The 50,152-nt window shown below is 65.7% G+C and carries 48 protein-coding genes, 4 pseudogenes and 1 other annotated feature; of the genes and pseudogenes, 29 read left to right on the top strand and 23 right to left on the bottom strand.

Annotated elements, in window-relative coordinates:
* A pseudogene (locus WAQ08_RS08045) lies at positions 1-506 on the top strand (transposase); the annotation flags it as partial.
* Positions 252-368, top strand: a sequence feature (AL1L pseudoknot). (Overlaps the previous pseudogene by 117 nt.)
* Positions 507-864: 358 nt before the next feature.
* On the top strand, positions 865-1,107 hold the full coding sequence (locus WAQ08_RS08040; RefSeq protein ID WP_422190739.1) for a VF530 family DNA-binding protein: 243 nt from the start codon (positions 865-867) through the stop codon (positions 1,105-1,107).
* A gap of 6 nt (positions 1,108-1,113) precedes the next feature.
* Here WAQ08_RS08040 and WAQ08_RS08035 read toward each other — a convergent pair whose 3' ends face one another.
* From WAQ08_RS08035 to WAQ08_RS08025, 3 genes are all read right to left on the bottom strand, one after another.
* Positions 1,114-1,320 (bottom strand): hypothetical protein, encoded by a 207-nt coding sequence (locus WAQ08_RS08035; protein WP_422190731.1) that lies wholly within the window; start codon positions 1,318-1,320, stop codon positions 1,114-1,116.
* An 87-nt stretch (positions 1,321-1,407) separates the two neighbouring features.
* Positions 1,408-1,863: a hypothetical protein gene (locus WAQ08_RS08030; protein ID WP_422190729.1), complete on the bottom strand. Its 456-nt coding sequence runs from the start codon at positions 1,861-1,863 to the stop codon at positions 1,408-1,410.
* A gap of 86 nt (positions 1,864-1,949) precedes the next feature.
* Positions 1,950-2,549, bottom strand: a complete 600-nt coding sequence (locus WAQ08_RS08025) for a TetR/AcrR family transcriptional regulator (RefSeq protein WP_422190727.1) — start codon at positions 2,547-2,549, stop codon at positions 1,950-1,952.
* Between the two features lie 99 nt (positions 2,550-2,648).
* On the opposite strand from WAQ08_RS08025, the gene WAQ08_RS08020 reads away from it, so the two are divergent.
* The 4 genes from WAQ08_RS08020 to WAQ08_RS08005 all read left to right on the top strand — a co-directional run bounded on the left by WAQ08_RS08020 (position 2,649) and on the right by WAQ08_RS08005 (position 7,873).
* Entirely contained in the window at positions 2,649-3,554 is a 906-nt protein-coding gene (locus WAQ08_RS08020; protein WP_422190725.1) for an oxygenase MpaB family protein, read from the top strand.
* Positions 3,555-3,697: 143 nt separating this feature from the next.
* Positions 3,698-5,761 (top strand): LamG-like jellyroll fold domain-containing protein, encoded by a 2,064-nt coding sequence (locus tag WAQ08_RS08015; protein WP_422190723.1) that lies wholly within the window; start codon positions 3,698-3,700, stop codon positions 5,759-5,761.
* Between the two features lie 99 nt (positions 5,762-5,860).
* Entirely contained in the window at positions 5,861-6,667 is an 807-nt protein-coding gene (locus WAQ08_RS08010; RefSeq protein WP_422190721.1) for a PEP-CTERM sorting domain-containing protein, read from the top strand.
* A 120-nt stretch (positions 6,668-6,787) separates the two neighbouring features.
* The gene (locus tag WAQ08_RS08005) at positions 6,788-7,873 is read left to right on the top strand and encodes a DUF3616 domain-containing protein (RefSeq protein WP_422190719.1); all 1,086 of its coding nucleotides are present in this window, start codon (positions 6,788-6,790) and stop codon (positions 7,871-7,873) included.
* Between the two features lie 13 nt (positions 7,874-7,886).
* Here WAQ08_RS08005 and WAQ08_RS08000 read toward each other — a convergent pair.
* A pseudogene (locus WAQ08_RS08000) lies at positions 7,887-8,223 on the bottom strand (LysR substrate-binding domain-containing protein); the annotation flags it as partial.
* On the opposite strand from WAQ08_RS08000, the gene WAQ08_RS07995 reads away from it, so the two are divergent.
* Both WAQ08_RS07995 and WAQ08_RS07990 read left to right on the top strand, forming a co-directional pair.
* Complete coding sequence (locus WAQ08_RS07995; protein WP_422190717.1) at positions 8,174-9,067, top strand: MFS transporter; 894 nt, start codon at positions 8,174-8,176, stop codon at positions 9,065-9,067. The pseudogene WAQ08_RS08000 and the gene WAQ08_RS07995 sit on opposite strands and share 50 nt — an antisense overlap.
* Positions 9,068-9,238: 171 nt before the next feature.
* A complete protein-coding gene (locus WAQ08_RS07990; RefSeq protein ID WP_422190715.1) occupies positions 9,239-10,927 on the top strand; it encodes a diguanylate cyclase in 1,689 nt (562 codons plus the stop codon).
* Positions 10,928-10,954: 27 nt separating this feature from the next.
* Here the strand turns inward: WAQ08_RS07990 and WAQ08_RS07985 are convergent, their stop codons facing one another.
* Positions 10,955-11,791: an IclR family transcriptional regulator gene (locus WAQ08_RS07985; protein WP_422190713.1), complete on the bottom strand. Its 837-nt coding sequence runs from the start codon at positions 11,789-11,791 to the stop codon at positions 10,955-10,957.
* A 176-nt stretch (positions 11,792-11,967) separates the two neighbouring features.
* Here WAQ08_RS07985 and WAQ08_RS07980 point away from each other — a divergent pair, with 176 nt between their 5' ends.
* The 10 genes from WAQ08_RS07980 to WAQ08_RS07935 all read left to right on the top strand — a co-directional run bounded on the left by WAQ08_RS07980 (position 11,968) and on the right by WAQ08_RS07935 (position 22,426).
* A complete protein-coding gene (locus WAQ08_RS07980; protein ID WP_422190711.1) occupies positions 11,968-13,416 on the top strand; it encodes an NAD-dependent succinate-semialdehyde dehydrogenase in 1,449 nt (482 codons plus the stop codon).
* Positions 13,417-13,510: 94 nt separating this feature from the next.
* Entirely contained in the window at positions 13,511-14,794 is a 1,284-nt protein-coding gene (locus WAQ08_RS07975; protein WP_422190709.1) for an ABC transporter substrate-binding protein, read from the top strand.
* 59 nt (positions 14,795-14,853) lie between these two features.
* Entirely contained in the window at positions 14,854-15,750 is an 897-nt protein-coding gene (locus tag WAQ08_RS07970) for a branched-chain amino acid ABC transporter permease (protein WP_422190707.1), read from the top strand.
* The gene (locus tag WAQ08_RS07965) at positions 15,747-16,763 is read left to right on the top strand and encodes a branched-chain amino acid ABC transporter permease (RefSeq protein ID WP_422190705.1); all 1,017 of its coding nucleotides are present in this window, start codon (positions 15,747-15,749) and stop codon (positions 16,761-16,763) included. Before WAQ08_RS07970 ends, WAQ08_RS07965 begins: the two co-directional genes overlap by 4 nt.
* A complete protein-coding gene (locus WAQ08_RS07960; RefSeq protein WP_422190703.1) occupies positions 16,760-17,506 on the top strand; it encodes an ABC transporter ATP-binding protein in 747 nt (248 codons plus the stop codon). Before WAQ08_RS07965 ends, WAQ08_RS07960 begins: the two co-directional genes overlap by 4 nt.
* A complete protein-coding gene (locus WAQ08_RS07955; RefSeq protein ID WP_422190701.1) occupies positions 17,499-18,140 on the top strand; it encodes an ABC transporter ATP-binding protein in 642 nt (213 codons plus the stop codon). Before WAQ08_RS07960 ends, WAQ08_RS07955 begins: the two co-directional genes overlap by 8 nt.
* A 33-nt stretch (positions 18,141-18,173) precedes the next feature.
* The gene (locus WAQ08_RS07950) at positions 18,174-19,328 is read left to right on the top strand and encodes an iron-containing alcohol dehydrogenase (protein WP_422190699.1); all 1,155 of its coding nucleotides are present in this window, start codon (positions 18,174-18,176) and stop codon (positions 19,326-19,328) included.
* Between the two features lie 256 nt (positions 19,329-19,584).
* Positions 19,585-20,667 (top strand): AraC family transcriptional regulator, encoded by a 1,083-nt coding sequence (locus WAQ08_RS07945; RefSeq protein WP_422190697.1) that lies wholly within the window; start codon positions 19,585-19,587, stop codon positions 20,665-20,667.
* A gap of 146 nt (positions 20,668-20,813) precedes the next feature.
* Positions 20,814-21,668 carry an alpha/beta hydrolase family protein gene (locus WAQ08_RS07940; protein WP_422190695.1) on the top strand — a complete coding sequence of 285 codons (855 nt, stop codon included), beginning with the start codon at positions 20,814-20,816 and terminating at the stop codon, positions 21,666-21,668.
* Between the two features lie 20 nt (positions 21,669-21,688).
* Positions 21,689-22,426 (top strand): lipase secretion chaperone, encoded by a 738-nt coding sequence (locus WAQ08_RS07935; protein ID WP_422190693.1) that lies wholly within the window; start codon positions 21,689-21,691, stop codon positions 22,424-22,426.
* Positions 22,427-22,431: 5 nt separating this feature from the next.
* Here WAQ08_RS07935 and WAQ08_RS07930 read toward each other — a convergent pair whose 3' ends face one another.
* The 4 genes from WAQ08_RS07930 to WAQ08_RS07915 all read right to left on the bottom strand — a co-directional run bounded on the left by WAQ08_RS07930 (position 22,432) and on the right by WAQ08_RS07915 (position 26,087).
* On the bottom strand, positions 22,432-22,677 hold the full coding sequence (locus tag WAQ08_RS07930; RefSeq protein WP_422190691.1) for a DUF1289 domain-containing protein: 246 nt from the start codon (positions 22,675-22,677) through the stop codon (positions 22,432-22,434).
* Positions 22,678-22,778: 101 nt separating this feature from the next.
* Entirely contained in the window at positions 22,779-24,203 is a 1,425-nt protein-coding gene (locus WAQ08_RS07925; RefSeq protein ID WP_422190689.1) for a serine hydrolase domain-containing protein, read from the bottom strand.
* A gap of 154 nt (positions 24,204-24,357) precedes the next feature.
* The gene (locus WAQ08_RS07920; RefSeq protein WP_422190687.1) at positions 24,358-25,092 is read right to left on the bottom strand and encodes an MliC family protein; all 735 of its coding nucleotides are present in this window, start codon (positions 25,090-25,092) and stop codon (positions 24,358-24,360) included.
* 68 nt (positions 25,093-25,160) lie between these two features.
* Positions 25,161-26,087, bottom strand: a complete 927-nt coding sequence (locus WAQ08_RS07915; protein WP_422190685.1) for a LysR family transcriptional regulator — start codon at positions 26,085-26,087, stop codon at positions 25,161-25,163.
* A 114-nt stretch (positions 26,088-26,201) separates the two neighbouring features.
* Between WAQ08_RS07915 and WAQ08_RS07910 the strand changes: the two genes are divergently transcribed.
* Positions 26,202-26,903, top strand: a complete 702-nt coding sequence (locus WAQ08_RS07910; protein WP_422190683.1) for a pirin family protein — start codon at positions 26,202-26,204, stop codon at positions 26,901-26,903.
* Between the two features lie 70 nt (positions 26,904-26,973).
* On the opposite strand, the gene tesB is transcribed toward WAQ08_RS07910, so the two are convergent.
* Complete coding sequence (gene tesB / locus WAQ08_RS07905) at positions 26,974-27,846, bottom strand: acyl-CoA thioesterase II (protein WP_422190681.1); 873 nt, start codon at positions 27,844-27,846, stop codon at positions 26,974-26,976.
* Positions 27,847-27,924: 78 nt separating this feature from the next.
* Complete coding sequence (locus WAQ08_RS07900) at positions 27,925-28,452, bottom strand: diguanylate cyclase domain-containing protein (protein ID WP_422190679.1); 528 nt, start codon at positions 28,450-28,452, stop codon at positions 27,925-27,927.
* On the opposite strand from WAQ08_RS07900, the gene WAQ08_RS07895 reads away from it, so the two are divergent.
* Positions 28,444-28,860 carry a porin gene (locus tag WAQ08_RS07895; protein WP_422190677.1) on the top strand — a complete coding sequence of 139 codons (417 nt, stop codon included), beginning with the start codon at positions 28,444-28,446 and terminating at the stop codon, positions 28,858-28,860. The two genes, WAQ08_RS07900 and WAQ08_RS07895, sit on opposite strands and share 9 nt — an antisense overlap.
* Positions 28,861-28,875: 15 nt before the next feature.
* On the opposite strand, the gene WAQ08_RS07890 is transcribed toward WAQ08_RS07895, so the two are convergent.
* Positions 28,876-31,305, bottom strand: a complete 2,430-nt coding sequence (locus WAQ08_RS07890) for a penicillin-binding protein 1A (protein WP_422190675.1) — start codon at positions 31,303-31,305, stop codon at positions 28,876-28,878.
* Positions 31,306-31,487: 182 nt separating this feature from the next.
* Between WAQ08_RS07890 and WAQ08_RS07885 the strand changes: the two genes are divergently transcribed.
* The 5 genes and pseudogenes from WAQ08_RS07885 to WAQ08_RS07865 all read left to right on the top strand — a co-directional run bounded on the left by WAQ08_RS07885 (position 31,488) and on the right by WAQ08_RS07865 (position 34,783).
* The gene (locus tag WAQ08_RS07885) at positions 31,488-32,483 is read left to right on the top strand and encodes a DMT family transporter (protein ID WP_422190673.1); all 996 of its coding nucleotides are present in this window, start codon (positions 31,488-31,490) and stop codon (positions 32,481-32,483) included.
* A 335-nt stretch (positions 32,484-32,818) separates the two neighbouring features.
* Positions 32,819-33,151, top strand: coding sequence for a cation-transporting P-type ATPase (locus WAQ08_RS07880; RefSeq protein ID WP_422190671.1), 333 nt, complete (start codon positions 32,819-32,821; stop codon positions 33,149-33,151).
* Positions 33,061-33,704 (top strand): annotated as a pseudogene (locus tag WAQ08_RS07875) (HAD-IC family P-type ATPase); the annotation flags it as partial. The gene WAQ08_RS07880 and the pseudogene WAQ08_RS07875, both read left to right, overlap by 91 nt.
* 30 nt (positions 33,705-33,734) lie before the next feature.
* Positions 33,735-34,316, top strand: coding sequence for a hypothetical protein (locus WAQ08_RS07870; RefSeq protein WP_422190737.1), 582 nt, complete (start codon positions 33,735-33,737; stop codon positions 34,314-34,316).
* Positions 34,286-34,783, top strand: a complete 498-nt coding sequence (locus WAQ08_RS07865) for a cation transporting ATPase C-terminal domain-containing protein (RefSeq protein ID WP_422190735.1) — start codon at positions 34,286-34,288, stop codon at positions 34,781-34,783. The genes WAQ08_RS07870 and WAQ08_RS07865 overlap by 31 nt, the downstream gene beginning before the upstream one ends.
* Positions 34,784-34,846: 63 nt before the next feature.
* On the opposite strand, the gene WAQ08_RS07860 is transcribed toward WAQ08_RS07865, so the two are convergent.
* The gene (locus WAQ08_RS07860; RefSeq protein WP_422190669.1) at positions 34,847-37,684 is read right to left on the bottom strand and encodes a CHASE domain-containing protein; all 2,838 of its coding nucleotides are present in this window, start codon (positions 37,682-37,684) and stop codon (positions 34,847-34,849) included.
* 181 nt (positions 37,685-37,865) lie between these two features.
* Here WAQ08_RS07860 and WAQ08_RS07855 point away from each other — a divergent pair, with 181 nt between their 5' ends.
* The 3 genes from WAQ08_RS07855 to WAQ08_RS07845 all read left to right on the top strand — a co-directional run bounded on the left by WAQ08_RS07855 (position 37,866) and on the right by WAQ08_RS07845 (position 41,335).
* Positions 37,866-38,852, top strand: coding sequence for an MBL fold metallo-hydrolase (locus tag WAQ08_RS07855; RefSeq protein WP_422190733.1), 987 nt, complete (start codon positions 37,866-37,868; stop codon positions 38,850-38,852).
* A 238-nt stretch (positions 38,853-39,090) separates the two neighbouring features.
* Positions 39,091-40,536, top strand: coding sequence for a S41 family peptidase (locus WAQ08_RS07850; RefSeq protein WP_422190667.1), 1,446 nt, complete (start codon positions 39,091-39,093; stop codon positions 40,534-40,536).
* Positions 40,537-40,555: 19 nt separating this feature from the next.
* On the top strand, positions 40,556-41,335 hold the full coding sequence (locus WAQ08_RS07845) for a HesA/MoeB/ThiF family protein (protein ID WP_422190665.1): 780 nt from the start codon (positions 40,556-40,558) through the stop codon (positions 41,333-41,335).
* 63 nt (positions 41,336-41,398) lie between these two features.
* On the opposite strand, the gene WAQ08_RS07840 is transcribed toward WAQ08_RS07845, so the two are convergent.
* From WAQ08_RS07840 to WAQ08_RS07820, 5 genes are all read right to left on the bottom strand, one after another.
* Complete coding sequence (locus WAQ08_RS07840) at positions 41,399-42,199, bottom strand: WecB/TagA/CpsF family glycosyltransferase (protein ID WP_422190663.1); 801 nt, start codon at positions 42,197-42,199, stop codon at positions 41,399-41,401.
* Between the two features lie 293 nt (positions 42,200-42,492).
* Positions 42,493-42,801 (bottom strand): hypothetical protein, encoded by a 309-nt coding sequence (locus WAQ08_RS07835; protein WP_422190661.1) that lies wholly within the window; start codon positions 42,799-42,801, stop codon positions 42,493-42,495.
* A 146-nt stretch (positions 42,802-42,947) separates the two neighbouring features.
* Positions 42,948-43,313, bottom strand: a complete 366-nt coding sequence (locus WAQ08_RS07830; RefSeq protein ID WP_422190659.1) for a hypothetical protein — start codon at positions 43,311-43,313, stop codon at positions 42,948-42,950.
* A 242-nt stretch (positions 43,314-43,555) separates the two neighbouring features.
* Positions 43,556-43,879, bottom strand: a complete 324-nt coding sequence (locus WAQ08_RS07825; RefSeq protein WP_422190657.1) for a hypothetical protein — start codon at positions 43,877-43,879, stop codon at positions 43,556-43,558.
* On the bottom strand, positions 43,876-44,136 hold the full coding sequence (locus tag WAQ08_RS07820) for a type II toxin-antitoxin system ParD family antitoxin (protein WP_422190655.1): 261 nt from the start codon (positions 44,134-44,136) through the stop codon (positions 43,876-43,878). Before WAQ08_RS07820 ends, WAQ08_RS07825 begins: the two co-directional genes overlap by 4 nt.
* A 251-nt stretch (positions 44,137-44,387) precedes the next feature.
* Here WAQ08_RS07820 and WAQ08_RS07815 point away from each other — a divergent pair, with 251 nt between their 5' ends.
* Entirely contained in the window at positions 44,388-45,014 is a 627-nt protein-coding gene (locus WAQ08_RS07815) for a hypothetical protein (RefSeq protein WP_422190653.1), read from the top strand.
* 20 nt (positions 45,015-45,034) lie between these two features.
* Here the strand turns inward: WAQ08_RS07815 and WAQ08_RS07810 are convergent, their stop codons facing one another.
* The 5 genes and pseudogenes from WAQ08_RS07810 to WAQ08_RS07790 all read right to left on the bottom strand — a co-directional run bounded on the left by WAQ08_RS07810 (position 45,035) and on the right by WAQ08_RS07790 (position 49,893).
* Positions 45,035-45,595 carry a DUF6036 family nucleotidyltransferase gene (locus WAQ08_RS07810; protein ID WP_422190651.1) on the bottom strand — a complete coding sequence of 187 codons (561 nt, stop codon included), beginning with the start codon at positions 45,593-45,595 and terminating at the stop codon, positions 45,035-45,037.
* Positions 45,592-46,272 carry a helix-turn-helix transcriptional regulator gene (locus WAQ08_RS07805; RefSeq protein ID WP_422190649.1) on the bottom strand — a complete coding sequence of 227 codons (681 nt, stop codon included), beginning with the start codon at positions 46,270-46,272 and terminating at the stop codon, positions 45,592-45,594. The genes WAQ08_RS07810 and WAQ08_RS07805 overlap by 4 nt, the downstream gene beginning before the upstream one ends.
* Positions 46,273-46,603: 331 nt before the next feature.
* Positions 46,604-47,395, bottom strand: a complete 792-nt coding sequence (gene istB, locus WAQ08_RS07800; RefSeq protein ID WP_422190647.1) for an IS21-like element helper ATPase IstB — start codon at positions 47,393-47,395, stop codon at positions 46,604-46,606.
* A pseudogene (gene istA / locus WAQ08_RS07795) lies at positions 47,385-48,916 on the bottom strand (IS21 family transposase). The gene istB and the pseudogene istA overlap by 11 nt, the downstream one beginning before the upstream one ends.
* A 125-nt stretch (positions 48,917-49,041) precedes the next feature.
* Positions 49,042-49,893 (bottom strand): hypothetical protein, encoded by an 852-nt coding sequence (locus WAQ08_RS07790; protein WP_422190645.1) that lies wholly within the window; start codon positions 49,891-49,893, stop codon positions 49,042-49,044.
* Between the last annotated feature and the right edge of the window lie 259 nt (positions 49,894-50,152).

Raw genomic sequence — 50,152 nt, 5'->3', positions numbered from 1 at the left:
GAGGTTCGTGAGCGTGCCGTGCGCATGGTGCAGGAGCACCAGGCCGATTACCCGTCGCAGTGGGCGGCGATCGAGTCAATCGCCGGCAAGATTGGCTGCGTGCCGCAGACGCTGCACACGTGGGTGCGTCAGCACGAGGTCGATGCCGGTCAGCGTGAGGGTGTCTCGACGACCGAAGCCCAGCGCATCAAGGCCCTTGAGCGTGAGAGCCGTGAACTGCGCAAGGCCAACGAGATACTCAAACTGGCCAGCGCGTTTTTCGCCCAGGCGGAACTCGACCGCCGCATCAAATCCTGAAGGCCTTCGTCGACCAGCACCGCAAGCAATTTGGGGTCGAGTCGATCTGCCGTGCCCTGCAGATCGCCCCATCGGCATATTGGCGCCATGCCGCACGCCAGCAACAGCCAGCCTTGCGCTCGGTGCGTGCCCGGCGCGATGCGGAGTTGATGCCGCAGATTCAGCGTGTGTGGCAAGCCAACCTGCGGGTCTATGGCGCAGACAAGGTCGCGCAGGGCCTGTAGTTCTGCCGGCTGCGGTGCGCGCGAGAAGATGCGCAGAAAGGTGTCTTGCGCCAGGTCCGCCGCGTCATGGGGTGAGCCGAGCTTCTTGTGCAACCAGCCAGCAGCCACGCGTGGTGGTCGCTGTAGAGCGCGTGCACTTGCTGCTGCAGGACAGGGTTGGTGGCAGACATCGCCTACTCCGCGTGGGCTTGCAAGACCCATCATTGGAGATGAGAAATGTTCTCATTATGGAGCGCTGCCGAAACAGGTCGCCGTCGCTGATCCGAGCACCCGGTGTGCCTCTTCATCGACAATGCATCTGGCGGTTGTCGTGTCCACGCTCAAGGGCGAGCCGCCAGATGGCATGGATGAGATGAACAAAGACCCGCTGCATGGCGTGACCCTGGCCCACATGGTCGAGGATCTGTCCGATTACTATGGCTGGAGCGAGCTTGGCCGCCTCATTCCGGTGCGTTGTTTCACGCACGACCCCAGCGTGTCATCGAGCTTGAAGTTCCTGCGCAGGACACCGTGGGCCCGCGCCAAGGTCGAGGCCTTGTACCTTGAGACATGGCGGCGTGCCCAGGCGACCAAGGGCAGGGAGTGAATGGGGTCACTCGATTCGGGCGATGAGGCCTTCGCGTTCCAGATCGTGAACCACGTTGTCCGGAACGTTCTGGCTGCTGGACAAGAGCTTGAGCAACCACTCCGTAGGGGTGAAGCCGTTGACCATGCGCAGCAGCCGAGTGTGCAGTGGATTCAGGTCGGGGTTTGAGGACAGGACTGCAACCTGACCCTTGACCGTGCGAGTGTGAATCATGGAGCCAGATGGTAGCGGCTGGCGGATGCCCGTTCCTTGAGGCAGGGCAATAGGCTGCCGCCCAAGCGGGGTATCCCGCTGGCTTGCTCAGCCGTCTTTACGTGGGCGGCCGGGTTTGAGCGGGGCCAAGGCATCGAGCGCGGCCTTGAGCTTGGCGTCGCTCAGGCCCGCCAGCGCCTGAAGGCCCGCACGCAGCAACTCGCTTTTCTTGGCAGGGCGCTTGAAGCCCAGAGCGCGTTCCTTGAGCTGATCGATGAGCTTGAAGTCATCGTGGGGCATCGTGAAACTGTCGCGCACCAGCTTGTGCTTGACCTTCTTCGGGGCGGCGGCCTTGGGCGCAGCTACCGGCTTGGGAGTTGCCGGAGCCTTGGCTGTCTTGGCGGCTACCTTGCTGGCAGGCGCCTTCTTGGCAGCAGGGCGTTTCACGGCGGGCTTCTTTGCGGCGATCTTCTTGGCCACTGGCTTGCTCGCAGCCGCCTTGCGGGCGGGGGCGTCGGATGAGGTGGTCGGGGCGGGCGCGGTGGCAGGCAGGGTAGCGGGCATCGAATGACCTCGTTAAATCGTATAAATGATTTATACCTTAAATGCCACTCGGCTTTCAATAGGCCGAAGGGGCCATCTTTGGGCCTTCACGCCTTGCCGTTACGCTCCGCATACGCCGACATCATCTCCGTCAGCTCATTGACCAGCCGGTCGATGCCGAAGGGCGGATGCGGCAGGCTCAGGTAGCGCATCACGGTGTACACGGTGCTGTTGTAGCCCACGAAGACGCTGACCTGCAGATCCCGCGGCTGGTACTCGTTGTGGTGGTGCAGCATGTACTGCCGCGCCACCTCCATCAACTGCTGCTCGGCGGTCTGCACGGCCTGCACGGTGCTCAGCTCGTGCCAATGGCGGGCCACGGCCCGGTAGCCGGGGTTGTCCGACACCAGCGCGACGATCTCCAGCAGGCAGGATTTGTAGAAGGTGGGGTAATCCAGCGCCAGGCGCTGCGGCAGGTTGCGCATCACCACCAGGGACACATCCGCGGCCATGCGGGAGACCAGCCCTGCCAGCAACTCGTCCTTGTTCTTGAAGTACTGGTAGAGCGAGCCTACGCTGACGCCGGCCTCCTCCGCGACATCACGCGTGGTCAGGTGCAGGCCACGTCGGTCGAAGGCGCGAGCCGTGGCCTCGATCAGGTTCTGGACCATCACCTGGGAGCGTTGTTGTTGGGGTGGCTTGCGCATGGCGTGAGGGTGTCGATCTGAAAGCGGGTCATTCGCGACTTGAATGCGAACATTTGTTTGCATCATAGTGAGCAGGCCCATTCATGACAAGGAGACACCGTGCTTGCTGCCCACACCACACCGACTGCTGCCGACACCCCGGTGCCCGAATTCGCCCCCACGGAGGTGCGCGCACAAGGCCTGGGCCCTGATTCGCTGCTGTGGGACCACCTGGGTGACCTGCGCGGTCTGCTCACGATCTTCCGCATCGGCCTGCTGCAGAACATGCACCCGGCCGTGAGCCGTGCGCTGGAGCAGCACTCGGGCGATGTCTTTCTGAAGAACCCCTGGAACCGCCTGCTGCGCTCACTGCCGCCCATCCTGGGCGTGATCTACGGGCCGGATCCGGGCGCCATCGGGCGCCGGGTGCGCGATTACCACGTCAACATCAAAGGCCACCTGGCCACGGGCGAGGCCTACCACTCCTTGAGCCCGGACCTCTTCTTCTGGACGCACGCCACCTTCGTGGAAGGCGTGATTTCGATGACGGCACGGTTCGGCAAACCGCTGACAGAACGCGAACAGGAGCAGCTGTACCAGGAGTCCATCGAGTGGTATCGGCGCTATGGCCTGTCGATGCGCCCCGTGCCGCCGGACTACGCCAGCTTCAAGCGCTACTGGGACGGTATGCTCGACACCCTGGTGCCGACCCCCATCACCGACCATGCGATCAAGCTGCGGGAAACGCCCCCACCGTTCGAATCCATTCCCAAGCCGGTGTGGCGGCTGCTCGATCCCATGGTTACCGGGTTCTCGCAGTGGCTGGCCCGCGGCACCTTGCCGGAGACGGCGCGCGCCAAGCTGGGCATGAAGTGGTCTCGCTTCGATGAGGTGCTGCTGCGCATGTTCTGCACCGTGGTCCGCGTGAGCTTCCGCCTGCTGCCCAAGGAGTGGCGCTACCTGCCGATGGTGCGTGAATGGCGCGCACAGAGGGCGCAGGCCGACAAGGTGGCCCGCGCCGAATAACGCATGAATCTTCTGGCCCATGGCGTGTCAACGCCTGGTCTTGGCGTCGACTCAGACTCCTGCTTGCGCTGCACACCGTGGCGCCATTCGGCCCCACGAGGGGCGAACTTTTGTACCTCTCGCAAGCAGTAAGGATTTGAGCCATGAGTGACGAGAACAAGGGCCTGCCTGCAGACGCAGCCCAAGCCGGCGATGCGCCGTTGATGACCGACCGGCGCGCGGTGCTGCGCGGCGCGGCCACCTTGTCGGCCCTGACCGCAGGGGCCGGCCTGATGGGCGTGATGGAGCCCGCGCAGGCGGCAGGCACGGTCACCAGCTTCGCGCTGGCCGTGCTGCCCGACACCCAGTTCTACTCGCGCTACGCCACCACCGACGAAGGCCAGCAGTTCCAGCGCACCTATGGCTCGACGCCCTTCGCGGCGCAGACCCAATGGATCGCGGACAACGCTGCGGCCTACAACATCCCCTTCGTGATCCACCTGGGTGACGTGGTAGACCAGGTCGGTAAGCCCAACCAGTGGCGCGTGGCCGACGAGGCCATGAAGCTGCTGGAAACCGCCGGCGTGCCGTACTCCATCCTGGCCGGCAACCACGACGTGCTGACCGACTACGACTACCGCTACCCGTCGGATCAGAACTCGGGCACTGATGCTCAGCGCAACCTGGCCTCCGAGCCCTACCTGCAGTGGTTCCCCACCAGCCGAGCGGCGCGCCAGACCACCTTCAAGGAGCGCCACAGCTCGGGCTTCCATGAGGTCCATATCTTCGAAGTGCATGGCGTGAAGTTCATGGTGCTGTCGCTGTCGTGGCGCATCTCGAACTCCGGCATCGCCTGGGCCCGCGACATCATTGCGCGCAACCCCGGTGTGCCCGTGATCTTGTCCAACCACCAGTTGCTCAACATCGATGGCGACGGCATCAGCCCGCTCGAGACCGAGTACGGCAAGATGCTGTGGGACAAGCTGATCCGCGACAACGACCAGATCTTTATGACGCTCAATGGCCACCACCACGGTGCAGCCTACCTGCGCAAGTTCAACGACTTCGGCAACGAAGTGCACCAGATGGTGGTGGACTACCAGATGGACTACCAAGGCGGCAACGCCATGATGCGCCTGTACGAGCTGGACCTGATGGGCAACAAGATCGACGTGATGTCGTTCTCGCCGTGGGTGGTGCAAAAGCCCAGCAACACGCTCAACCAGTTCGATTTCGCCGAGCGGCAGCAGCCCAACAACCGCTTCAGCATCCCCGTCAACTTCAAGAAGCGCTTCGCGGGTTTCCTGCGCTGGCGCCCGACGGTGTCGACCACCGGCGCCGCCATCCTGCCGCGCGTGCGCGCTGAGCTGCTGGCCAACTACGTCGAGCCCGTGCCGCCCGTCACGCGCCCGCCCGGTGACATCAACGACTTCCCCGTGGTGTCGGACACCTACGCCCACTGGCGTGCGCCGGCTAACCTCGCCGAAGGTCAGGTGGTGCGCGTGGGTGAGGCCCTGCCCGACATCGCCGGTGGCTTCGACATGGTCCGCGCCCCGCTGCAAGGCCAGGCGCAGGTGGGTGACGTGGTGTGGACCAAGGACAAGCACTACCTGTCGTCGGCAGCCGGCAGCGTGCGCTTCATGAACTCGGACAGGACCGCGGACCGCCTGAGCGCCTTCCTGAGTGCCATGGGCGCGAACGTGAACGGCCGCAGCTTCTGGACTGGCTATACCATCGAAGCCTTCGTGAAGATTCCGGATGACTGGAACTCCGACAAGCACCGCTGGGGCAACATCCTGGGCCGCCAGGGCAATCGTGGCAATGTGCCCGGCGGCTACCGTGGTGGGGACCCTGAGGCATCGAGCGTGCTGTTCGCGATCTCCAGCCTGCGCGAAGTGCAGTGGGAAGTGGTGCCTGCCAACAACTCGGCCTATGCCCAGACCAACTGGTCGGGCGAGCTGATCCGCAACACCTGGTACCACGTGGCCGTCGTGAACGATCCGGCCACCGCCACCACCACGCTGTACATCGATGGCGCGCCGGTGCTGCGCAACGTGGTCAACGCGGGCACGGGCACGCGCTCGCAGAACTCGCCGCTGCCCTGGATCATCGGCGCGGGCTGGTGGAACGGTGTGCTGGCCGATGGCTACTATGGGTGGGTGGGCGAGCTGCGCCTGGTGGGCAAGCCGCTCACGCAGGACCAGTGGCTGACCGCACGCCGCGTCTGATCCATCTCTGTCTATCCGGCGGTGGCGCCTGAGCGCGCTGCCGCCAGGCACCTCATCTTTGTGCCCGTAACGCGGCACCCCCCTGTTCGGAGTTTTCTCATGTTCAAGCGCATTCTCTTTGCAGCCACGGCTGTGATCGCCCTGTCCACCTCGGCCCACGCCGTGCAGTTCCAGGCTGAAGGCGGCATCTTCAATGGCGCCGACTACGGCACCAGCTATGCTGGCGCCGGCGGCACCACGCCCTTGTACAACCAGGCCCTGGGCGCGGTTTTCGATGGCAGCAACGGCGCCTTCGATGCCTTCGGCTTCTACAACGCCGGTGTCGGTAGCCTGACGCAACAGCGCCAGGTCGATCTGCTGAGCGGCAATGTCTACCGCTTCTTCGATACCTTCACCAACAACACCGGCGGCACGATCACCACCACGTTGAACTTCTTTGGCAACCTGGGTTCGGACGGCGACGAACTGATCAGCTTTAACAACGGTGGCCTGATCGTGAGCTGTGAAGACGATTGGTCCGGCGCCTGCGGCGGTGGCGACCCCGTGCTGGCGCTGGTGTCGGGTAACAACGGCCTGGGCCAGGCTGCGATCACGCCGGACCGCTACAACGTGAGCTTCTCGATCACGCTGCAAGCCGGTCAGAGCCTGAGCCTGCTGAACTTCGCCTTCCTGGCCAGCGAGGTCGATGGACCCACCGCCGCCGATGTGCTGTTGGGCAAGGCCACGGGCCAGGCCCTGCTCAACGCCCCGCGCCTGGACGGCCTGACGGCGGCCCAGATCGGCAGCATCGCCAACTTCAACATCCCCCCCGTGCCCGAGGCATCGAGCTGGGCCATGCTGGTGGCCGGCCTGGGCGTGATGGGCGTGCTGCGCGCCCGCTCGCGCCGCACGGCTGCGGCGGCCTGATCGGCTCGCCAAGGCCCGGGGCCCGGGCGTGAATGTGCCTATGGGTTCTGGCCGCTTGAGATGACGGTTCCATGAGGGTGGCTTACCATCGATGGACCACTCCCTCATGGACCGTCCACGATGAAGAAACTGATCAAGCGCCATGCCGTGCGCCTGGAGTTCGACCAGGATTCGCTGGTCCATCTCAACCTGTCTGGCGCGGCCTTCATTGGCGACACGCTCTGGGTGGCTGGCGACGAGGCCTGTGGCATCGACCGCCTGACGCGGTTGCCACCTGTGGGCCCTGAAACCCTGCGTTTCGGCGAGCCGGTGAATTTCCCCTTGGCGGATTTCATCGATCTGCCGGGCGATGCCGATGACGAGGCCGATCTGGAAGGCATGGCTTTCGATGGCCGCTGCCTGTGGGTGGTGGGCTCGCACGGGCTCAAGCGCAAGAACGCCAAACCCGGGCGCAGCGCGCAGGACAACGCCCGTCGCCTGGCCAAGCTCAGCCTGGATTCGAACCGGCTGCTGCTGGCCTGCATTCCGGTGGAGCAAGGGGAGTGTAGTGTGCCCACGCTCGTGCCACGCGCAAGTGATGGCCGGCGAGCCCGGCGCCTGCAGGGCGACGAGCGTACCAATGCCCTGACCCGACTGCTGGCCGATGATCCGCACTTCGGCCCTTTCCTGGCCCTGCCGGGCAAGGACAATGGCTTCGACGTGGAAGGCATGGCCTTGTTGGGCGAATCCATGCTGCTGGGCCTGCGCGGGCCGGTGCTGCGTGGCTGGGCGGGTCTGCTGGAGGTCAACCCTCGTGCGCAGGGCGATCACCTCCAGTTGGCTGCCTTGCAGGGCGGCGACGCACCGTTGCGCAAGCACTTCCTGAACCTGGGAGGTCTGGGTGTGCGCGATCTGCACATGGATGGCGATGACCTCTACATCCTGGCCGGCCCGACCATGGTGCTGGACGGCGACATTCGCCTGTACCGCTGGGCCGGTGCCCGGCAGGCGCTGCAGACCAATGACGAGCCCGTCATCTTCTGGCCTGATCTGCCCGTGGTCTGTACGTTGCCGCATGAACCGGGTACTGATCGTGCGGAGGCGTTTTGCGCCTTGCCGACGCACCTGGCGCGCTCGCCCTCATGGCTGGCGCTGTACGACGCGCCGGCGCCTGCGCGGCACCCTGATGAGTTCACGGTGCTGGGCGACCTGGTCGCGCGCGCCTGAGTTGATGTGGATGTCAGCGGGGCAGGATGTTGGGCAGCAGCGGGCGGTCCAGCCGGTGCCGCCACCACTTGAGCGCCTCGCCCATGTGTTCGGTGCGCCAAGCCAGCCAGAAGGTTTCGGGCGGGCGGGGCTCTTCTACCGGCAAGGCCACCAGGGCACCTGAGGCCAGTTCCTTGCCGATGCAGGCGCGGGGCAAAAAGCCCAGCCCCAGGCCGGCGGCCTGGCATTCGATCTTGGCCTGATTGCAGGCCCACGGTGCGGTCGCTCAGTGAACGGGCGCCATCGCCCACCACCACGGCGGTGTGCTCCAGCAGATCGGCCCGCGTGATGGGGCGCTCCAGCTTCGCCATCCTGGACCGGCGGCGCTTCTTGATCGGTGTGCAGATCCTGCTCGGGCTGGTCAGTGCGACCCTGCTGGTGCTGGCCCAGACCAATTCGCTCACGGTGGAGTCGCTGATCGCGCTGACCTTCGTCGGCGGCATCGGCGCGGCGCTGCTGTGGTGGCGCCGCCAGAAGGCGCAGGCCACAGGGCTGGAGGAGCAGTTCTTCGGCGCCTTCCGGGCGGGCCTGCGCTATGCCCGCGCCAGCCGTGAACTGCACGTGGTACTGCTGCGTGCGGCGGTGTTCTTCCTGTTTGCCAGTTCGGTGTGGGCGCTGCTGCCCCTGGTGGCGCGCCAGGTGCTGGGCGGCACGGCTGGCTTCTACGGTGTGCTGCTCGGTGCGGTGGGCGCGGGCGCCATCATCGGCGCGGTTGGCCTGGTCGCTGCCGCCGTGATCTTCCACCGCGTGAAGCTGCCCACCTGCGAGGCCGATCTGCAGCCCTCCAACCACTGGCCCGAGCCGCTGCTGGCCGAACCCGTGGCGCATGACTGCGGCCCGGTGATGATCCAGATCGAATACCGCATCCGCAAGGAAGACCGTGGCGCCTTCCTGCGTGCCGTGCACCGCCTGTCGCAGCAGCGCCGCCGCGATGGGGTCTATGCCTGGGGCGTGGCCGAGCACAGCCATGATCCCGAACAAGTGATCGAGTGGTTCATGGTCGAATCGTGGGCCGAGCATCTGCGCCAGCACCAGCGCGTGTCCCACGCCGATGCCGACCTGCAATCCGAGGCGCTGCGCTACCACGTGGGGCCGGACAAACCGGCAGTTCATCACTACCTGGCACTTGGCGGGCTCAAGGATGAGGTGGCATGAGCTACAGTAAGCCCCCATGATCGCGACCGGGTGACAAGGACACCGCCGCCCGGGTGAAAGCGAAGCCACCTTGGGGGGCCTGTGTCCGGTAACAAAAAAACAGTGATCCACCGACACCGTTCTCTTTCGCTGGCGGCCTGGTTCTGGTGGATCTCCTCAGCGCTCTTCATCATGGCTGTGTTGGTCGTGGGGCGCATCATGTTTGTCGATTGGCGAGAGCTGCGCCGGGCAGAGAATGCCGTGGTGCTGATCGAGCAACTGCGCCTGGGCATGGTCGCGGCCGAGATGGTGTCGCGCGAGCGCGGGCCGGCCAATGGCGTGCTGGGGGCCGAGGCGCCCACCAGCGAGGTATTGAAGGCCTCACTGGTTCAGGCCAGGGAGCGCACGGACCAGGCCTATGCGGCCTTCGCCAAGGCTTTGCGCGAGGTGCCCCAGCAGGGACGGCGCCAGTCCATCGGCCGCCAGGTCGAGGGTTTCCAGACAGCGCTGGACCAGGCGCGCAGGCGCGTCGATGCGGTGGCGGCCCTGCCGCTGGCACAGCGCAAGCCGGAATCGATCAAGGTGGCGGTGGACGGCATGATCCGCCTGGTGGGGATGCTGCGTCCCGTCGTCATGCTGGTGATCGACGATCTGCACGAAGACCAACCCGCGATGAGCTCCGTCGTGGTCGGGGCCATGCTGGCGTCGGAGTTGCGCGAGTTGACCGGGCAGTTGGGCTCCCTGCTGACACCTGCGCTCAGCCACGATGCGCCCCTGTCGATCGAAGAGCGCCTGGCCATCGAACGCATGCGCGGCCGCATCGCGCAGTTGCGCGTGCTGGTCGCTTCCCGCGTGGGGGTGGGGCACGTGACGGACACGGTGCGGCAGGCGCATGCCCGCATGGAGCAGGATTACTTCGGGCGGGCCGATGCGCTGGTGACGCAGGTGCTCAAGTCAGGTGAGCACGGTGGCTATGGCATGAGTACGGCGCAGTTCGCGGCCCGCTATGTGCCGGACATGAACGCCATCCTGGGCCTGCGGGATGCTCTGTTCGACGAGGGGCGTGCGCGTGGCGAGGCGATGCACACGGAACAGCGCCGCACGGTGTCTGTGATGCTGGGCATGACCGGGCTGCACATTGCGCTGATCGTGCTGGGCCTGTACCTGATGCGCCGCCGGGTGATCAAGCCCTTGGGGCGCGCGACCGAAGCCCTCGAAGCCATGCGCGAGAACCGCTGTGTGCCCTTGGTAGCCCCCGTGCCGGGTGACGAGATCGCTGCGGTGTTCGATGGCATCGCGGCCCTGCAGGCGCAGCATCAGGAGCGCGCGGCATTGGAGGCCGAGCGTGACAAGCTGATCGAGCGCTTGCGCGTGCAATCCAGCACCGACTTCCTGACCACCTTGCCCAACCGCCGCGCCTTCTTCGAAGCGGCGGAGGCCGAGCTGGCGCGTGCGCGCCGCCATGGCTACGGCCTGGTCTTGTTGCTGCTGGACGTGGACCACTTCAAGCGCATTAACGACACCCGCGGCCATGCGGCGGGTGACCGGGCGCTGGTGGCGCTGACCGAGGTGCTCAAGCACAGCGTTCGCCAGGGCGACATCGCCGCGCGCATCGGGGGGGAGGAGTTCGTGGTGCTGCTCAGCCACTGCGAGCGTGAGGACGGCCTGCGCTTTGCCGAGCGGCTGCGCGAGACCGTGTCGACCACCCTGGTGGATGTGGGCGAAGGGCAGGAGCCTTTGCGCATCACCGTGAGCATTGGCCTGGCGGATGTGCGCAGCCAAGGCGTGGGCCTGGACCAGTTGCTGAGCCGGGCCGACCGTGCCATGTACCGCGCCAAGAACGCCGGGCGTGACCGCATCGAGGTGGCCGAGCCGACCTGACTGGGACAGCCCAGGTACGCACAGGGCTCAGGCCATATCGCGCCGCTCCGGGTGCACCGGCGCGCCCAGCCGCGCTGACAACTGGTCCGCCAGGGCGCGGATGTCCTGACCGATCGCGTCCACGCGGTCCGGCGAATCCAGATCGACCTCCAGGAAGCTCACGGCCACGCCGGCCACGGCGCGTTGCTGGCTGGTGGCATCGAACACCGCAGCGCCGAAGCAGTGCATGCCTTCGCGCACCTGGGCATCGTCCAGCGAATAGCCTTCGCGCCGGCAATGCGTGAGCTCGGGCAGCAGGGCGTCGAGGCTGCCCACGCTGCGCCGTGTGAGCGGTGTCGGCCAGGGCGCGTCGAGCAGCAGCATGCGCACCTCATCGTCAGGCAGGGTGCTGAGCATGGCCTTGCCGGTGGCGGTGTAGGGCGCGGGCAGGCGCATGCCGTTGCGGAAAGTCAGGTCCAGCGGACGACTGCCGTTCTGGCAGGCGATGTAGACCACGTCGCGCCCATCGAGCACCGACAGCGTGATCGTCTCCTGCGTGAAGAGACCACTCTCCTGCCAGGCCACATAGAACTCCTGGAGGATGTTCGTGTGCGCCAGGAAGGCGTTGGCCCAGGTCATCACGTGCGGCCCCATGGCCAGCGCCCCTGTGCCTGTGCGCTGCAGCAGGCGCAGCTGGATCAGGGTGTCGCACAGGCCGTGCAGCGAGCTCTTGGGCAGGCCGGTTTCGCGGGCCAGATCGGCGGGCGACATTGGCCGCGCGCTGCGGGCCACCAGGTCGAGGATGCGCACGGCACGGCCCACCGCCGGGGAGGTGCTTTTCGCTTCAGGGGCCTGTGCGGCGGTGTCTGTCTTGGTTTTTGGCATCGTGAAAAAGAGCAGGGCGGATACCCAAGGATGGCATGGGGATAGGGACAAACCCCAGTCGCATCCCCGAATCCCGGGGGCTACGATTCATTCCATTAGTTGAACATGGTTCAATCTATTGAACAATAGGCGCGAGTCAGGAGAAACCCGAGCACGCGCACATTCCTGAACTCCGTATGAAACTCGCCGATTCCACGCTGCTCAAGCAGCACGCCTTCCTCGATGGCCAATGGGTGTCCGCCGATGCCGGCGCTGCCTTCGATGTGCTCGATCCCGCCACGGGCGAGTGTCTGGCCTCGGTGCCCGACCTGGGCGCCGCCGAGACCGAACGAGCCATCCGCGTCGCCGAAGCCGGCCAGAAGGCCTGGGCCAAGCTGTCGGGCAAGGAGCGCGCCGCGCCGCTGCGCCGCTGGTTCGAGCTGATGATCCAGCACGCCGACGACCTGGCCATGATCATGACCCGCGAGCAGGGCAAGCCCCTGGCAGAGGCCAAGGGCGAGGTGATCTACGCTGCCAGCTTCATCGAGTGGTTCGCTGAAGAAGCCAAGCGCGTGTCTGGCGAAGTGCTGGCCCACCCGCAGGCCGACAAGCGCATCGCCGTGCTGCGCCAGCCCGTGGGCGTGTGCGCGGCCATCACGCCGTGGAACTTCCCTGCGGCCATGATCACCCGCAAGGTCGGCCCGGCATTGGCTGCCGGCTGCACCATGATCGTCAAGCCCGCCGAGCAGACGCCGCTGTCGGCCCTGGCCCTGGCCGAACTGGCCGTGCGCGCCGGCATCCCGGGCGCCGTGTTCCAGGTGCTGACCACGGCCGATGCCCGCACGATGGGCGGTGTGCTCACGGCCAGCCCCGTGGTGCGCAAGCTGTCCTTCACCGGCTCCACCGAAGTGGGCCGCATCCTGATGGCGCAATCGGCGCCCACGGTCAAGCGCCTGTCGCTGGAGCTGGGCGGCAACGCGCCCTTCATCGTGTTCGACGATGCCGACCTGGACGCGGCCGTCGAGGGCGCGATAATCTCCAAGTACCGCAATGCTGGCCAGACCTGCGTGTGTGCCAACCGCTTCTACGTGCAGGCCGGCATCTACGACCGCTTCGCCGAGAAGCTGGCCGCCAAGGCCGCCGATCTCAAGGTCGGCAATGGCCTGGACGCCGTGGCCCTGGGCCCGTTGATCGACCAGCCCGCGCTGGACAAGGTGCACGAGCTGGTGGCCGATGCCCTGGGCAAGGGCGCCCGTGTGGTGACCGGTGGCCAGGACCATGCCCTGGGCGGCACCTACTACCAGCCCACCGTGCTGGCCGACACCACGCCCGACATGCGCGTGGCCCGCGAAGAGATCTTCGGCCCCGTGGCGCCGCTGTTTCGCTTCGAGCGCGATGAAGATGCCGTCGCGCTGGCCAACGCCACCGAGTTCGGCCTGGCCGCCTACCTGTATTCGCAGAACCTGTCACGCGCCTGGCGCACCGCCGAGGCTTTGGAGGTCGGCATGGTCGGTGTCAACACCGGCCTGATCTCCAACGAGGTCGGCCCCTTCGGGGGCGTGAAGCAATCGGGTCTGGGTCGTGAAGGTTCGCACCTGGGCATCGACGAATACCTCGAAGTGAAGTATCTGGCGTTTCAAGTCTGACGCCAGTTTCGATCCCCCGGGCCACAAGCCCGGGGCGATCACCCACGCCGGCATGCACGCCGGCAATCCCAGCAGTTCCACAACAGGAGATGTGATGAGCACCATCCTCGCCCCCCGCACCCTCGTCTCGGCCGCATGTTCCGTGGCCTTTGCCCTGAGCGCCGGCAGCGCCATGGCCCAGACCAAGCCCCTGAAGATCGGCATCGTGACCTTCATGTCCGGCGCCGCCGCAGGCCCCTTCGGCGTGCCTGCCAAGAACGCCGCTGAACTGACGGCTGAGCAACTGAACGCCGGCAAGGTGCCCGCACCCTACACCACCAAGGGCTTCGGTGGTGCGCCGCTGGAACTGGTCTACATCGACGAGGCCGGCGCCACCAGCAAGCAGGTCAGCGAGTACCGCAACCTGATCAACCAGGGCGTTGATTTCGTGGTGGGCTACACATCGTCCGGCAACTGCCTGGCCATCGCGCCGGTGGCCGAGCAACTGGGCAAGCTGACCGCCTTCTTCGACTGCGGCACGCCCCGCGTGTTCGAAGACGCCAGCTACAAGTACGTGTTCCGCCCCGTGCCGCACGCCACGATGGACAACGTGGGCGCCGCCCGCTACGTGGCCGAGTTCAAGAAGGACCTGAAGACCTACGCCGGCATCAACCAGAACTACGCCTGGGGCCAGGACGCCTGGGCCGACTTCGAAGGCACGCTGAAGGTGCTCAAGCCCACGGCCGAAGCCAAGGCCTCCCAGATGCCCAAGCTGGGCGCCGGCCAGTACAACGCCGAGATCTCCAGCCTGCTGGCCGCCAAGCCCGACGTGCTGCACTCCAGCTTCTGGGGCGGTGACCTCGAAGGCCTGGTGGTGCAGGCCGGCCCGCGCAACCTGTTCAAGCGTTCGCTGACGGTGCTGACCGCCGGTGAAACCGCCACGCACGGCAAGGTGCGCCTGCCTGACGGCGTGATCCTGGGCGCCCGTGGTCCCTACGGCGTGTTCGCCCCGCAGAGCCCGATCAACACCTGGCTGCGTACCTCGTACCAGGCCAAGTTCAGCGCTGATCCCAGCTACCCCTCGTACAAGATGACGCAGGCCCTGCTGGGCCTGAAGGCCGCGTACGAAAAGGCGCTGCAGGCCAACGGCGGCAAGGCCCCGAGCACCGACCAGGTGGTCGCGGCCTTCGAAGGCCTGACCTTCACCGGCCCTGGCGGCGAAGTGAAGATGGCCCTGGGCAAGGGCCACCAGGCCGTGCAGGGCACCGCCTTCGGCGTGGTCAAGAACGTGGGCGGCAAGATCACGATGACCAACGTCAAGCGCTACGCCCCGGAAGATGTGAACCCGCCTGAAGGCGTGAAGTCCATCGACTGGATCAAGGGCGGCCTGAAGAAGTAAACGCATAGACCTGGGCGGGGCGGCATGTGCTGCCCTGCCGGGTGTGCTGGAGAACGCGCATGTCGCTTTTTTATGCCGTCCTCGTTGACGGCGCCATGTACGCCGCCTGGTTATTCCTGGCGGCGCTGGGTCTGACGCTGATCTACGGCGTGCAGAAGATTCTCAACATGGCCCACGGCAGCCTGTACGCGATTGGCGCTTACGCCGGCGTGTGGGTGGTGGGCCCCTGGATTGCCGATGGACACTCGATGTACGGCAGCTATGCGCTGCTGGTGATCGCGGCGCTGGTGGCTGGCGCCCTGGTGGGCGGTCTGGCCGAATGGTTGCTGCTGCGGCGCTTCTACGGGCAGGATCCGATCGTGCTGCTGCTGGTGACGTACGCCCTGTTCATGATCCTGGAAGACGGGATCAAGCTGGTGTGGGGCGTGGATCCGTACACCGTGTCCGAGCCTTATGGCTTCCTGGGCGATTTCGAGGTAGGTGATCTCTCGTACCCGAACTACAACTTCGTCATCGTCGGCTTCGCCATCCTGGCGGGCGCCGCGCTCACGGCCTTCCTGAAGTACACGCGCACGGGTCGCCTGCTGCGCGCCGTGATCCATGACCGTGAAGTGAGCCAGACGCTGGGCATCAACGTGAGCCGCTACTTCGCTGCCACCTTCATGGTGGGATCGGTGCTGGCCGCGGTGGGCGGTGCCTTGACGGCGCCCACCATCTCGGTGGCGCCCGGCATGGGCGTGGAACTGATCGTGCCCACCTTCGCGGTGGTGGTGATCGGCGGCCTGGGCTCGCTGCCTGGTGCGGCGCTGGGCGCCTGCCTGGTGGGGCTGGTGCGGGCGATGTCCGTGCACTACTGGCCTCAAGGCGAACTGTTCGTGATCTACATCGTGATGGCCCTGGTGCTGGCCTTCCGTCCCAAGGGTCTCTTCGCGCCGATGGAGGCGAGAAAAATATGAGCAAGCAAACCTTCGGGCCCGGTACCTGGGCCCTGCTGGCGGGCGTTGTCGCCCTCGGCGTGATCGGGGCGAGCGTGCAGTCGTGGCAGTTCATGCTCACGGTGGCGCTGGGCAAGGGCGTGGTCGCCATCGGTGTGGCCCTGCTGCTGCGCAGTGGCCTGGCCTCGTTCGGGCAGGCGCTGTACTACGCGGTGGGCGCCTACACGATCGGCTTGGCCACCAACCTGCTGGGCTGGCATGAGCTGGCCCTGCTGTTGCCCGCAGCGGCCGCAGCGGGGGCGGTGCTGGCCTTCGCGCTGGGCTTCCTGCTCTCGCGTTACCGCGACATCTTCTTTGCCATGCTCACGCTGGCACTGTCGATGATCGTCTACGGCCTGCTGATGAACACGGTGGAGCTGGGTGGCAGCGATGGCTTCAATGTCCATGGCCTGACCCTGCTGGGCCTGGGTGCATCGACCGATGGCACCGAATCCAACCTGGCGGGTACCGCCCTGTTCGGCGTGGTGTTCGTGGTGTCGCTGATCTCCGTGGCGCTGGTGTCGTGGTTCATGCGCACCCGTGCGGGCCGCCTGGGCCCGGCCATCCGCGACAACGAGATCCGTGTGGAATACCTGGGCACCTCGGCGCGCAGCAACATCCATCTGACCTATGTGATCGCTGGTGCGCTGGGTGGCCTGGGCGGGGCGTTGTCCTCGTTCACCGTGGGCCACATCGACCCCGACATGGCCTTCTGGACCACCTCGGGTGACTTCATCTTCATCGCGGTGCTGAGCGGCACGGGCTATGCGTTTGCGCCCTTCGTCGGGGCCATCCTGCTCGAAGTCGTGCGTTCGGCGGCGTACCAGTACGCGCCCAACAGTTGGCACCTGGTGATGGGCGTGATCATGCTGTCCATCATCGCCTTCCTGCCCACGGGCCTGACCAGCCTGCGCCTGTTCCGCAAGAAGGCCACGGAGCCCGGTGCACCGCAGGCCTCGGTCAAGCAGCAGAACCTGAAAGGGGTGAAGGCATGAGCACCTCCACTACTAAAAACGCCAACACCATCATCCGCGCTGAGAAGCTCAACAAGTCTTTCGGCAGCGTGAAGCCGGCGCGTGATGTCACCGTGCACATCGCCGAGCGCAGCGTGATCGGCCTGATCGGCACCAACGGTGCCGGCAAGACCACCTTCGTCAACATGCTGACGGGCTACATCAAGCCCGACAGCGGCAGCATCCACTTCCGCGACCGTGACATCACGGGCCAGGCGCCGCGCAAGATCACCCGCCTGGGCATGGCGCGCTCCTTCCAGATCCCGCAGCTGTTCACCTCGCTCACCGCGCGCGAGAACATCGAGATCGCGCTGAGCGTGGCCGGCCTGCCGCTGGACCAGGCTGATGCGGGCCTGGCACGCCTGGGCGTGCTGGAGTTCGCCGAGATGAACGTGGGCCTGCTGCCCGAAGGCGTGCGCAAGTTGCTGGACATCGCGCTGGCCATGGTCGGCAAGCCCGAGGTGCTGCTGCTGGACGAACCGACCAGCGGCGTGGCCTCTGAAGAGAAGTTCGACGTGATGGACCGCGTGCTGCACGCCGCCCGCGAGATGGGCGTCACGGTGCTGTTCGTGGAGCACGACATGGAGATCGTTCGCCGCTACAGCGACCGCGTGCTGGCCTTCTACGACGGCGCCATCCTGGCCGACGGCGAGCCCGACACGGTGCTGGCCGATGCCAAGGTGCGCGAATTCATCATTGGCGAAGAGGTGGCCCACCATGCTTGAGATCAAGAACCTGCACGTCAGCCTGGGCACCACGCAAATCCTGCGCGGCGTGAGCCTGACCGTGCCCAAGGGCGCCATCGTCGGCCTGATCGGCCGCAACGGCGCCGGCAAGACGACGACCCTGCGCGCCATCATGGGCCTGGTCAAGGCACGCGAAGGCTCTCTGAGCCTGGAAGGCGCCGACCTGACCCGCACGCCCGCCCATGGCCGCACGCGCCTGGGCATTGGCTACGCGCCTGAAGACCGCCGCCTGATCCCCGACCTGAGCGTGGAAGAGAACCTCTGCGTGCCGGCCTGGGCCATGGGCATCAAGGATGTGAAGCCGCGCCTGGAGCACGTCTACCGCATCATCCCGGAGGCGCGCGAGTTCGGCCCCCGCCGGGCGCTGCAGCTTTCGGGCGGCCAGCAAAAGCTCGTGGCCGTGGGCCGCGCGCTGATGAGCGGCACGCGCCTCTTGATGCTGGACGAGCCCTTCGAAGGCGTGGCCCCGGCCCTGTCCAAGCGCATTGCCGAGGTGATTGGCCAATTGCGCGCCGAGGGTCTGTCTGTCATCTTGTCGGGTGCAGACTTGCAGCACGCCGGTGCGGTGCTGGACGAGGTCTACCGCATTGACCGCGGCCAGATGCTCAGTTGATCGCAGACATTGATTGAAGAGAGAGGTCACCCCATGAACCCTTTCAAGTTCCAGACCGTTCCCTCGCTGGTGGTCGAGTTCGGCGCAGCGCGCCGCATCGGCGCCATCCTGCGTGAGCGCTACACCCAGACCCGTCTGTGCCTGGTCACCGACGGCTTCCTGTACAAGAGCGGCCTGCTCAACCCCGCGCTGGCCAGCCTGGCCGAGCACGGCTGGCAGGTCACCGTGATCGACGACGTGGTGGCCGATCCGCCTGAGCACATCGTGCTGGAGGCCACCGAGCGCGCCCGCCGCGCCGAGGCCGAGGTGGTGCTGGGCCTGGGCGGCGGCTCGTCGATGGACGTGGCCAAGCTGATCGCCGCGCTGCTGCCCACCGAGCAGCCGCTCAAGGACATGTACGGCATCGGCAAGATCACGGGGCAGCGCCTGCCGCTGATCCAGGTGCCGACCACGGCCGGCACGGGCTCCGAGGTGACGGCGGTGTCCATCGTCACCACGGGCGAGACGACGAAGATGGGCGTGGTCTCGCCGCAGCTCTACGCGGATCTGGCGATCCTGGATGCAGAGCTGACGATCGGCCTGCCCAGCGCCATCACCGCGGCCACCGGCATCGACGCGATGGTGCATGCCATCGAGGCCTACACCACGGCCCACCTGAAGAACCCGGTGTCGGACATGCTGGCCGTGAAGGCGCTGGACCTGATTTCGCGCCACCTGCTGCGCGCCTGCAAGGACGGCAGCGACCGCGAAGCGCGCGAGGCCATGCTGGTCGGCGCCATGTTCGCGGGCCAGGCCTTCGCCAACGCTCCGGTGGCGGCGGTGCATGCGCTGGCCTACCCGGTGGGCGGCATCTTCCACGTGGCCCATGGCCTGTCGAACTCGCTGGTGCTGCCGCACGTGCTGCGCTTCAACGCGCCGGCCGCCACGGTGCTCTACGCCGAGATCGCCGACGTGCTGGTGCCCGGTGTGACCGGCAGCGCCGAGGCCAAGACGCAGGCATTGATCGCCGCGCTGGAGGACATCGCCGAGGCCACGTGCATCCCGCGCACCTTGCGCGAGGTGGGCGTGAAGGAAAGCGACCTGGCCCGCATGGCATCGGACGCCATGCTGCAGACGCGCCTGCTGGGCAACAACCCGCGCCCGGTCACCGAGGCCGACGCGCTGGCCATCTACACCGCCGCGTTCTGACGCGCGGGTGTTGACGACGTAGAAGAAGAGCGTTGCAGCCGCCAGGGATGGCGCGCTGCAACATCCCAAGCGGCGCGGGCTGTCTGACGCGCCAATCAGGTTTCACCCCAGGGGCGCGGATGCAGCGTGGCTGCAAGAATCCGTGCCAGCAGCAAGATGAACGGGGAAGATCATGCAGACAGCATCGCACGCTTACGTCCTCGATGAGATCGCACACGTCCCGCCGCTGACACCGCCAGCGCCGCAGGATGCCTCCATGGTTGCCACCGTGGGCGATCGGCGTTTTCCACCCTCCAAGCTGGCCACGCTGCTCGGCGTGCTGATCGAGGCCGGCGTGGACCCGGTGGCCGTGCTCGACGGCACGGGCCTGAGCCAGCAGGACGTCGAGAAACCCTTCACGCTCACGTCGTGCGCGCAGTTCATGCGCGCCACGCGCAATGCGGTCAGGCTGTATCCCGGCTGGGACCTGGGCCTGCGCGTGGGCACGCGTCTGCGCGCCACCAACTACGGCATGTACGGCTACGCGCTGCTGTGCTCGGAGACCGTGCAGCAGATGTGGAACCGCGCCATCAAGTACCACCCGCTCTCGGGCGGCATGCTGCCGCTGCGCTGGTGCATCGAGGGTGACCGCGCGGTGTGGGCCTTCCCCGGCCGCGCTGACTTTCCCTGGGCCGATGTCGATGAGCGCCTGTACCGCTTCATGATCGACCTGCAGTTCGCGGCGCTCGTCACCATCGGGCGCGATGTGATGGGCTCGTGGTTCCTGCCGATGGAGGCGGGCTATGCCGCCAGCGAACCCGTGCACATGCAGGCCATCGAGGCGGTGCTGCAATGCCCGGTGCGCTTCGACCAGCCGCGCAACACGCTGAGCTTTCCCACCAGCTGGCTGGACCGCGCGCCGCAGCTGGCCAACCCGATCACCGCTTCGCACGTGTCCATGCAGTGCGCGCGGCTGCTCGACGAACTCAAGTGGAGCGCCGGCATCACCCGCCGCGTCTACCAGGAGCTCACATGCGTGGCCGGCCGCTTCCCCGACATCGAAGAGGTGGCGCAGACCCTGTGCATGACCTCGCGCACCTTGCGGCGCCGGCTGGAGGCCGAAGGCGCCTCGTACACCGAGCTGCTGACGGCCGTGCGCAAGACCCTGGCCATCGACTACCTCACCAGCACCCTGATGAGCGCGGAGGACATCGCCGAGGCCCTGGGTTTCAGCGATGTGGTGAGCTTTCGCCATGCCTTCAAGCGCTGGACGGGGCGCACACCCAAGGAATACCGCAAGGCCAGTGATGGTGGCTTGGGCAATGCCCAGCCCGCGCGGGCTTCCGCACTGCAGCAATAGCTGTCCCCTTTGATCTTCTTTATTGTCCCTTGCGGACATTCACGGACCTCTTCGCTGAACGCACAGTTCCGGTGCCGTACCTGGCGCCCCCGCTGGCCAAGGGCAGGCACCTCAGAAGTGTTGTACCCAAACATCGAAGAGGATCTATGAAGACCACCGTCTCCCGCATGAAGGGCCTGTCCATCGCCGCGGCGATCGCCCTGACCACCCTGGCCCCATCGGCCTTCTCGCAGACCTCGACGCCGACCTCGGCCTCGCTCAATGCCACGGCCGGGCCGCTCAGCGTGTCCACCGCCTCGGTGCTGCTGCCCGTCGGCTTCGGCGGCGGCACCATCTACTACCCGACGGTCGCGGGCAAGTACGGCGTCATCGCCATCAGCCCGGGCTTCACGGCCACCGAGAGCAGCATCGCCTGGCTGGGCCGGCGCATCGCCTCGCACGGCTTTGTCGTGATCACGCTGAACACCAACACCACGCTGGACCAGCCCGACAGCCGCGCTACGCAGTTGGTGGCCGCACTGCGCTACGTGCTCAACTCATCGGGCAGCACGGTGCGCGCGCGCATCGATTCGACGCGCCTGGCCGTGGCTGGTCACTCGATGGGTGGCGGCGGCTCCCTGATCGCCGCGCGTGACAACCCCACGCTCAAGGCCTCGTACCCGTTGACGCCGTGGAACCTCAGCACCAACTTCTCGACGGTGCGCGTGCCCACCATGATCATCGGCGCCGACGGTGACACGGTCGCGCCGGTGGCCTCGCACGCACGGCCCTTCTACGCCAGCCTCCCCTCCAGCACCTTCAAAGCCTATGGCGAACTCAACGGCGCCACGCACTTCGCGCCCAACACCACCAACACGCCGATCGGGCGCTATGCGGTGACCTGGATGAAGCGCTTCGTCGATGGCGACACGCGCTACTCGCCCTTCCTGTGCGGCGCGCAGCACACCAGCTATGCCACCGGTCTGGTCTTTGATCGCTACAACCAGAACTGTCCTTACTGACGACAAGGGAGTTGCCTGCCATGATCATCTCGACCACAAGGAAAAGCCGCCGCGCATGGTGGCTGGGTGGCGCGGTGGCCGCCAGTGCCGTGCTCGCCTGGGGCGTGATCGCCCTGGCCGATCGTGGCGGTGATTCCGCCAACAGGCGACACCCCGCCTCGCCCTCGCTCCACGGGGCGGGGTGGGGGCGCGTCGCTGCTCAGGGGGATGCCGCGCCCGTCGGTGGCTCGGCTTCTGCGGCACAGGCGCTGCCCACGCCCATGCCGATCGCAGGGGCCATCGGGCCGGTAGGCACCTGGCACGTGCAGCCTTTCCGCGCTGATGCGCAGGGGCAACTGGTGCTGGACGCAGGCACGCAGCGCACGCTGGAACAGGTGCATGCCTTCAACGGTGCCGATGAACTGGTGCATGCAGCCGAGGACGCCGCTGGCACGCTGCCCGAGAAGGCCCGGCGCCAGGCCGTCGAACTGGCGCAGCAGTACGGCCGTTACGACGCCGCCTTGCGCCAGGCGGTGAACCCCTCGCAGTCACCGGGCTCGGTCGACGACATGGCCGCGCAGTTCAAGGCCATGCAGGCCTTGCGGCAGGAGCAGTTCGGCGCAGGTGCGGCGCAGCGCCTGTTCGGCGAGCAGGAGGCCATCACGGTCCGCCTGATCCAGCTGATGCAGGAGGATGCGGAGCCGCAGGCCTCGCTGGAGGAAAAGGCCGCGCGGGCCCAGGCCAGGCTGTCGGCGGAGCGCATGACCAGGGGATCCTGAACCGTTCACGCCTTGTGATGGCGTGTGGCCTTGTGGGCCTTCACGCGCTGCCTCAGCCGCTTGAGCAGCAGCTTGCGCACCTTCTTGCGGCCCGTGGCCAGCAGGCGCATGTTGATGTCATGGCGCTGCTCATCGGGCAGGGCTTTCCAGGCCTTGATCTCGGGCTTGGTGCGGCCGCAGCCCAGGCAGACGCCATCATCGTCCAGCTTGCACAGGGACACGCAGGGGTTGTCGGTCAGCAGGGTGGGCATGGCTCAAGCTTGAGTTCGGTGGCTCAGTGTGGCGCCAAGCCGCCCGCAGCGTGATTGAAATTGCCCCTGCCGCCGATAGGCTCAGGCCGCCATGGCCTTGATCAGGGCTGCTCGATCAGGTCTGCCACGGCCGCGAAGATCGCCTCGCGCGAGGCATCCTTCGAGAAGGACACGCCCATGCGCAGTACCACCAGGTTCCTGCTGGGCACGATCACCACGAACTGCCCCATGTGGCCGGCGAACCAGACCAGATCAGCAGGCAGGCGTGCGGGCAGCGCAGCCGGGATCTCGGTGGACGGCTGGCGCCAGATGTAGCCGCCGTATTCACTGGACGCGGGCGAGGCCGCCACCAGGAAGCGCATGGCTTCGGCATTGATCAGCGTCTGCCCGTTCCACTGGCCGCCCTGCACCACCAACTGGCCCAGGCGCAGCCAGTCCACCGGCCGCAGGATGCCTCGTGCGCCGCCCACGGGCGTGCCGGTGGCATCGGGCTCGACCACGCCGTTGCGGATGCCCAGCGGTGCGAACAGGCGCTGCTGGTAGTAGTCGTACAGGGCCTGGTGCGTGCCGCCGAGCAGTTGCTTCATGCGCAGCATCGCGATGTTGGGGAAGCCCGTCGAGTAGGTGAAGGTTGAACCCGGCGCAGAGGTCAGTGTGCGGTCGGCTGCCCAGGCCCCCTGATCGGGCTGCGAGAACAGCATCTGCGTGGCATCGCTGGCGCCGGCATAGCCCTCGTTCCAGGCCAAGCCGGGCGCCATGTTCAGCAACTGGCGCCAGGTGATGGCGGCCTTGGCGCTGCCCGACCATTGCGGCAGGCCCACGGGCGTGTCCAGGCTCAGGCGACCATCGGTGATCATCAGCCCGGCCACGAGTGCCGTCAGCGACTTGGTCATGGACCAGCCCAGCTGCGGCTGCTGGCGGTCGTAGTCCTTGGCGTAACGTTCGTAGACCAGGTGCCCGTCACGTGCAACCAGAAATGCCAGTGCGTTTTGCTTCTCGCCGGCCTTGGTGGAGGTCTCCGTGAAGATGGCATCGCCATGCTTGGTCAGCAATTGGCTCAGGGCCGGGCTGTTCAGGTAGCTCTGCACCGGGCCTTCGCCAAGGGGCCAGGCCTGTGCGGACGGTGTGGTCAGTGTGACCGCCTTGAAAGGCTGGGCACGAACGGCGGCTTCGGTGGCACCGGGGGGCACCAGCGTGCAGCCCAGGCCCTTGCGGTAGACGGCCGTGCGCTTGTTGGTGATGAAAGGTACGAAGGTGCGCACATCGACCTTGCTGCCGGGGTAGTAGTCCACATCCCACACATAGGGCAGGGGCTGCACCTTGGGCACGGTGTAGGCCCAGCGCACGCGCAGGTAGTCGTCGCCGCTTTGCTGGGTGCGGGTGCACAGCTCCCAGGCCGCGTAGCCGGTGCCGGCGGGCAGGTCGTCGATCAGGTCGGCACGGGCGTTGGAGGCGAGGCTGGCCATGGCGCAGGCCAGCGCCAAGGTGGACGACAAGGCGGCGGAGCGCAAGGGGCAAAGGCGCATCAGAGGCTTCCCGGGCGGGTGGCGGTAGCGCCATCGATCTGGCTGATGCCGATGGATGACGCGGCGATGCGCGCAATGTACCCAGCGGGCCGGGGCAGGGCATGAGCACTAACCCTTCACCCCATTGGGGGACGGCAAGGGCCTGCAGCGCCTGCTACGTGGAGGCGGCCGAGGCAGCGGCTTCGGGCTGCTTTATGCACTTGCGCTCTGGGGCGCCGAACCCCCAGCGGATGGCGGTCTCGCCCTGGTGTTCCCACAGGCTCTCGTTGGTGCCGGTGTAGCGCGCGCCGCTGGTGCTGGGGGCGGCGAGCATCAGCACGGTGCTGTCCCCCTGGCGCGCGATCAGCGAAGGGGGCTCCGTCTTGAAGTAATCCACCACCACCTTGGCGGGCGGGTTGTCATCGCAGAGGTAGGTAACGGGGCCGATGCTGTCCACCAGGCGGTAGCGGGCCTGCAGTTCGATGATGCGGTGGTGGTAGCTGGCCTGCACGCAGTCGAGCCGGTCGGAAGCCTTCCAGCAGCCGTCTCGCTGGTGGCGCCATTTGCTCTGTTCCACCGCCAGCACGGGCGGCTGCTCATCGCCGACCTTGCTGCGGGCCTGGGCGTAGAAGTCGTCCATGGACTGGTCGAGGGCGCGCAGGCCTTCGTCCTGGCAGATCATCTCGGGGATGTTGCCGGGGCGGGCCTGTGCGCAGGTGCCGGTTTTGGGGGCCGATGGTGCCGTGGCCGCGCCCGAGGGGGTTGAGGGGGCCGCGGTGGGCCCGGGCGTGCGGGAAGGGTAGGGTGCCGTCGGGCCTGTGCCACCCGTCTGCGCCAGCAAGGGGGTGGTTGCCAGCGCCAGACTGAGGCATGTGGCCAAGTGGACCAGGCTCAGGTGCGGCAGGGGCATCGGGCATCTCCGGAGCGATGTCTTGATGGCACCCAGCATAGTGCGATCACCACGAACCTGCTCGACGCTCATGGGCTTGCCTGCCCCGCAGCCCACGGTGCCTGCGCGAAATGCCCCGCCAGGTACTCGATCAGCGCCTGCACGCGCGCCGGCTTGGCCCGCCCTGGCGGCATCACGATGTGCAGGGCGATGGGCGGTACCTGCCACTCATCCATCGTCGGGAGCACGCGGCCGGCGCGCAGGTCGTCCCAGGCCAGGAACTCGGGCTGGATGGCCAGGCCCAGGCCCGCGCGCAGGGCTGGCACCAACGCCTCGGCGTTGTTCACGCGCAGGCTGGAGGGCACCACCTGGCCGAACTCACCCTTCTTGCGGTGCTTGAAGCGCCAGGCCTCGCCGCCACGATCGTTGGCATAGCGCAGCGCGCGGTGTTCTGCCAGGTCGCGCGGGTGCGTGGGATGCCCGTACTGCTTGAAGTAGGTTGGCGCGCCCACCAGCAGCAGGCGCACCGCGCACAGGCGCCGCGCCAGCAGGCTGGAGTCGGGCAGGGAGGAGATGCGCAGCGCCAGGTCGTAGCCCTCGGCCACCACGTCGATCATCTCGTCGCTGAAGTGCAGGTCCAGCGTCACCTCGGGATGGCGGCGCATGAACTCGGGCAGGGCGGGGCCCAGGTGCGTCACGCCAAAGGACATGGGCGCGGCGATGCGGATGGCGCCGCGCAGGCTTTTCGATTGCTCGGTGATCTCGGCCTCCACCGCCTCGCCCTCGGCCAGGATGCGCGTGGCGCGCTCCAGCGCGGCCTGGCCGCTGGCCGTGAGCGACATCTTGCGCGAGGTGCGGTGGAACAGCGTGGTCTTGAGCCGCTGCTCCAGCCGGGTGATGGCCTTGGACACCGTGGGCTGGGAGATGGCCAGCTCTTCCGACGCCTTGGCGAAGGAGCCGCACTCGGCCACCTTGGCGAAGATGGCCCAGGCTTCCAGGTCAGGCAACTTGGTCATGTCAATTTTGGAATGAATTGTTTTCCATGTTTTCTATTCTCTTATGAATCGCAAATCTCTACAGTGAACCCATGGCGCCAACAAACAGCGCCCAACTTACTTGAGAGAAGCATCATGATCGAACGTCGTCCCTTCGAAAGCCTCGGTGGTGCCAACCATGGCTGGCTCAACGCCAAGCACCACTTCTCGTTCGCCGATTACCACGACCCGGCCCGGGTGCACTGGGGTGCCCTGCGCGTGTGGAACGATGACACCATCGCCCCCAACACGGGCTTCCCGCCGCACGGCCACTCGGACATGGAGATCATCACGTATGTGCGTGAAGGCGCCATCACCCATGAGGACAGCCTGGGCAACCGTGGCCGCACCGAAGCGGGTGACGTGCAGGTGATGAGCGCCGGCACCGGCGTGCGCCACTCCGAGTACAACCTGGAGCCGGGCGTGACCAAGATCTTCCAGATCTGGATCATCCCGGACCGCGAACGCGCTGCGCCGTCGTGGGGTGCCAAGCCCTTCCCGAAGGGTGAGCGCTCGGGCCAGTTCGTGGCGCTGGCCAGCGGTCTGCCGGGTGACGAGGATGCGCTGCCCATCCGCACCAATGCCCGGGTGCTGGGCGCCACGCTGAAGGCTGGCGAAACGGCCGAGTACACGATCGGCAAGGACCGCCGGGGCTACTTGGTGCCGGCGGCCGGCGAGGTGGAGATCGACGGTGTGCGCCTGAACGCCCGTGATGGCGCGGCCATCCGTGATGTGGAGAGCTTCCGCGTCACAGCGCTGTCGGACACCGAACTGGTGCTGGTGGACTCTGCGGCCTGATCGCTTGAGCGCATGAAAAAAGCGCCCGCTTCGGTGGGCGCTTTTTCTTGGTGGCGATGCCGGCTGAGTATCAGTACTTCTCCTGCACCTCGTGCAGCCGCATCAGGCCTTCCTGCGCCACGGTGGCGACCAGCGTGCCATCCTGCTTGAACACGCGCCCGAAGTTCATCCCGCGCGAGGCGGATGCATTGGGCGCATCCATGTCGTAGAGCAGCCATTCGTCGATGCGGAAATCGCGGTGGAACCACATGGCGTGGTCCAGGCTGGCCGCATGCACATTGCTCTGGATGACCGACACCCCATGCGGCAGCATGGCCGTGCTCATCAGCCCGAAGTCGGAGGCGAAGGCCAGGATGCACATGTGCAGCAGCGGATCGTCCGGCAGGCGGCTCTGCGACTTCATCCACTGTCGGCGCACAGCTTCCTTCTTGACGGGGGCGAAGGGGTTGACCGGGTCGATGGGACGGATCTCCACAGGGCGCTCGCGCTCGAACACCGAGCGGATCTTCTCCGGGATCATGGGGGCGATGAGGGCGCGCAGTTGGTGCTCGCTGGGCAAATCATCAGGGCCCTGCACCTCGGGCATGGTCGATTGGTGGTCCAGCCCTTCTTCCGGCACCGCGAACGAGGCAGACATCAAAAAGATGTTCTCGCCATGCTGGATGCCCTTGACGTTGCGCGTGCAAAAGCTCTTGCCGTCGCGGATGGTCTCGACCTGGTAGACGATGGGCGTCTTCACATCGCCCGCACGCAGGAAATAGCCGTGCAGCGAGTGCGGCAGGCGGCCTTCCACGGTGCGGCCTGCGGCCATCAGGGCCTGGCCCAGTACCTGGCCGCCGAACACGTTCTTGCCGAAGAAGTTGCGGCTGGGGCCGCGGAAGATGCCCTTCTCGATCGTTTCCAGATCCAGAAGATCCAGCACTTCCTGCATCACGTCGCTCATGGGGTCTCCGTCCGGGCGCGGGTGGGGATAGCGCCCTGAAAGTTTCAGTGTTGTGTGTTCATTGTCTGCCGATGAAATCTAACACGCGGGTTGGGGCGCCTGCTCCGTCGAGAACAGCAACTGGTTCTTGCCGCGTGATTTGGCCGCGTACATCACGTGGTCGGCGGCGCGGGTCATGGATTCCTCGTCATCGCCGTTGTCGGGGTACACGGCCGCGCCCACGCTGGTGGTCACCGTGGCGTGGCGGCCGTCCAGGCTGTAGGGGTGGCTCAGCTTGTCGATGATGCGCCGGCCGACCTCCGCGATCTCAGCCTGCTGGGGCGTGTCGCCCAGGTTCACCGCATCGCCAGACGAGATGACCGCGCCCACGCGCCGCGCGCGGACGATGCCGTCCAGCCCGGTGAAGGCCAGCAGGCCTTCGCTGCCGAAGCGGCTGGCGTCGTCATCGCTGACGAGGTAGCTGGCCGGGAAGGTGATGACCACGCGCTCGCCGCCGGGTGCTTCTGGCTTGACCTGGCGGCTGATGTCGACCAGGGGCTCCTGGTCATCGCTGAGCCGGTAGGGCTTGCCCATGTAGGCCGGTGTCTGGTTGTCGGTGTGGGCCACCACCACGTCCTGGGCGATCGGCCAGTGGGCGGCGGCCTGTCGCCGGCCCAGGCCAGCCAACTGATGGATCAGCTCGGCGCTCGCCGCCAGCCGATCACGTTCAGTGGCGTGGGGGCGATGTATGAGCACGGGCCCTGGCAGCTCAACGCCGAGTACACCTGGCTGCGCAGCGACACGCAGATCGCCGACACCACGGGCTGGTACGTGAACGCTGGTTACCGGTGGGGGGCTTTCACGCCGTTCATCGCCTTCTCCCGGATCCGGGTCGATGACCTCAACATCGACAACCCTCTGGTGGGCTACGTGTCGCAAGTGGGTGCGCTGGGCGATGCCGCGCGGATGATCCAGGCCTACCAGGATGGCAGCAAGGTGGCCCAGCAGACACTGAACCTGGACTTCGTGTTCTGAATTTAGCGGATCGGATCAAGGGACGGTCGCTTTCGGCGCTTCGGCCGACATCGGGGACCGTTGCACCTGGGCGCCGGTGTCCGGGTCACGGCCCATGTTGCGCAGCGCATCGCCCAGCTCCTGCGCGGAGCGTGGCGTGTCGCCGCCTGCGGGCAGAGTAGGGCGAGGCGTCACGCCGGCTGGATCGGCGGTGAGGCCGCCCGACTCCGCGGGCATGGCGGGCATATCGCTCGACGCTGGATCGGCAGGGGCCATGTCACCCATGTAGCCATCGCCCTCGATCACTTCCTCGGGAGCTTCGTCCCAACTGGTGCCGCCGATCACGGGCGGGCGCTCGGGCGCGGCGAAGGCGGTCTTGGTGTCCACCCACTTGTTCTTCACGGCGCGCCGCATGAAATCGCCCACCAGCAGCAGCGCGCTGTGGCCGCCCTGGCCCCAGTAACTGCTGCGCATGGTCACGCGCTGGTCGTTGAAGCCCACCCAGGCGCCAGTCACCAGCTTGGGGGTCATCAGCATGAACCAGCCGTCCATGTTGTTCTGCGTGGTGCCGGTCTTGCCGGCCAGATCGCCTTCGGGCACATAGCGGCTGCGCACCAGCGTGCCCGTGCCTTGGCGCACCACGCCGCGCATCATGTCGATCAGGTCGTTGTCGACCTCGGTGGTGAGCACCTGCTTGGGCGGCTGTGGGCCGAACTCGGCCAGCACCTTGCCATCCTTGTCGGTGATGCGCTCGACCACGTAGGGCTGGCGGTAGCGCCCTTCGTCGGCGATGGTGGCGTACACGGTGGCCATCTCCAGCAGGGTGACGGGGCTGGTGCCCAGGGCCATCGAGAGCACCTTGTCGAGCTTGCTGTCGGTGATGCCCATGGCGCGTGCCAACTGGGCCACGTTGTCCAGGCCGGCCTCCTGCATCACCTGGGCGGTGATGGTGTTTTTGGAATAGACCAGGCCTTCCCACATGGTCATGGGCTGGCCGCTGCTGCCCGACATGTCGGTGGGCCGCCAGGTCTTGCCGTTGCCCAGCGGGATGCTGACGGGCGTGTCGCTGTAGATCTTGGACACCGGAATGCCCTGCTGCAGCGCGGTGGCGTAGACGATGGGCTTGAAGGTGGAGCCCGGCTGGCGCTGGGCCTGGGCCACGTGGTCGTACTGCTCGATCTCGTGATCGCGGCTGCCCACCCAGGCGCGCACGGCGCCGCTGGTCGGGTCCACGGCCACCAGTCCGGCCTCCAGGCGCGTGAGGCTGGCGCGCACACGCTGGAGCACGTCGGCATCGTCGTGCAGGGCCGCCAGGGCGGCCTTGTCGTTGTTGCCGGCCTTGCGCAGGGCGCGGTACTCGTCGGTCTTGCGCAGGGCCTCCTGCAGCAGGGCGCCGCCCTTGGACCGCCAGAAGTAGTCGAAGGCCTTGGCGCGCTTGGCCGCGTCGGCGTAGTCGTCCAGTGAGCGCGACTGCATGGCCATGCCCTGCTGGCTCCACTCGACATCGGCCACGAGCTGCAGGGCCTGCGCCTGGGTTTCCACGGCTTCGGCCGCGGCCTCCTGCAGGCGGGAATCCAGCGTGGTGTGGATGACCAGGCCATCGCGCAGCAGGTCGTGGTCGGTGCCTTCGGCCCAGGTCTCCAGCCACTTGCGCACATAGGCGGTGAAGTGGGGCGCCGCGTCGGGGGCATCCTCCAGGCGCTTGAACTTCAGCTGCAGCGGCTCGTCGCTCAGGTCGTCGTACATGGCCTGGGGCATGTCGCCACGGCGCACCATCTGCCGCATCACCAGGTTGCGCCGCTCCAGCGCCCGGTCCGGGTTCTGTACGGGGTTGAAGTAGTAGGTGCCCTTGAGCATGCCCACCAGGGTGGCGGCCTCGCGCGGGTTCAGTTCGCGCGCGGGCTTGTCGAAGTAGGTGCGCGCGGCGGCCTCGATGCCCACGGCGTTGTACAGGAAGGGCACGCTGTTGAGGTAGGCCGTGAGGATCTGGTCCTTGGAGTACAGGTTTTCGATGCGGCGCGCCGTCACGACTTCCTTGATCTTGCGGCTGATGTTGCGCGAGCGGCCGATCTCTTCCGGGAACACATTGCGCGCCAGCTGCTGCGTGATCGTGGAGCCGCCTTCGGTGCGGCCGGTGGCCGTGCGCAAGATGGCCATGCCGGTGCGCAGCCAGTCCACGCCGTCGTGCTCGCGGAAGCGGTGGTCTTCGGTGTCGATCAGCGCGTGGATCACCCAGGGCGAAATCTGCTCCAGCGTGACGGGCTCGCGGCGGTTCTGCTGCACGCGGCCGAGCTGCTTGCCGTCGCTCGACATGATGACGCTAGGCATGGACTGCGTGGCGGTTTCCAGCGCGGTGACGGGAGGTGCCTGGGAGACCACCCAGGCCACGTAGATGGCACCGATGACAGACAAGGCGGCCGTGGCCAGGCCGGTGTACTTCAGGACTTGGCCCAATCGTTGGTTCATGGGGTGAGGGTGTCGCGGGGCATGCGCGTGAGCTTGACAGGCTGACGGCCATCTGGGCATCGGCCGCCGGCGCCTGGGGATGTCGGCGTTGTCCTACGCAGTATGCCGGTTCGCGGACACCCGAGCGCGGTGCAGGTGCTATGGTCCGCTGTTTTCGTGAAGCGGGATCGGGGCGTGCGCAGATGATGACAGGGGTGTTGTGCGGGTTGATGGCGGGCGCCTTGTGGGGGCTGGTGTTCCTCACGCCCCGCCTGCTGCCGGCGTTCTCACCCTGGGAGCTGTCGGTGGGGCGCTATGTCTGCTACGGGCTGATCGCGCTGGTGTTCCTGGGGCCGGGCCTGCGGCGCACGCTGGCGCTGATCGACCGCCACGACCTGGCCGCCATGGTGCGGCAGGCCCTGGCGGGCAACATCGTCTATTACGTGCTGCTGGCCTATGGCGTGCAATGGGCGGGCATCGCGCCGACCTCGCTGATCATCGGGTTGCTGCCGCTGGTCGTCACCCTGATGGGACGGCGTGACCACGGCGCCGTGCCGCTGCAGGCGCTGCGCTGGCCGCTCCTTGTGGCGGGGCTGGGCATGGTCTGCATCAATGTTGATCTGTTCACGCACACGGAGCCGTCGGCCGCCGCCGATGCCCTGGGCCAGCGGGTGGTGGGCGTGCTGTGCGCACTGGGGGCTTTGCTGTGCTGGTCCTGGTACACGGTGGACAACACACGTTATCTGAAGCAGCACCCCAAATTCACGGGCGGCCAGTGGTCGGCCCTGTACGGCCTGAGCAGCGGTGTGATCGCGCTGGTGATCGGCGTGGTGGGGCTGGCGCTGTTCAGCGGGCGGATCACCGGGGAGGCTGGCGCGGCCAGCGGGCGTGACTGGACGCTGTTCTGGCTGGTCAACGTGGGGCTGGCGCTGGGGGCGTCCATGGTGGGCAACCAACTGTGGAACATCGCCAGCCGGCGGGTGCCCGTGACGCTGTCGGGGCAGCTCATCATCTTCGAGACCCTGTTCGCGCTGCTGTACGGCTTCGTCTATGGCCGGCAGTGGCCTCGCCCGCTGGAGGTGGCGGCCATGGTGTTGCTGGTGGTCGGGGTGGTGTGGGCGGTGCGCCAGCACGCCCGGCATGAGGCGCCGGCCGGCCATGGGCAGGACGCCCGCCCGCTGGACCACCCCCACCCCTGAGGCCGGCGGGCCTTTCCCCACGGCTTTCCGGCAGCCGAAAACGCCGTGGTCATCGTGCGCATCTTGATAATCATGTGACTATCCAAGCGCAGGAGTGACATCGGGCCAGTTGTACATGGTGGCACCGGCTACCTCTTCGATTCGAAGCATGCGGCCTGAGGGTGATGTCAAGGCAGAAGGGCGGTCAAGGAGTGATGGTGCGATGGCGGAACGTTCCATGGCAACCGATCAAGCCAGTGCTGAAGCCAGCGTGGCCTGGCACACCCGCTCGCCGGTGCAGGTCGAGCAAGCCCTGCAGACCGGCCCTCGATGACGCCGAGGCCGCATGCCGTCTGGTGGCGCATGGCCCCAACCGCCTGGCGCCGCCCCGTCGCCGCTCCGCCCTGATGCGCCTGCTCATACAGTTCCACAACGTGCTGCTGTACGTGATGATGGGCTCGGCGCTGGTGACCGCGGTCCTGGGGCACTGGGTGGACACGGGCGTGTTGCTCGCCGCGGTGGTGGTCAATGCTGTCATCGGCTTCATCCAAGAGGGCAAGAGGGCAATGCCGAGGCCGTGCTGGACGCGATCCGCGCGATGCTCTCGCCGCACGCCACCGTGGCGCGGGATGGCCAGCGCTGCGAGATCGATGCGGCCGAGCTGGTGCCGGGCGACTTGGTGCTGCTGACCTCGGGTGATCGGGTGCCGGCCGACCTGCGCCTGATCGAGGTGAAGGAGCTGCGCGTCCAAGAAGCCGCCTTGACCGGCGAATCATTGCCCGTGGAAAAGGGCACCGAGGCCGTGCCCGTGGATGCCCCCGTGGGTGATCGGCATGGCATGGCCTACAGCGGCACCATGGTCGTTTCGGGCAGGCCTGCGGTGTCGTCGTGGCCATGGGCGCGTCTACCGAGCTGGGGCAGATCAACCGGATGCTGTCCGACATCCAGGCCTTGAGCACGCCGCTCATGCGCCAGATCGACCGCTTCGGCCAGCGGCTGGCCGTGGTCATCCTGGCGGCGGCTGCGGCCACCTTCGTGCTGGGCACCTGGTGGCGCGGCCAGCCGGCCTCGGACATGTTCATGATGGTGGTGGCGCTGGCCGCCTCGGCCATCCCCGAGAGGCTGCCCGCCATCATGACGGTCACGCCGGCGCTGGGCGTGCAGCGCATGGCCCGCCGCAATGCCATCGTGCGCCGCCTGCCGGCTGTGGAGGCGCTGGGCTCGGTCACCGTGATCTGTTCCGACAAGACCGGCACGCTCACCCGCAACGAGATGACGGTGCAGCGCGTGGTGTGCGCCGGCCATGCCTTCGATGTCGGTGGCGTGGGCTACGCACCGGTGGGTGATTGCAGCATCGACGGGCGCATCATCGAGCCCGCACGCTACCCCGCGTTGTCATTGGCCTTGCGCGCCGGTGTGCTGTGCAACGACGCCCGCATGCGCCAGGATGCCGAGGCGCAATGGCGCCGCCTGGATTCGCTCCCCTTCGAATCGCAGCACCCCTACATGGCCACGCACCACCAGGACGCTGAGGGTCAATCCTGGCTGTTTCTCAAGGGCGCGCCCGAGCGTGTGCTCGACATGTGCGACCGCGAACTGGCCCACGCTGGCGAGCGGCCGCTCGATGCCGACCACTGGCGCCGCATGGCCACCGACACCGCCGCCCAGGGCCTGAGGTGGGCGTGGCCATGGGCCTCAAGGGCACCGAGGCGGCCAAGGAGGCTGCTGGCATGGTGCTGGCCGATGGCAACTTCGCAACCATCGCCGCGGCCGTGCGTGAAGGGCGGGCTGTCTACGACAACCTCAAGAAGTGCGTGCTCTTCATGCTGCCCGCCAATGGTGGCGAGGCCCTGATCGTGATCCTGGCCATCCTGCTCCAGCTGCCCTTGCCGATCACGCCGGCGCAGCCACTGCTGCCGGGCTTCTTCGTGTGGCGGGTGCTGATGGTGTCCGTGCTGATGATGACGGGGGCGATGGGCCTGTTCCTGCTGGAACTGCGGGTGGGCACCATGGCCGTCAATGCCGTGGTGGTGGCTGAGATGTTCTACCTGCTCAACAGCCGTTTCCTGCTGCGCAGCGTATTCGATGTGCGCGGCCTGCTGGGCAATCGCTACGTGCTGGGCGTCATCGCCGTGTCGATCGCCTTGCAGGCGGCCTTCACCCATCTGCCGGTGCTGCAGCAGGTGTTCGGCTCGACCGCGCTGTCATGGCAGGACTGGGCCAAGGTGGTGGCCGCCGGTGCCATGGTGTTCGTGGTGGCGGAGTTCGAGAAGTTCGTCATCCGCCGGCTGGGCATGGCCGACCGGTTGGCCAGCCTGTGAGAGGGCTGGCCGGGTGATTCTGTCGTGCGCGGTGCAGGCTGGCTGATTGCGGTGAGGGCTACCTCAGAGGTTCGTGCCACCGCCGGGCTTGGCGCCTGCCGGCGGTGCGAGCAGATCGTCCACCATGGCCAGCAGGCCGGCGATCTGCAGCGGCTTGGTCAGGTAGGCCGCGGCCCCCGCCTTGAGCGCATTGTCGATCTGCTCGGGCATGGCGTCGGCCGAGATCATCACCACCGGGATGTGCTGTGTCTCCGGGTTGGCCTTGGCCAGCTTGAGGAAGTCCAGGCCCGAGGCATCGGGCAGGTGCACGTCCAGCAGGATCAGTTGGGGCAGGGGCCCACGCAGGCGGTCGTGCAGCGCGGCCAGCCCGGCCTCGATGGTGGCCGCCACCGACAGCTGGATCCAGCCGCGGCTGGACAGCGCCGCCTGTACCACCGCCGTGTTCGCATCGTTGTCTTCCACGTACAGCACGTGTCGCTGGGCCCGCGCTGCATTGGCCACACCGTTGTCGGGCACGGCTGCCTTGCTGGAAGGCGGTGGCGCAGGGGGCTCCGGGGCCAGGGCAGCGGCCGGCACGCTCAGTGTGAAGGTGGAGCCCGCGCCTTCGCGGCTGCTGGCCTCCAGTTGGCCGTTCATCAACTGCGCCAGATGCTGGCTGATGACCAGCCCGATGCCCGTGCCGTCGGGCGAGTTTTTCTCGCGGCCCAGGCGGTTGAAGGGCTGGAACAGCTGCTGCAGCTGCGCCTCGCTCATGCCCAGCCCGGTGTCGGTCACCACGATGTTGACCATGGAAGGCTCGCCCCCGCGGCCGCTCAGCAGTGCGGCCTGCACATGCACGCTGCCGCCGGGGCGGTTGTACTTGACGGCGTTGCTGAGCAGGTTGGTGAGCACCTGCTTGAGCCGGGTCTCGTCGGCCAGCACGCCCCAGCCGGCGGGCAAGGTGCCATCGATGGTGAGCGAGACCTGCTTTTGCCGGGCCAGTTCGTCCACCAGCTCGCGGGTGGCGTCGAGCAGCGGCGGCAGGGGCAGGCGTGCCGAGGTCAGCTTCAAGGTGCCCGCATCGATGCGGGACAGGTCCAGCACGTCATCGATCATGTCCAGCAGGTGCCAGCCGGCCTGTTGGATCTGCTCCAGGCGATGGTGCTGGGCTGGGCTCAAGGCAGGCCGGCGGTCCAGGCTCATCACCTGCGCGAAGCCCAGGATGGCGTTGAGCGGCGTGCGCAGCTCATGGCTCATGCGCGAGAGGAAATCGCTCTTGGCCTGGTTGGCCGATTCGGCCGCGGTGCGCTGCAGGCGCGCATCGTCGATGGCGGTGTTCATGCGCTCGGCATGGCCCGTGACCATCAGCAGCAAGGTGCCCAGGGCGGCCGCGAAGCCCACGCCGCCGATGGCGAACAGCCAGGCGGTGGCCCGCCCGCCCACCGAGGGCACCGGTCCCACGGACCACAGTTTCAAGGCCCATTCACGCTGCGCGAAGGTCAAAGGGACCACCAAGGAGTGGTGCGCCACCGATGATTTGCTTTCCGGTGCGCAGCCGGGCGTGCCGGCCAGAAACATGGGTTCGCCGGGCTCGCTGCGGTCCAGCAGGCAGGCCTGCATGAACAGCGGCATGTCCTTGAGCATGGCCACCAGGGCGTCGTCCATGCGCAGCGCCAGGAACACCACGCCCATGGCCGTGGCACTGCGGTCGGAGGCCAGCACATTGGGGCTGCGGTAGACGGCCCGGTAGATCACCACGCCCATCTGCTGGCCGCGCTCCTGCGCCAGCCGCAGGCCCTGGGAGGCCACCGGCTGGTTGCTGAGCACGGCCTGCAGGTAAGTCTGGCGCGCCTGCTGCACCGACAGGACGTTCATACCCAGGGCCGCCTCGTTGCCGTCCAGCGGCTCGATGAAGCGGATCGCGGCAAATTCGCTGCCCTTGGGCGCGACGCGGCCAGGCTGGTCGAACACGCGGTAGCCCTGTGCGCCTTCCGCGCGCTGCTGCAGCTCGAAGATCTCCAGGCGGTTGCTGTTGAGCCGTTCCGTCCAGCCCAGGGCCTGGGTGCCTGGCAACTGGCGCAGCCAACTGCTGGAGGCACGCCGGAATTCATCACGTTCGACGCTGTCGGAGGCGTCGTAGATGCCGCGCATCGATTCGAGGGCGGCCAAGTAGGAGTTCAGGCGCAGCCGCATCGCATTGGTGGTGGCCTCGGCGTGCAGGCGGAAGGCAGCATCCTCGCGCTCGCTATCCCAATCCTGGATCTGGCGGATGCCCAGACCCAGCAGGATCGACGAGGCCAGCAGCGGCATGCCGACCACGAATCGCCGCTGGCGCCACAGCCGTTCAGGGCGGCCCCACAGGGTCAGCAGCAGGGGGGTGCCCATCAGCACGCCCAGCATGTCGCCAGCCCACCAACTGGCCATCAGGGGCAGCCATTCCGTGTACGGTGTGGCCCCCGTGAGCACCAGGGTGGTGGAGGTCAGCACCGGGTTGATCACGCTGCACAGCGGTCCGGCCAGCAGCATGAAACGGGTGATGTCGCGCAGGTTGTCCAGCGGCAGGGGAGCGTTTTCGTCAGGGCCTTGCACCCAGCGGGCCGCGGCCCAGGCCTGCAGGCCGCCGCCGACACCGCTGGCCGCCAGGCCCGCCCATTGGCCCCAGTGCTGCAGGCCCGATTCGCCCTGCACGCCCTGCAATATGCCCAAAGCCCCTACTGTGAGCGAGCCCAGCCCCACAGCCACTGCCTGCAGCCGCCCCCAGCACAGCACACAGGCCAGGCCGAAGCCTGCGGCCAGGTACAGCAGGGAGATGGTGTCTTCGGAGGTGGACAGCGTCAGCGACACCGCGCCCGCAGCCACGTAGATCAGGTAGGTCGCGATGGCCTTGGACCAGCGTCCGTGGGGCGCGAATGCCTCGGGCATGGGGTGGGGTGTGGCCAATGTTGGAGTTCGGGGAGCAACGCGTGATCCCAGAGTATCCGACAGAGCTTGGCGGGGAGATAGGGCTTTTGTGTAGCGCTGGCCTGAATGTTGTTTGTGCCCCTAGACTTCGGGCGTGCCAATATTTCACTGACCCCTGTGGGAGGAGCATTCCATGCACACAATGTCCCGGCGTGCCGCCTGGTGGGCGGGTAAAGCCTTGTTGACGGTGGCTGCCTTGTGGCCTTTGGCCTCGGTGCCGGCGCGTGCCGAGGCGCCCCAGGTCAAGACCCAGGTGCCCGGCTATTACCGGCATGCGCTGGGTGATTTCGAGCTGACCGTGCTGCACGACGGCCAGATCAAGCTCGACACCAAGCTGCTCAAGAACCTGCGCGCCGGTGACATCCAGAAACTGCTGGCCCAGCAGTTCCGTGGCAACCCCACGCCCACGGCCGTCAACGCCTTCCTGGTCAACACCGGCAGCCAGCTCGTGCTGGTGGACACCGGCGCGGCCAAGGCCTTCGGCCCCACGCTGGGCCAGGTGGCGGCCAACCTCAAGGCGGCGGGTTACGAGCCGGCCCAGGTCGATGCCGTGCTGATCACCCACCTGCATGGCGACCACGTGGGCGGCCTGCTGGGCACGGACGGCCAGCGCCTGTTTCCCAAGGCGACGGTGTACGTCTCCCAGGCCGAGGCCGAGCACTGGCTGGCGGCGGATGCCATCGCCAAGGCGCCCGAGGCCCGCAAGGGCGGCTACAAGCTCGCGCAGGATGCCACCGCCCCCTACGCCAAGGCCGGTGCGCTCAAGACCTTCACCGGCACCTCCGAGGTCCTGCCGGGCTTCAAGGCCTTGCCGGCGCCCGGTCACACCCCTGGCCACACGGCCTACCTGGTCGAATCCAAGGGACAGCGCCTGCTGATCTGGGGTGACCTGATTCACAACGTGGCCGTGCAGATGCCGCAGCCCGAAGTCACCATCGAGTTCGACAGCGACCCGGCCGTGGCCGCACGCACGCGCAAGGCCCTGCTGGCCTGGACCGCCAAGGATGCGGACCTGCTGGTGGCCGGCATGCACCTACCGTTCCCTGGTCTGGGCCATGTTCGCGCCGATGGCCGTCAGCGTTACAGCTGGGTGCCCATCGACTTCGCGCCCTGGTCACCCGCACCCTGAACCGGCGCTGTCTCGACACTGACGGGCTCTCCGCCATGGCGGCGCGCCCGTCAGCTTTGCACGACAAGGCCGGCTTCAGGTGTGCATGTGCGACCTTCGTCGCACGATTTGACCCCGCTTTACCCCGTGATTGAACTTTGCAGCGCCCACCGCTCTCCTATACTGGGAAGCCTGTGGGTGTTCGCTTTTCACAGGCACCTGTACAGGCACCCTTTTGTGCAGCTCGAGGCAAGAGACGATGACCTCCAAATTCAAGATCGCAGGCTGGGTGGCCGTGGGCGCGCTGGCCGGCGGCCTGACCACCCTCCAGTTCCAGGCCACCGCGCGCAACGCCGCGCCGCAATTGCCCCTTGAAGAGCTGCAGCAGCTGGCCGCCGTGTTCGGCATGGTCAAGACCGACTACGTCGAGCCCGTGGATGAGAAAAAGCTCATCAGCGATGCCATCGGCGGCATGGTCGCGGGCCTGGATCCGCACTCGCAGTATTTCGACAAGACCACCTTCAAGGAATTCCGCGAAGGCACCACCGGCAAGTTCGTCGGCGTGGGCATCGAGATCGGCATGGATGACGGCCTGGTCAAGATCGTCTCGCCCATCGAAGGCTCGCCCGCCTTCCGCGCCGGCCTCAAGAGCGGCGACCTGATCACCAAGATCGACGAGACCTTCGTCAAGGGCCTCACCATGGACCAGGCCGTCAAGCGCATGCGCGGCGAGCCCAACACCAAGGTGCTGCTCACCATCTTCCGCAAGAACGAGAACCGCAGCTTCCCTGTCACCATCACGCGTGAAGAGATCCGCGTGCAGAGCGTGCGCACCAAGCTGGTCGAGCCCGGTTACGCCTGGGTGCGCGTGAGCCAGTTCCAGGACCGCACCGTCGAGGATTTCGTCGCCAAGGTGACCAAGCTCTACGCCGAGGATCCGAAGATCAAGGGCCTGGTGCTCGACCTGCGCAATGACCCGGGCGGCCTGCTCGAAGGCGCCGTGGCCATCTCGTCGGCCTTCCTGCCCAAGGATGTGGTGGTCGTGACCACCAATGGTCAGCTGCCTGAATCCAAGCAGAAGTTCCTGGCCCGCCCTGAGGACTATTCCCGCCGCATGGGCGCCGACCCGCTGTCGCGCCTGCCCGCTGGCCTGAAGACCGTGCCGCTGGTGGTGCTGGTGAACGAAGGCTCGGCCTCGGCTTCCGAGATCGTCTCTGGTGCCCTGCAGGATCACAAGCGCGCCACCGTGATGGGCGCCCAGACCTTCGGCAAGGGCTCGGTGCAGACCGTGCGCCAGCTCACCGCCGACACGGCCCTCAAGATCACCACCGCGCGCTACTACACGCCCAGCGGCCGCTCCATCCAGGCCAAGGGCATCGTGCCCGACGTGATGGTGGACGAAACTGCCGACGGCAATCTGTTCGGCGCGCTGCGCATGCGCGAGGCCGATCTGGAGAAGCACATCGCCAGCGGCCAGGGCGCCGAGGTCAAGGACGCCGCCCGTGAAAAGGCGCGCGAAGAGGCCATCAAGAAGCTGGAAGAGGCGGCCGCCAAGAAAGACGAGAAGCCCAAGCCCCTGCCCGAGTTCGGCAGCGAGGAAGACTTCCAGTTGCAACAGGCACTCAACCGCCTCAAGGGCAAGCCCGTGCTGGTCTCCAAGACCATGACCGAGCGCAAGCCCGAGGACGCCAACACGCCCGAGTGATCCCCCGGATGCTGTTCGCGTGACCCTCGACGACAGCCAGCGGCTGCGCTACAGCCGCCACCTGCTGCTCGACGAATGGTCCGAAGAGGCTCAGGAGCGGCTGCAGGCATCGCACGCGCTGGTGATCGGCGCGGGCGGCCTGGGCGCTCCGGCGCTGATCTACCTAGCCAGTAGCGGGGTGGGGCGCATCACCGTGGTCGACCACGACACGGTGGACCTGACCAACCTGCAGCGCCAGATCGCGCACACCACGGAGCGCATCGGCCAGTCCAAGGTCGACTCCGCCCGGCAGGCCCTGGCCCAGCTCAATCCCGGCGTGCAGGTACGGGCCCTGGCCCAGGCTGCCGATGAGGCCCTGCTGTCCAACTGGGTGCCGCAGGCCGACGTGGTGCTGGATTGCACCGACCGCTTCGACACCCGCCACCTGATCAACCGTGTGTGCCGCCAGGCCGGCGTGCCGCTGGTGGCGGCCGCGGCCGTGCGTTTTGATGGCCAGATCAGCGTGTACGACCCGCGCCGCCCTGAATCGCCCTGCTACGCCTGCCTGTTCCCGCCCGATGCCCCGCCGGAAGAGGCGCGCTGCGCCCTGCTGGGCGTGTTCGCGCCCTTGGTGGGCATGATGGGGGTGTTGCAGGCGGGTGAGGCCATCAAGCTGCTGGCGGGCCTGGATGCGGATCCCGGCAGCGGGCAGACGCTTTTGGCAGGTCGCCTGCTGATGGTCGATGGGCGCAGTTGGCAGGTCACGTCGCTGGCGGTGCGCCGCGACCCGGGTTGCCCTGTCTGCGCCCGCCACCCCTGAAAAGCACAACGCCCTGACCGAGCCGGTGCAGGGCGTGTGTTGGCAGGGTGAGCCCGGCGGCGCTTACTTGGCGCCAGCCACCCAGTTCATGGCCTGCTTGTAGACGAACACCGAGTTGGTGACCAGGTAGCGCTTGAACAGGCGGCGAGGCTCGCTGGCCAGGCGGTACAGCCATTCCAGGCCATTGTTCTGCATCCACACCGGGGCGCGACGCAGCGTGCCGGCGTGGTAATCGAAGGCGGCGCCCACACCGATCATCACAGCGGAGATGCGGCCCTTGTGGTCGGCCATCCAGGCTTCCTGCTTGGGGCAGCCCAGGCCCACGAACACCACGTGGGCGCCCGAGTGGTTGATGGCGTCCACGTGCGCCTGATCCTGTGCCTGCATCTCGGCGCCGAAGGGCGGAGAGATCATGCCGGCGATACGCAGGGTGGGGAAGCTCTTGCGCACCGCCACTTGCAGCTTGTCCAGCGTGTGCTGGGTGCTGCCGTAGAAGAACACGGACTGGCCGAGTTCTTCGGCAACCTTCATGTAGCGCCACATCAGGTCGGGGCCATTGATGCGTTGCTGGTCCTCAAAGCCCGAGTTGCTCAGCACCCAGGCCACCGGTGCGCCGTCGGGCAAGGCCAAGTCTGCACCTGCCAGCACGTCGTGGAACTTCGGGTCGCTGTCGGCGGTGACCACGGAGTGGACATTGCACAGGCAGACGTAGCGAGATTCACGCTGACGCGCCCAGGTGGCCAAGCGCGCCAGCGCCTGGTCCCAGTCAATCGCGTCGATGAACGTCGACAGCACGGTGGCACCGGATCGCCGCGTGCGCTGCTTCAACGTCTGGAGGTAAATGCTGTAGTTCGAGGGTTTCATGGTGTATGTCTTGCTCTCACCATCGTTTGGACACAACTCTAACGCAGGTACCCTTTCCTCCGCTCAGGGCAAACCTAGGGGCGTTGTACGCGGAGTGTGCGAATTACCGTGTTTTGTGCGGGTTTCTCCTGGAAAAACGGTCCATTTGGGTAATTTTCCCGAAGCGGGACGTCCCCCCGTTTCGGGGGTGAGTACTCGGGTTTGAGTGGGCATAGATCAACGGATGCTGGAAACGGTTGGTTGATCGACGTGCCTGCAATCGGGCTGGGTGGCAGGTTGCTGGCCAGTGAAATTCACTTCGGTTGCCGAGAAGACCAGAGCACCAGGGTCAGCGTGACAAGGGCGAGCACCGCGCCGGCGTACATCACGGTGGCGTAGCCGAATCCCCTGCCAAGCACCGCCGCACCCAGTGCCGCGCCGATGGCATTGCCGAAGTTGAAGGCGCCGATGTTTACGGACGAGGCCAGGCCGGGGGCTTCGTGGGCGACCCGCATAACCTGCATCTGGATGGGCGGCACCAGCCCAAACGCCGCCGTGCCCCAGATGAAGAGCCCGATAGCTGCCCCCACCGTGGTCTGGGCAAGTTGGGGCAGCGCGATCATCAAGATGGCCTCTAATGCCAGAAAGCCGACGATCGTCTTCTTGATCGAGATGTCCGAGAGCTTGCCGCCCAGCTGGTTGCCGAACGTGAAGCCGACGCCGATGAGCGTTGTCTAGCGCCTTCTCTGCCACGTAAAGCGAAACAACATCACTGAAGAGCTTTGACCGCTGAGCCAATGCGCTGGGCGAACGCAGTGCGGTGGCCTCTTTCAAAGGCTCCCCCTGTGTAGGGGGTAGATGCTAGTTGTTGTTTGACCTGGGGCATCTCCATGAACCGGCCCAGCCGGTCCAAGTCGTCATCCGTGTTGATGTCCCTGACCGTGAGCCCAGAGGGAAAGATCACGTCAAATTTCTTGATGCCCATAGCCCATGCAAGATTGAACTTGAGAGCTAGAACTTTGGCACGATGCCAGTCTTTTGTGCGTAGTGAGATGCGTGATTCTTTGCCGTCTTCCTGGCAGCGGATGTACCAGGCGCCATGACGTGACTTGCAAACATGCGGGAGCTTGTGCATTGGTGGACCGGATCACTGATCGGCACACCGAAAAGCGGAAAAGCCCTCTAAGTGATTGACTTAGAAGGCTTTTTTGTCTGTGGTGGCGCTTCAGGGACTCGAACCCCTGACCTGTGGATTATGATTCCCTTTGGAACCGCCGCATTAGTCCAGCAAATCAACGATTTAGCCATCGACAGGCCGCATTGTATCCGCGTTATCCAGCTATGCCGTTGACACTTTGTTGACAACCCGCGAAGCGATCAATGCAGATCATCCGGCAGCATGGCCTGGCGGGGAAGTTGATCCGTGCTCACCAGCCGGATGACATCGATATGGACGTCCTCTTCCACATACCAGAACCACAGCTTGGTTTTGCCCACTCGCTTCCACTGAAGCTCAGGGACGCCAAGTAACTGCCCGATGCGCCGAGAGCCAGTGGAAGGTGCCTCTGCAATCGACAGCAGACACTCTTGCATCTCATTGACCAGCGTGGCGGCGGAGACTTCTCCGGCGGCATTGCGTCGATATGCCACCTGGCGAATCATGTCTTCAATGGCGGCAGGGCGGCGGTGAATCGGCTTCATGCCTGCCCGAAGGCTGGCGAACGAGCAACCGCACGGAGAGCCGCCCAGTCCCCATCAGACATCGGGACCGACTCACCGCTGTCGATACCGGCTTGGTACAGCGCGCGAAGCTGCCTGGCAGATTCCTCATCGCGCCGAATTAATTCCCGCACGTACTCACTGGCGTTGCCATACAGACCGGAACGCAGGCGCTCGTCAACAACATCCCGCAAGGCATCGGTGAGCGAGACGTTCATGGTGGGGCTTTTGGTGCTCATGAGCATATTGTGGACGAATGGCAAAGTTTGTCAATTTGGGCGGTTTGTTGATTTCCATCTCGAAGTGACCCAGCCACCCCGGTGATTTCCATGCAAATCTGACCCACGTATCAAGCCTAGCCTGCTGTTTTTTGCGGCAGGAGCACAGGAGTGATTGACGTGGCGATATTGAGTGTCATTAGACGTTGGGCACTGCGCGAGCGGCTGTCCAACCTGACCACGGCTGCGTGACGAGAGGACATCCCGCGAATGTGAACAACCTTGTCAGCCTTCATAGAGGGGAGACGCTGACGAAGACACTCTTTCACTACTGGCAGTGCCAGACCTTGCTGAGCAAGCCCCAAGCCGGAAATGGCCTGTCGCTCGCTTTTGGAGATGCCAGGTCTTGGTCGCTGTGGCGGATCGTGCAGGTTGAGCGAGTCTTGGGAGACGGCGTGCTGGTGACGCTGAAAGCGCTCTCTGCGTTTGGAATCCTGCCCGAGCTCCGGCACGAGGCGATTCCAGAGGAGCACCAGGCTCCTATCCAGCGGGCCATCGACCGCGTGCTGGATGCGGCATTTCGAGAGAGCGCCATCTCAGCAATCGACCAGTGCCGCAACGCTGCTGTTGCGCTGATCGGCCGCTGGTTGGTCAGTAACGGCGCTGAGTCGAAGGTCCTGAGCGATGACCTTGGCGCTTTGGTGAAGCGTGTGCGAGAGGATCCCTACCGATGCGGGGCTGTGGCAGGGGTAGGAGAGATGATTGCGCGGCTGCACCCGCGAGGCAAAGCGAACGAGCAGGAGACGAAAGGCTACAGGCTCGCCCAGGACGAGGACGCAGAGGCATCAGTCCATGCGATCAGCTTCATCCTGCGAGAGTTCGGCTGGGCGCGGAACTGAGGGCTGGGTGCGGCTTGTCGTTATGTCTCTGCGAGGCCGTGGCCGGCCTCATTCAGTGCCTTTACCCATCGGCGTATGGTTCCGCGAAGCCGGCGCTGTTCCTCTGCATCGAGTGGCATTGCCGCCACCGAGTCCAGAACCTGAGCGACGGTGACGTAGCGGTGCTCAAGCAGGGCCATGCAGAACACGCGGTCCTTATCCCGGCCTGCGGCTGCCTTGGACATGAAGAGGTCGGCCACATCCAGGCAGTAGCCCACGCGGCCATTGGTTGACTCGCTCTGGACTCGGTGCACGCGGTTTATCCAGCCCTGGGGCAGCACGGCGGTCTCCGGCCCGACACCTTGGGCGTAGTAGCCATAGGTCACATGGAACTGCGAGCCTTCGCCCAGCGTCCCCTCGATCTTGTCAGCCAGCTCCGGAGCCTGCAGCGGGTAGATGTCTGCCTCGGCTGACATGGTGAACACCTCTTCCGGATTGGGCACGGGGCCTAGGATCGACTGGCTGCCCACGATCATGAACTCGTATTGGTCCGTGACGTCTGCGCTGGCTCGGATGATGTGCTCGAGCTCTTCCCGAGTCATGGCGTCACCTCGTTCGAAGCATTGCCCAGCGAGATGCCCTTTTTCAGGCTGCTCACCTGGGCCAGAACGCTTTGGCGCACGTGCTCAGGCAGCACCGTGACGAGGGGGGAGGCCTGACGAAGCTCTTGGGCCCGACGTGTCCGGCCAAGCACCTTGCGCCACGTCCCGTCCCGCAGGATGTCCCGCCACTCCAGCCAGAGACCGTTGGAGCGTGAGTTTCCTGCTTGGAGCCATCGATCCAGTGTGTCCTCAGCTGTGCGCCGCAAGACTGGATCTGCGCGAACCAGGCGGACGGCTTCCTCATGCAAGGCCAGGCTTTGCAGGTCCTGCACCTGATGGCGGGACTCGTCTGCCGAGACCAGCACTTGCACAACGGGCTTTGACCGACGCGATCGGGCTGCGGCAGATCCGGCTGGCGCTGGCTGCAGCGCATCCCCAGCCAGCAGCGCCAGCTCGCCGGCTACGCCCAAGGCAGACATCACACGGAGGTAGGTGCCGATGGAGGGGGCGGGGTCCCCAGCCTCGACAGCGCTGAGCGTGGTGCGGGAGATGCCCACGCGCTTGGCCATTTCGACCGTGCCGAGGCCCTGCGTTTTTCGCAAGCGCTTGAGCCTGTCGCCCAACTGCAGGAGCAGTTGGCGTTCCAGTACGGCCGTGCTGTCTAGGTTGGTGTTCATTTGTCCATTATCTTAATCAAATTAGGTAAATTTGCCTAATGCTTTGGACAAAGAAGCACTGTGCCCAGCAAGCGCCCAATGTTGGAAAGTTGCCTACAGATCGCCTACAGGCGAAGTGGGGGACGCAAAGCAAAAAGCCACCGCGAGGGTGGCTTCTGTTCTAAGTGCTTGCTGCACAAAGATAAATTTTGGTGGCGCTTCAGGGACTCGAACCCCTGACCTGTGGATTATGATTCCGCTTTTAACGAAGATCATATTGTTGAGTTCCATCCAAAACTGACCCACCGTTTCCATCGAATTCTGACCCACCCTTTGTTGAGCCTCTGATGGCTCAGGCTGTGGGTAACTTCTTGGGTTTGGACTCCTTCTTGGTGGGTTGAGCAGAGCTGTTCTTGAACCGGTAGCTGTCGTTGCCAGTCTCAAGGATATGACAGTGGTGCGCGAGGCGGTCCAGCAGTGCAGTGGTCATCTTGGCATCACCGAAGACGCTGGCCCACTCACTGAAGCTCAGGTTCGTCGTGATGACGACGCTGGTCCGCTCGTAGAGCTTGCTTAGCAGATGGAACAGCAATGCCCCTCCGCAGGCGCTGAACGGCAGGTAGCCCAATTCGTCGAGTACCACCATGTCCATATGGGCCAAGCGGTGCGCCATCTGGCCGCTCTTGTTGCAGCCCTTCTCCTGCTCCAGATGGTTCACGAGTTCCACCGTAGAGAAGAAGCGCACTCGCCGCCGCTGATGCTCCACGGCCTGCACTGCGATGGCAGTGGCCAGGTGTGTCTTGCCCGTACCTGGACCTCCTACAAGCACGACGTTCTGCGTCTGGTCCATGAAGTCCCCTCGATGGAGTTGGCGTACCAGTGCTTCGTTGACTTCGCTGTGCTCGAACTGGAAGCCGGCCAGGTCGCGGTAGCCTGGCAAGCGCGCCTGCTTGAGCTGGTAGGCCACCGCCCGAACCTCGCGTTCAGCCATTTCAGCCTTGAGCAATTGGGCCAGCACAGGCTGCGCTGCCTCGAAGGCCGGAGCCCCTTGTTCAGCCAGCTCTGAGATGGCCTGTGCCATGCCAGACATCTTGAGTTCGCGCAGCATGATGACGAGTGAGGCAACGGCTGGGTCATGACGCATAGCCCACCTTCCTCTCTGGCTTGCGCAGTGCGTCATAGCGCAGCACGTTGGCCTGTGGCTCGTTGACGAGTTGGAGCGCCTGCGGTGCGTTAACCGGCGGCGGTGCGCTGCTCTTGCCATCGACCAGGCGATGCAGCAAGTTGACGACGTGCATCTTGGTCGGCACGCCAGCCTCCATGGCCAGCTCCACCGCAGCGAGCACGGCCTGCTCATCGTGCAGCAGCACCAGGGCCAGCACATCTACCATCTCACGGTCACCGCCTGGCTTCTTGAGCAGAGCCTTTTGCAACTGCTGGAAGGCGTTGGGCAGTTCGGTGAAGGGTGCACCGTTGCGCAGGGCCCCCGGCTTGCGCTGCAGCACGGCAAGGTAATGCCGCCAGTCATAGACGGTGATGCCCGGACCGTTGTGCCCTCGTTCGATGACCCGTCGGTGCTCGCAGATGATGTTGCCTTCGGCTGCGATGACGATGCGGTCTGCGTAGGCCCGCAGGCTGACGGGCCGGTTGGCATATGAAGCCGGCACGCTATAGCGGATTCGCTCGAAGGTGACCAGGCAGGTCGGGGAGACCCTCTTGGTGTGCTCCACAAAACCATCGAAGGGGCGAAGCACCTGCATCAGCTGCGGCTGCTCAGTAGCCCAAGCGTCAGCCACCGAGCCCTTGAGCTTGCCGTGGGCTATCTCGGACCACAGCACCTGGCAGCGCGCCTCCAGCCAGATGTTCAAGGCATCAATGTCTGGGAACTGTGGGGCCGGCTGCCACAGGCGATGGCGAGCATCACGGACGTTCTTCTCGACCTGGCCCTTCTCCCAGCCTGAGGCCGGATTGCAGAACTCAGCCTCGAACAGGTAATGGCTGACCAAGGCACTGAAGCGCACATTGACGTCGCGCTCCTTGCCGCGGCGAACCTTGTCCACGGCGGTCTTCATGTTGTCGTAGATACCTCGGCGCGGCACCCCACCCAACACGCGGAAGGCATGATTGTGCGCATCGAACAGCATCTCGTGCGTCTGAAGCAGGTAGGCCGCACAACGAAGGCCCGGCTGTAGCTCAGCTTGAAGTGCGCCACCTGAAGCTTGGTGCGCTCGCCACCCAGTACGGCCCAGTCCTCGCTCCAGTCGAACTGGAACGCTTCACCAGGGCCGAACGTCAGCGGCACAAAGGTGCCTCGGCCGGTGGTCTTCTCCGCCTCCTGACGTTTGGTCAGCCAGGTCCTGGCAAAGGCGGCCACGCGGTTGTACGAGCCGTCGTAGCCCAATGCCACCAGGTCGGCATGCATCTGCTTGATGGTGCGCCGCTGCTTGCGGGACTTGTTGCTCTCCGTCTTGAGCCAGCCGGCCAGTTTGTCCGCGAACGGGTCAAGTCGGCTGGCGCTCACCCGTGGCTTGTACTGGGGAAGCACCTCGTCGGCCCGTAGGTACTTGCGGATGGTGTTGCGGGACAGGCCTGTGCGCCTGGCTATCTCACGGATGGACAGCCGCTCGCGCAGTGCCCAACGTCTAATGACACTCAATGTCGCCACGTCAATCACTCCTGTGCTCCTGCCGCAAAAAACAGCAGGCTAGGCTTGATACGTGGGTCAGATTTGGATGGAAATCACCGGGGTGGCTGGGTCACTTCGAGATGGAAATCAACATCCAGGCCACTCTACTGGCCAGGCACATTGGTGCCAGGAGCATTGAGTGCGTAGCGGACATGATCCTCGCCGCGATAGTGGAGCAAATCCCGCATCGTCAGATTCCAATCCTTGTTTAGGTGGGTAACGCTACCGTCCTGTTTCTCAAACTCGACACTGGCCTGAGCTGGAATGACTTCGCTGGTCTTGACGAACCACTGGAAAACCTCGCTTGCTTTGGTAACGCCGTCATACGTCTTGTCGATTTGTACGAGTGCAGCCTTTTCGGCTTGTTCGAAGCGGGAACGCTCTTGCTGCATGCTAGCCAGTCTCTTTTCGAGATTGTCCTTGGCGTCGTTCAAGTGTTGTTGAGCCTGCTGGACAGAAAAATTGGCACCGGCTACTGGCCCCATTTCGCTATTGACAGCGGCGCGCCGCTTGGCCTGTATAGGGTCTTCATAACCGACTTTTGCGTTTGCTTTCGCTTCATCGGCTTGAGCTTGTGCGAGCTTGTCCTGTGCCTCGGCTAATATTTTTTCGAAGGTTTCTGGACCTTTCTTGGTCTCTTCAATGCTCGCATCGATACCTCGGTAGTAGCCCTGGTAGTCGCTTTGGGTTTCACGAATCTTCTGTTGGCGTAACGTTGCGAGCAGTTGGGCACCGCTCTTCAGGAAGCACCGATACTCGACCACCGTCCGGTTCGTTTTGTCCTTGAATGTGCGCCATTCATCTTTCTCGCATGAATCTCGTTCTGACAGGGCCGTGCTGTAGGTGTGCGTTGAGTCTTGAGGAACAACCGTAGCCTTTACTGCGTCGATCTCCGAATGACCGCATCCCGTCAGAGCAAGGCCAAGGGTCATCAGTGCAAAAGCCTTTAATTTCATGTTCATAAGCTGATTTTGGATGTGAGGTTGGTATTGGTATCTCGCCGTTGGTGTGAGCACCATATCCAGGTGGCGCGGATTCAAAAGGTAAGTGCAACACCGCATGAAATAGGTGGGCGAATTGAAGGCAAGGTGATGGAGCCCCGGATTCCAGCAAGAAGAGGGGCGACACCATGACGCAATACAAACAACTCGCCCAAGAAGAACGATACCTGATATCAGCGCTGCTGAAGATGGGGTTTAGCCAAAGAGGCATAGC

This window comes from Aquabacterium sp., from assembly GCF_049274795.1.
Classification (GTDB): Bacteria; Pseudomonadota; Gammaproteobacteria; order Burkholderiales; family Burkholderiaceae_C; genus Aquabacterium.
The sequence above is the reverse complement of the archived record's forward strand: the minus strand, read 5'-3'. Positions and strand labels throughout refer to the sequence as shown.

What these genes read in the sequence shown, in the direction of transcription:
- WAQ08_RS07990 (WP_422190715.1), top strand. Translation starts at nt 9,239, where the DNA reads ATGGCTGTGTTGGTCGTGGGGCGCATCATGTTTGTCGATTGGCGAGAG.
- WAQ08_RS07835 (WP_422190661.1), bottom strand. Translation starts at nt 42,801, where the DNA reads ATGATCGCGCTGCCCCAACTTGCCCAGACCACGGTGGGGGCAGCTATC.
- WAQ08_RS07945 (WP_422190697.1), top strand. Translation starts at nt 19,585, where the DNA reads ATGGTTGCCACCGTGGGCGATCGGCGTTTTCCACCCTCCAAGCTGGCC.
- WAQ08_RS07840 (WP_422190663.1), bottom strand. Translation starts at nt 42,199, where the DNA reads ATGAAACCCTCGAACTACAGCATTTACCTCCAGACGTTGAAGCAGCGC.
- WAQ08_RS07805 (WP_422190649.1), bottom strand. Translation starts at nt 46,272, where the DNA reads ATGAACACCAACCTAGACAGCACGGCCGTACTGGAACGCCAACTGCTC.
- WAQ08_RS08025 (WP_422190727.1), bottom strand. Translation starts at nt 2,549, where the DNA reads ATGCGCAAGCCACCCCAACAACAACGCTCCCAGGTGATGGTCCAGAAC.
- WAQ08_RS07820 (WP_422190655.1), bottom strand. Translation starts at nt 44,136, where the DNA reads ATGAGCACCAAAAGCCCCACCATGAACGTCTCGCTCACCGATGCCTTG.
- WAQ08_RS07985 (WP_422190713.1), bottom strand. Translation starts at nt 11,791, where the DNA reads ATGCCAAAAACCAAGACAGACACCGCCGCACAGGCCCCTGAAGCGAAA.
- WAQ08_RS07980 (WP_422190711.1), top strand. Translation starts at nt 11,968, where the DNA reads ATGAAACTCGCCGATTCCACGCTGCTCAAGCAGCACGCCTTCCTCGAT.
- WAQ08_RS07790 (WP_422190645.1), bottom strand. Translation starts at nt 49,893, where the DNA reads ATGAAATTAAAGGCTTTTGCACTGATGACCCTTGGCCTTGCTCTGACG.
- WAQ08_RS07955 (WP_422190701.1), top strand. Translation starts at nt 17,499, where the DNA reads ATGCTTGAGATCAAGAACCTGCACGTCAGCCTGGGCACCACGCAAATC.
- WAQ08_RS08010 (WP_422190721.1), top strand. Translation starts at nt 5,861, where the DNA reads ATGTTCAAGCGCATTCTCTTTGCAGCCACGGCTGTGATCGCCCTGTCC.
- WAQ08_RS07885 (WP_422190673.1), top strand. Translation starts at nt 31,488, where the DNA reads ATGATGACAGGGGTGTTGTGCGGGTTGATGGCGGGCGCCTTGTGGGGG.
- WAQ08_RS07935 (WP_422190693.1), top strand. Translation starts at nt 21,689, where the DNA reads ATGATCATCTCGACCACAAGGAAAAGCCGCCGCGCATGGTGGCTGGGT.
- tesB (WP_422190681.1), bottom strand. Translation starts at nt 27,846, where the DNA reads ATGAGCGACGTGATGCAGGAAGTGCTGGATCTTCTGGATCTGGAAACG.
- WAQ08_RS07825 (WP_422190657.1), bottom strand. Translation starts at nt 43,879, where the DNA reads ATGAAGCCGATTCACCGCCGCCCTGCCGCCATTGAAGACATGATTCGC.
- WAQ08_RS07850 (WP_422190667.1), top strand. Translation starts at nt 39,091, where the DNA reads ATGACCTCCAAATTCAAGATCGCAGGCTGGGTGGCCGTGGGCGCGCTG.
- WAQ08_RS07960 (WP_422190703.1), top strand. Translation starts at nt 16,760, where the DNA reads ATGAGCACCTCCACTACTAAAAACGCCAACACCATCATCCGCGCTGAG.
- WAQ08_RS07950 (WP_422190699.1), top strand. Translation starts at nt 18,174, where the DNA reads ATGAACCCTTTCAAGTTCCAGACCGTTCCCTCGCTGGTGGTCGAGTTC.
- WAQ08_RS07890 (WP_422190675.1), bottom strand. Translation starts at nt 31,305, where the DNA reads ATGAACCAACGATTGGGCCAAGTCCTGAAGTACACCGGCCTGGCCACG.
- WAQ08_RS07870 (WP_422190737.1), top strand. Translation starts at nt 33,735, where the DNA reads ATGACGGTGCAGCGCGTGGTGTGCGCCGGCCATGCCTTCGATGTCGGT.
- WAQ08_RS07940 (WP_422190695.1), top strand. Translation starts at nt 20,814, where the DNA reads ATGAAGACCACCGTCTCCCGCATGAAGGGCCTGTCCATCGCCGCGGCG.
- WAQ08_RS07970 (WP_422190707.1), top strand. Translation starts at nt 14,854, where the DNA reads ATGTCGCTTTTTTATGCCGTCCTCGTTGACGGCGCCATGTACGCCGCC.
- WAQ08_RS07965 (WP_422190705.1), top strand. Translation starts at nt 15,747, where the DNA reads ATGAGCAAGCAAACCTTCGGGCCCGGTACCTGGGCCCTGCTGGCGGGC.
- WAQ08_RS07865 (WP_422190735.1), top strand. Translation starts at nt 34,286, where the DNA reads ATGCTGCCCGCCAATGGTGGCGAGGCCCTGATCGTGATCCTGGCCATC.
- WAQ08_RS07855 (WP_422190733.1), top strand. Translation starts at nt 37,866, where the DNA reads ATGTCCCGGCGTGCCGCCTGGTGGGCGGGTAAAGCCTTGTTGACGGTG.
- WAQ08_RS08015 (WP_422190723.1), top strand. Translation starts at nt 3,698, where the DNA reads ATGAGTGACGAGAACAAGGGCCTGCCTGCAGACGCAGCCCAAGCCGGC.
- WAQ08_RS08040 (WP_422190739.1), top strand. Translation starts at nt 865, where the DNA reads ATGGATGAGATGAACAAAGACCCGCTGCATGGCGTGACCCTGGCCCAC.
- WAQ08_RS07920 (WP_422190687.1), bottom strand. Translation starts at nt 25,092, where the DNA reads ATGCCCCTGCCGCACCTGAGCCTGGTCCACTTGGCCACATGCCTCAGT.
- WAQ08_RS08035 (WP_422190731.1), bottom strand. Translation starts at nt 1,320, where the DNA reads ATGATTCACACTCGCACGGTCAAGGGTCAGGTTGCAGTCCTGTCCTCA.
- WAQ08_RS07830 (WP_422190659.1), bottom strand. Translation starts at nt 43,313, where the DNA reads ATGCACAAGCTCCCGCATGTTTGCAAGTCACGTCATGGCGCCTGGTAC.
- istB (WP_422190647.1), bottom strand. Translation starts at nt 47,395, where the DNA reads ATGCGTCATGACCCAGCCGTTGCCTCACTCGTCATCATGCTGCGCGAA.
- WAQ08_RS07860 (WP_422190669.1), bottom strand. Translation starts at nt 37,684, where the DNA reads ATGCCCGAGGCATTCGCGCCCCACGGACGCTGGTCCAAGGCCATCGCG.
- WAQ08_RS07930 (WP_422190691.1), bottom strand. Translation starts at nt 22,677, where the DNA reads ATGCCCACCCTGCTGACCGACAACCCCTGCGTGTCCCTGTGCAAGCTG.
- WAQ08_RS08005 (WP_422190719.1), top strand. Translation starts at nt 6,788, where the DNA reads ATGAAGAAACTGATCAAGCGCCATGCCGTGCGCCTGGAGTTCGACCAG.
- WAQ08_RS07810 (WP_422190651.1), bottom strand. Translation starts at nt 45,595, where the DNA reads ATGACTCGGGAAGAGCTCGAGCACATCATCCGAGCCAGCGCAGACGTC.
- WAQ08_RS07915 (WP_422190685.1), bottom strand. Translation starts at nt 26,087, where the DNA reads ATGACCAAGTTGCCTGACCTGGAAGCCTGGGCCATCTTCGCCAAGGTG.
- WAQ08_RS07910 (WP_422190683.1), top strand. Translation starts at nt 26,202, where the DNA reads ATGATCGAACGTCGTCCCTTCGAAAGCCTCGGTGGTGCCAACCATGGC.
- WAQ08_RS07975 (WP_422190709.1), top strand. Translation starts at nt 13,511, where the DNA reads ATGAGCACCATCCTCGCCCCCCGCACCCTCGTCTCGGCCGCATGTTCC.
- WAQ08_RS08030 (WP_422190729.1), bottom strand. Translation starts at nt 1,863, where the DNA reads ATGCCCGCTACCCTGCCTGCCACCGCGCCCGCCCCGACCACCTCATCC.
- WAQ08_RS07925 (WP_422190689.1), bottom strand. Translation starts at nt 24,203, where the DNA reads ATGCGCCTTTGCCCCTTGCGCTCCGCCGCCTTGTCGTCCACCTTGGCG.